Origin of the sequence: Nostoc sp. EspVER01, from assembly GCF_034530635.1 — a bacterium.
Lineage (GTDB): Bacteria > Cyanobacteriota > Cyanobacteriia > Cyanobacteriales > Nostocaceae > Nostoc.
The window spans coordinates 173,015-229,057 of the sequence record NZ_JAVRCS010000007.1 but is presented as its reverse complement, the minus strand read 5'-3'; the positions used below and the strand labels follow the sequence as shown (position 1 = coordinate 229,057).

Here is a 56,043-nt window from a genome sequence, read left to right as displayed (position 1 = left end):
CTGTTGAAGACGCGTTTCCCGCAAACTGTCCTAACGGCTTTGGCGACTGCTATAACTTTGAGTTCTTCAACTTCTGTAGCTAGTTTTTTTTCCAGGCTTCTTGCTCAAAAGGATCGCTGTTGGTGTGAGACGGATGAGGTACTCGTAGTCTAAACGTCATCTGCCGTAATATTTCCCACTCCCTATATCTACTAATATAGGACTTACGCATTGACAGAAGCAATTAAATATGGATATAGCTTTTCAGCCATTCAAGTTTGATTTTTCACCATTAGCCAGCGATCGCGCTTTGATCTGAAGCTAGTAGCCAATAGCCTGAAACAACGCATTTTCGTTCATACACATGATAATCTTTTTGTACAGTGCGTAAGTCCTATAATCTTTGTTCCAGTGACTTCACTTAACCAATCTGCAACTTTTCGTCCATTCCAGAGTCCCCCATCTGGCGCGTTTTCCTGTAAAGCTTGCCACAGATGTGCTTGATGCATATCGTCTATTAACGCCTTTGCTCCTTGGTTTGAAAGGCGGCGATCGCCAATTCCACTTATACCTAAATCGTTATACCGTTTAACCTTTATTCTATGCAGCTTCTTAGAGAATTGGTATGAGGTAATTTTGACAATTTGTGGAGTAGTAAGAATTCCGAATTGGGGCACTTGTATTACCAGCAGAAATATACGCGTTTACCTGAGAGAAAATGAATGCACATAGCCACGTTTTTTTGTCGGATTATTAACAACAAACATCTTAAACTCCTATTCTCTCGTCGAAACTAGCTGATTGCTCTCACTGGCGATCGCACCCTATAAGTTAGTCACAGAGATACTTGGGCAGTTTTCGGAGATGTCTAATGGATAACTGCTCGATCCATAAAAGTGATGAACTTGAAGCTTTAATCATCGCTGCTGGAGCTAGCCTCATTTATCTCCCCCCCTACTCCCCTTTCAAGGGCAGGCTTTTAGGCTTTCGATAAATAGTTGAGAATGTTCTCAATTATTGAACGTAGTTTTAAGTTCTCAGACAATGGTTTTGGTTTTAAAATCCCAAAAATTTGTCTAATCAAAAAAACCTGCCCCAGAAAGCCCCTACTCCCCCGATTTTTCACCCATTGAGAACTGTTGGTCGAAGATTAAGAACATTCTCCGTCGCATCGGTGCAAGGACATATCCTGATTTACTCAAGGCATTAGATGCGGCATTTGCAGAAGTGACGATAGAGAATTTACGCTTGTTGGTTTACTCACTGCTGCTACTGTACTTCAGAAGATTGATAACCGCTATATTCGATTGGTTAAAGGTTTATCGCCTGTCACGTATCCCCCTCTGCTTGTGGTGCAGACATGATTTGCTTTTGCTGCTCTTGTAGCCAGTTTTCAAAGAGTTCATTCAACAGACGCATTTTCATAAATTCATCCAGTTGTGCTGGAATAAATTTTTCTAAACGCAAAATTACAAACCATTCAGCGATACGGGTAGGGGGCAATATCTGACCTGGTTGAGTGCTAGAGAGCATTTGCACCATTATCGGATGTAGTGCATTCAGTTCAATCGGGCCTACCAAGCCACCAGTTTGGGCTTCCGGTCCGAGTGAGTATTCCCGCGCCAAATCAGCAAAAGAGTTTTCTTTTGCTTGAATCCTGAAGTATAGTTCTTGGGCAATTCCCACATCCTGGGTTCGTAGTAGGGAATAAATTACTTTGTCCAGTTTTGCCTTGGACTGAAAAAAGTAAGATTCCAGTTTATTACCCCAAGTGGCTTGCTTGAATTTTTCAATTTTCAGCTTACGAGTAGTGATAACTTCTAGTTGATCTGGATTCAGCCCTTGATGTGCCATCCAAGCCTGGATGTCTTCTTCATTTTTGAACTGTTTTTCGGCGTAAAACTGCTGTTTAGCTTGGGCTACTTCCTCTGGTGTACACTCTATTGCAATCTTGGCAGAGCGCGAGTTTTGCTCTATTGCCTCATCAATGATCAATTCTCGCTGCAACTGTGGCAGCATTTGATAACTTGCCAGTAAGGAAATCAGTTCACTAGCTGTGATTGTACGATTACCGATTTGGGTCGTTTCAGTCATTAGCTTTCGGGCATCTCAAGAATATTTAGTCTGTTAAAGAAGCTATACCGTAGCTCATTTACTAGGAGCTTTTACCTTAATTTTACAGAGTTAGGTATACTAACCTCACTTTCGCAATAATTAAATAGTTACTTGCTAACATACTTAAAAATATACAGTTTATATGAGTTTTTATCAAAGATTCTACGCAAATACTAGCGGATGTAAAGATAAAGACAAAAGATAGTTCTCGCCACTACGACTTTAGAAGACGAAGTTTATCATATGGAGCTAGGCTATTTTGAGGTTTCTATGATTATGTATATAGGCACAGTGGTATTAGTGTGGCGGTTTTTCTCCCAACCTCAAAAGAGCGTTTGGTAGATAAGGGAAGACGTTAAGGACGTTAGTGTTAGTATATGTACTATTACGGAGAAGCAAGGTACGAGCAGCGTCTCGCACCTAAGTGTTTGGAATTTTCTCAAGTAGAGCAGGTGTGATGTGCCAAGGGCAACGCTCCTACGTTGCTAAAGCGTCTCTACGAGACACTGTGCGAACGCTATCGAGTATCTAAGGATTTCTTTACATTTATCAGAGGTGTAAAAAGGCATGCATACTATTCTGCCTTTTTACATAAGAGTATTGTATGTATCCTACAACCAAAAACTCTTAGGTCTATAACGACTCTAAATAGTTCAAAAGATCCGCCATTTCTTGAGCACTGGGTTGGAATTTTGGCATTGGGGGTGTTTCGCCACTAATCACTTGGTGAATCAGCCCATACCGAGACTTGTGCTTTGAAACAGCTTGCAAACTGGGCCCCACTCGCCCGTCTGCTTCCAAGCCATGACAACCAGCACAGTTAATTTGAAATATCGCGTGTCCTTGAACTGGGTTTCCTGTTAGGGACAGAACACTCTTGACATATGGATCGGAGGCTTGAACCAACTGAACACCAAAAAAGCCCAAAGGGACTCCTAGCAGTATAGCCAGCGTCAATAAAACGATCCGCTGAATCAAAATTTCAGGTTTGGTAATCTGGTTATCCAAAAGGTTTGCTGTGAAATTCTAGGTGTGCTAAAAAGTTTTCATTTCCTACACATAGCTTAAAAGTTCTTGATTGTGTCTGCAAGCACAGAAGACTATTTTTTTGTGGGCAGTCGCCCTCCAACAGGCTGTAGGGCGCAGGATTCATACGAAATTTGGTAAAATCAAAAACAGGCAACGAATATTTAATAATTACAAAAAGGAGATTTACAGTGGTTGAACCCCTGCTATCAGGTATTGTCCTTGGTCTAGTTTTCGTCACTCTCGCCGGACTTTTTTACGCTGCATATAAGCAATACAAGCGCCCCAATCAGTTGGGGGGATGAGAGAGTAGAGAGAGTGCCCAGTGGTGAGCGCTGAGTCTTGAGTGGGATGAGGAAAGGGGGACAAGGAGGACAAGGAAGCAATTTTTCTCCCCTACTCCCCACTCCCCACTCTTTTCATTCCATAATTTTGTAGAAAGTAAGTGATGTGTTGCCGTAAACTTTCTGGCGGCAAATTTCCCAAGCGGGAATCTCTGGCGGTGTCCAACCTTGTGAGGCGTGTTCAACTGCGATTTCACCGCTAGGATCTAAAAGTTGATAGTGAGCGATCGCTTCTAATACTTGCTGGTACAATCCACTGGCATAAGGTGGATCGAAGTAGATTCTATCAAACTGTTTACCTGATAAAGTTTTTAACTGCTGGGTAATATCTCCCCGCAATACCCGAAATTCCTGTTCGGCATTAGTTAACTGCTGCCAATTTTGCTGGATGGTGGTACAGGCTCGGCTCGATTGTTCAATTCCTACTACTAAGCTGGCTCTTCTACACAAAGCCTCTGCGCCCATTGAACCAGTACCAGCGCACAAATCTAGCCAGCGACAACCTGCAATTTCTCCTTGCCAAATATTAAAGACTGCCTCTCTTACTCGCGCACTAGTGGGTCTAGTTTCTTTTCCTGGTAAAGTTTTTAGCTGGCGATTACCGTAAATTCTCAGGCTCATTGGTTATTAGTCATTGGTCACTTGTACTGAGCAAAGCCGTAAAGCCTGCGGCATAGCTTCGCTTCGGGCGCAGCCTCTCGTAGAGAAGTATTAGTTTTAGACAAAAGACAAAGAACAAATTACAAAAAGAATATTAGGCAGGAATTTTTTCGCGGACTTGAGCAACGAAATTAGACAGGATTTGCAATCCAATATTAGAGGATTTTTCGGGGTGAAATTGGACTGCCATCAGGTTTTCATGGGCGATCGCAGCTGTGACGGTTTGAGTACCGTGAGTGATAGTTGCTGCACGGATTAGCGGGTCTATTGGGTCAACATAATAGGAATGGACAAAATACACCCAAGGATCTGACGGCAAATGCTCCCACAAAATACTTTTTGGTTGAGTAACTTCCAATTGATTCCAACCCATGTGAGGAATAGTGATGTCAGGTTCGGGACGAAACCGCCGCACTTTTCCTTTGATAATTCCTAGTCCTGGTTGGGTACCTTCTGCACTTGATTCAAAAAGAATTTGCAATCCTAAACAAATTCCCAAAAAAGGTTTACCATCTGCGATCGCTTCTTTAATAGGTTGTTCTAAACCACGCGATCGCAGGTGTTGCACTGCTGGATCAAATGCTCCCACTCCCGGTAGGACTATAGCATCTGCCTGCTCTAATTCCTTTGGAGAATAAGTAACATTAGGAGTTGCCCCAGCTTTTTCCAAGCCTTTGCAAACTGAGTGCAAATTTCCCATCTCATAATCTACGACCGCAATTACTGGCATTTACCTGCTCCTTGTAAATTTATTATGGAGGGTTTTTCTATTCTAAATAATATTTGTTATGAAGAAAAGAATTCTATTAACTTCTTTTGACACTTGGCTAAAAGATCAACAGTCAAATTCTTCTGATGATTTATTACTTGAAGTTACCAAACTTGAGTTGATACCACATAACTTAACTTTTTTACGCCAGTTACCCGTAGATGTGCAACTTGCCAGTACTCAGGTAATGGAAAAAATCAAGGCAATCCAACCTGATTACATCATCTGTTGTGGCATGGCTGCAAGCCGTACACAATTAAGTGTGGAAGCAGTTGCTAGCTGTGGAGAAAGTATTTTACAGACAGAAGTTGATTTAGAAAAATTAGTGGTGGGAGCAGCAAAAATTCAGATTAGCTACGACTGTGGGAAATTTGTCTGTGAAGGTCTTTACTATTCAGTGTTGGACTACTTAAGCCAAAATCAACTCACGGCACGTTGTATTTTTGTCCACGTTCCCGTTCTCAATCAAGAAAATTTGATGGGGATTCTTGCCGATTTCGTATTAATTATTAACAAACTGGCACTTTCATCAAGCTGTTAATGTCTGTATGGTGAAAGAAATATCTAAGTATATGTTGCCATTGTTACTAATTTTTCCGATAGCCCAATTAACTCCTACTACACTTCCACCTGAAGAAGTCTTACAACCACAAGAAGTACGACCTTTACCAGGTAAGTTGGATACAGTGCCAACGTTTAACAGCAATAGTCCAGAATTGGTTTTGAAGGAAGGAATCTTACTTTCTACCTTTCCACCAGATGGGAAAAAAGTGCCAACAGCGCATCTGAATTTTCCTTTTCGGGGACGATTTGATATTTTTGCCCATCACGTTGCGAAAGCTGAACCAGCAGAGAATTTGCGTTCTCTTTATTTAGGGATAATTTTGCAGAACCCTAGTTCGGAACCAGTGAAGGTAAATATTTGGCAGGCGGCGAGTTATTTGAGTCAACCGGATGCCCCATTTATTCAGTTACCATCCTTTAGCCAAAACCTTTTAGGTAAAATTTTTGCTGGCCCAGGCGATCGCGTCATGTCTGATGTTTTAAGGGGAGTGCGACAAGAGATTTTCCCTGCTCAAATTGACATTCCAGCAAAGCAAAGTCGGATGTTACTAAATTTACCAATTCCTGTGCAGGGATTGACACCACCTCTCAATGGTCGGTCTACATTGATCCGATTGCAAAGTAATGGCACTGTCTATGCAGCTAGCCTAGCGATGTTTGCACAGGTTAATCCTGATGGCAGTGAGCGATCGCCTAGTTTAAAAGAGTGGCAGAATTTACTAGAGAGTGGCGATTTAGCTGGGCCACGAGATAAAACTCCCACTCCCTTAGAGGAAACTGGCAAGCCAAGAATTTATGGGCGTGTTGCGGGAGTGGTTGGTGGTTCACGATGGAGAGCCTTATTAGTAGATAAGCCTAAAGCTAGGTATCTAACTATTCCCCAGCCTGGTCAAGTGTTTTCCTACGCTCTGAGTACTCTGCATGGCGGTACATTAGGAACTGGTCAAATTCAAAGTGCGCCTATGCTAGTGCGCTATCCTGACACCGCATATCGCGCTCATGGCAACTATGGAATTCAATATAATCTGAAGCTGCCGCTATATAACAATACTCAAAGTTCTCAAACTGTTAGCGTGTCGATACAAACACCACTCAAAGAGGATCAGTTAGTCAAACCAGGGTTACGCTTTCTGAGTACACCCGCTCCTCAAGTATTCTTCCGAGGGACAGTGCGAGTACGTTACAAAAATGACCAAAATCAGCCACAAACTGAGTTTGTACATTTAGTGCAAAAGAGAGGTCAACCAGGAGAACCGTTAGTTTTATTAAAGATGAAACCAAGCGATCGCTCTTTGGTAGAAGTAGACTTTCTCTATCCGCCGGATGCTACACCACCGCAAGTATTGACAGTTTCAACTCAGGCTGAACCTCGGTAATGAGTTATGATCTACGACCACGACGCAATGTGAAGTTCTAAAGTTCTTTCTTAAGGCATTCTTCTAAAAACACTATGTCCTCTTCTTTCCACTTAGTCTTCCCACCTCGACCAAGTAGTTCCCAAAGCCCTTCTAGACCCTGCTTTTTCCATTTGTGCAAAACCTCTCTCACTGTCTGTGGAGTCCAATTTAAATGACCCGCGATTTTTTCCACATACCAGCCATGTGCGTTTAATCTGATTACCTCTCCTCGGTTTTATAGCAACGGACAGGGAGCTTAGGACAGCAATAAAATCACAAAGTACGCTGTTGAAGACGCGTTTCCCGCAAACTGTCCTAACGGCTTTGGCGACTGCTATAGTTCTTCTTTCCCAGATGAACATTTTCTAAATCAGTCATCCAAGAATTGTGTAAAATAATTCCTCTGACCTGATGCTATTAACCCTTCATTTGGATGAAGGATTTTGAAATCTCTCAAAGTTTCAGTTACCCTGAATTAACGATGACAGACGCTAAAAATGTAATCGATGGAAACCTAGAGGTTTGCTGTACTTCTCCCATGACTGGGTTTCACCGCGACGGTTTTTGTCGTACAGGTAGTCAGGATTTCGGGTCGCATGTCGTATGTGCCCAAGTCACATCAGAATTCCTGGAGTTCACCAAATCGCAGGGAAACGACCTCAGCACAGCTGTTCCTGATTTTAATTTTCCGGGATTGAAGCCTGGCGATCGCTGGTGTTTGTGTGCTTCTCGCTGGCAAGAAGCTCTAGAAGCTGGCGTTGCTCCACCCGTTATACTTTCAGCAACCCATGCTAGAGCTTTGGAAGTGGTTTCTCTAGACGAACTCAAAAAACATGCCTTAACTTCGTCTTGATTGGCCATTGGGCACAAGAGGCAGAGGTGCAGGGGGAAGGGAGCAGAGGAGAGGAATTTTCCCCTGCTCCCTGCTTTCCCCAGTCCCCACTTCCAAATCAACTCACTGGAACTTCTAGAGGTAGTTCTAAAACATTGGCAACGGCAGCAATCAATTTATTGGGGTCAATTGGCTTAGATAAATGCTGCTGGAACCCTGCAGAAAGTGCTTCTAAACGGTCTTCTTCTCGCGTGTACGCTGTTAACGCGATCGCGGGGATGCGCCCGCCTTTTTCTGGTTCTAAAGAGCGCAGTTTTCTAATCAGCGTATAACCATCTTGCTCTGACATACCGATGTCGCTAATCAGGATATCTGGTTTTGCTTGTTCAAGTACTGCTAGTGCTTCATCAACTGATCCTACCGCAGTGGCAAAAGCCCCATACTCCTCAAACATAAAACTGAGAAAGTTACGGGTATCTGTCTCATCATCTACAACTAGAACTCTTAATCCAGCAAGGGGCGTAGACGCTACAGGGGAGGAAATTTTTCCTGTTGCTTCTCTATTTCCCCTATTGTCTTGTAGGAGTGGTAGTCTTACAGTAAATGTTGCTCCTTGTCCACTACCCAAACTTTGGGCAAAGATTGTACCTTTATGCAGTTCAACTAGATGACGGACGATCGCTAGTCCTAATCCTAATCCATTGTGTGATCGCGTTGTGGTACTGTCTGCTTGCCGAAAACGCTCAAATACTTTGGGTAAAAACTCGGAACTGATGCCAATGCCCGTATCGATAACTTGAATTTGGGCGTACTGAGATTTTGAAGTTTGAGATTTTGCAGAAAGCTTAAGACTCGGCTCTCGACCATCAGAATTTTCCAAGACGGATTTTAGATTATTGCTTTCTTCAGTGTTTGAAGAATCTAAATTTTCACTATGAGATTCAAATCCAAAATTGTTCGACTGGGTTGTACTGAGGCTTGTGGAAGTAGCGCTCACACCAAAGTCTGAAATCGAAAATCCAAAATGCTTTGATAGCCTAACCTCTACCCTACCGCCTTTAGGGGTAAACTTTATTGCATTAGTTAGTAGGTTCCAGACAATTTGCTGTAGACGGGCTGGATCGCCGTAGACTGACCCGATCGAAGTATCCAGTACAGTATTTAATTGAATATCTTTTGGCTCTGCTAGGGGACGAACTGCCTCTAATGCCGCCTCCATCACTGTAAGCAGATTTACCGCAGATACGTTTAACCGCAACTGACCACGGATAATCCGAGATACATCCAAGATATCCTCAATTAGTTGCATCTGAGATATGGCGTTGCGTTCGATCGCCTCCAAAGCGCGAGAAGTGGCTTTTTCGTCAAGTTTCTTCGCGCGGAGGATTTTTGACCAGCCGAGCATTGAGGTTAGAGGCGTGCGGAGTTCGTGGGAGAGAACAGCTAGAAACTCATCTTTCATCCGATTTGCAGCTTCTGCTTCCTGTCTTGCCGTCTGTTCTCGAATCACTTGAGCGCGGACTTCTTCTGCCTGCTTGCGTTCAGTAATATCTTCAAGAGTGCCTACATAACCCAACAAGTCTCCTTGACTGGAAAGCATTGGTGATGAGCGAACTTGAACCCAACGAATGTTACCGTGAGCGGCTTGAAAACGAAATTCTTCTGAGTATTCCCGACCTTCACAGATGTAAGCAGACCAACTAGCGATCGCTCGTTCTTTATCTTCTGGATGAACAGATTCCAGCCATTTCTTTTCTAAACTATCTGCGGCTTTCAAGCCACAAATTGCCTGATAGCGGGGATTAGTATATTTACAGTTGCCTTCAGTATCAGTTTCAAAAATGCCAACGGGTGAGCAGGTACTTAGCGATCGGAATCGTTCTTCACTTTGCCTGAGTTCAGTATTCACAGCTACCAATTGCGCTGTTTGTTGCTTGATGGCTTCTGTTTTCTTAAATAGTTCTACGAATACTGTGACTTTAGAAGTCAAAATATTGGGGTCTAGTGGCTTGAGCAGATAATCAACAGCACCCAAGGCATAACCTTTAAACAGCATTTGGTCGCTGGTGCTAAAGGCGGTAAGAAAGATAATTGGAGTATGGCGTGATCGCCCCCGATTGCGAATTAAGGTAGCAGTTTCAAAGCCATCCATCCCTGGCATTTGCACATCCAGCAAAATCACCGCAAAGTCTTGATGCAGCAGACACCTCAAAGCTTCTTCCCCGGAAGTAGCTCTCACGAGATTCTCCCCTAATTTTTCTAGGATTGCCTCTAGTGCCAGCAAATTTTCTAGTTTATCATCTACTAGGAGGATGTTGACTTTGCGTTCCATCTGCATCGGTTTATTTCTGTGATAATTGACAAAGCTTGACCATCTGGGAAGCAATGTTTGAGAGTGTCAAAATCCAGTCTACTGTAATAGCAGAAATTGCTGCCTCTGGCATAATGTCGCTCTCCGCTGTGGCAGGTTCTTGTACAATGGTAATTCCTCCCCGCGCTTTTATTTTCTTAAGGCCTTGCATACCATCTTGGTTGGCTCCTGTCAATATTACACCAATAACTTGCTCTGTGTAGACATCGGCTGCCGACTCAAACAGCACATCAATAGATGGTCTAGCATAAGAAACAGGCTCATCAGTCGAAAGAGCAAAGTGACCTGGTTCAACCAGTAAATGATAATCTGCTGGGGCTATGTAGATATGTCCTGGTAGTATTTCGTCCTTGTCTTCCACTTCGCGAATTTTCAACAAAGTGGATTCTTGTAATAAATCCTGGAGTGTGTTGCTAGATTCTTTATGACGGTGTTGCACGATCGCGATCGGTACAGGGAAGTCTGCTGGTAAATTACCCAGGACGATTTTCAGTGCTGATAATCCGCCTAAAGAAGTACCAATTACCACAATTTTAAACGACACTTATTTCGCCCTCATACCACTGGAATGGGGGGTTACGTAAATAGCAAAGAGTATTTCATACTAAATCAGTCAGTGTTTTCCTGCTTCTTTGCTCTTACCAGTAACCCATGTTTAGGTGCAAAAATCATTGCTACGATAAACAACAAGGTTTGCAACACAACTATGCAACCCCCCGTTGCACCATCGATATGATAGCTGATGTAAGTCCCCATGACACTAGAAAATACGCCCGATGCCATTGCAATTAGTATCATGTGGTCGAAACGGTCTGTTAATAAATAAGCCGTTGCTCCCGGAGTAACTAACATCGCTACAACCAGAATAATTCCTACTGTCTGGAGTCCGGCGACAGCAGTTAGCGACAGTAATGATAGTAAAATATAGTGCAGCGCTCCTGTATTCAAGCCGATGGAACGTGCATGAGTGGGGTCAAAACAAAATAATAATAGGTCTTTGCGTAAAACAGCTATTGTTACTAAAGTAATTACGCTAATAATCACCGTTTGGATAATGTCTTCATTAGAAATACCCAAGACATTCCCAAACAAAATGTGCGTTAAGTCTACGCTGCTTGGAGTCTTGGAAACTAGTACCAAACCCAGAGCAAAAAATCCTGTAAATACAAGTCCGATGACAGTATCTTCTTTAATTCTCGTCTTCGCTTTGATATAACCGATCGCAATAACTGAACCCACTCCAAAGACGAAAGCACCCACAGCAAAAGGGATATTTAAAACATAAGCAATTACTACCCCAGGCATTACTGCATGGGAAACAGCATCTCCCATTAATGCCCAACCTTTTAGGGTCATAAAACAAGATAAAACAGAACAGACTACCCCAACTAAGGCACTTACACAAATTGCCTTCACCATGAATTCATGCTGGAGGGGTGTGGTTAACCAGTCTAAGAATGCGAGAGTATTCATATTTTTATAACTCTAATCCAAGCAATATCAACTAAAAATTCTCAATCAATCAGATTCATTTTGATTTCCGCGGATTATCTGACTTTTGCTGAGGGATAAATCTCCCAGAGAACCGCCAAAAGTGCGTGATAGATTTTCTTCTGTGAAGACTTCGGATGTATCACCATAAGCTAAAATAGTACGATTAATTAGTACTACTTGGTCACAGAAAGTAGTTATAGACGCTAAGTCATGGGTAGAAATTAAAATTGTATGACCTTCCTCTCGCAATTCTAGTAATAAGTCAATCATCGCTTTTTCTGTTTTGATATCTACCCCAGTGAAAGGTTCATCTAATAGTAAAACTGTTCCCTGTTGTGCTAAGGCACGGGCGAGAAAGGCACGTTTTTTCTGTCCACCAGAGAGTTCTCCAATTTGGCGATCGCGCATTGACCACATTTGCACTCTTTCCAGACTCTCCCTCACCACTCTTTGATCTTTCGCCGACGGAATTCGCAGTATATTCATGTATCCGTAGCGTCCCATCATCACCACATCATGGACACTTACTGGAAAATTCCAGTCCACCTCTTCCGACTGTGGTACATAAGCCACCAAGCTTTTTTTCTGTACAGTTTTTATCGGTAAACCATTAATCAAAACCCGTCCTGTAACTGGCTTTAAAAAACCCATAATCGCCTTAAATAGGGTTGATTTACCGCTACCATTCATCCCCACTAAACCACTAATTGAACCTGCTCTAATTTGCAAAGAAGCACCATGTAAAGCAACTTTGCCGTGGTAAGCAACTGTCAGATTTTCGACATCAATACTAATAGACTTCACTAAAAATCACCTCTAAGATTAATCATTAGTTTGTAATGAGCGGCTCCAGCCTTTTTTGCGAATACTTAACATTTTCTAGAGAACAAAACAGGACGAAAGTCCTTACTACAAGCTAATTTTAAATAATTAAATTTATTCTTGCATACTTGCTCACTTTTCCTCTAATCCCTGAGTTAGAGTATTAATATTAAGTTCTAGCAACTTGAGATAAGTTGGTGCTGGCCCATTCGCTGGAGAGAGGGAATCAACATAAAACACTCCACCAAACCTTGCTCCCGATTCTCTAGCTACCTGACGTTGCGCTCCATCATTGACTGTACTTTCACAGAAAACTACAGGTATTTTATTTTTTTTAACTATATCAATGACTTTTTCTAGCTGTTTGGGAGTAGCTTGTTGTTCAGAGTTGACTGCCCAGAGATAAGCTTCTTTCAAGCCATAATCGCGGGTGACGTATGAGAAAGCGCCTTCACAGCTTACCATGTAGCGCTTGTCTGCTGGAACTAGCGACACGCTTTTTCGCAGTTTCTCATCGACTTCCTTAATTTTTTGGCTGTATACTTTGGCATTGGTATTATAAGTCTCTGCATTCGCTGAGTCCAAATTAACTAATGCCTTGCGAATATTATCTACGTAAATCAAGGCATTTTCTGGTGACATCCAAGCATGGGGATTAGGTTTTCCTTTGTAGGCATCCTCCGTAATTTCTACAGGCTTAATTCCCTCACTTAGGGTAACGTGAGGTACATTAGGGACGCTGTTATACAATTTCTGTGCCCAACGCTCTAAATTCAGACCATTATTCAAAATTAAATCTGCTTTTTGCGCCCTCACCAAATCGCTAGGAGTTGGTTCGTAACCATGAATTTCCGCCCCTGGTTTGGTTAAAGATTCAACAATCGCCTTGTCTCCCGCCACGTTTTGAGCCATATCTGCAATGACTGTAAAGGTGGTAAGAACCACTTTTTTACCTTTTTTATCTAGGTTAGTGTTAGTTTTGCCTGGGTTTGGACTTAACTGTGGTTGAGAATCGGAGATTGACGGGCTACACCCACTCAAACATACCCACAATAGCAGCCCAGACGCGACAACCAATTTTTGTCCGTGCTGCGGTAGTTGCATCTGAAAGTTATTGATATTAAATCTCATTATAGCAATTTCATAATCTTCTCACTTTTGTCTCACTTTAGCAGAAGTAACATAAAAATGAAAGAATTATGAAAATAATATCAGAGGAAAAAAGCGAACCTGTTGCAATAAACTGTATTTCTGAGTTATGACTTAACCTTGATTCCTTATTTTTGTCTTTTTAAAGGGCTTTTTGAGTGATTCAAATATTTTTGTTATTTACATCACAAACAAATATTTTATTATTGTGAAATACCTTACAGACAAATATGATATTTAGAGTTTTTTGTATTTAAAAAAATGCAAATCTAAATACATTATGAAAATATTTATTTGTTAAATAACTAACTGTTAAAAGTTTAATATTTATTGTTTTGACAATTCATAAAAATTTACTTAAGCTAAAGGATAGGTTAAGCAAATCAACAAACGGCAGCGATTTGATTTAGCTACATCAAGAATTGCTGTTGCAGACTATTGGCATAAGGAAATGAATCAAAACGAAAATTATTCCATGTAGGCAATTTAACCAAATTTGGCTACAAAAAGCTAAGACATGATTAAGCGTATTGAACCGCGCAGATATTGAACAGAATCCGATCAATTATGGATGGATACTTGTGGTGATGTTAGTGAGTATCCATAAATTATTGAAGCTTGACTAACGATTTTAGATTTTTGATTAGGGTCTTCTAGTTTATATCTCGTCTGGGACGGAATAAATCTAAAAGACGCTCACTAAGACTGCGCGATCGCCAATCCAAAATCCAAAATTTATTGACCAAAGTGCGGTAGATATGTCCAGGAGAAGACAATGATTGAGTATTTGACATCCTTGAACGACCACAATTTGCCCTATCCAGATACGATTCATCCCATCGTTGTCCACTTCGTCATTGCGATGGTGTTGTTTTCCTTCTTCTGCGATGTAATTGGCTATTTTACTGGTAAATCGGGTCTTTTTGAGGTGAGTTGGTGGAATATGTTAGTTGCCACGATCGCCATCTTCGTTGCGATTATCTTTGGTCAGTTTGAAGCAGGGTTAGCACAGCCTTACAGCCTAGCTAAATCGGTGCTGAATTTGCATACGCTAATTGGTTGGTCGCTTTCAGGAATTATCACGGCGATTACAGCTTGGCGCTATGTAATTCGTGCCCGTAACCCGCAAAAAGTACCGATTTATTATTTGGGAGCCGGACTAATTTTGACCCTAATAGTTGGCTTACAAGTATATCTCGGCGATGAACTTGTTTGGGTATATGGATTGCATACCGTGCCAGTTGTGGAAGCAGTAAAGGATGGTGTGTTGCGATGAACTCAGAATTAATTGACCAATTGAGCGGCTCTCTAGGCCCAAACGGATTACCTTACACAATTCCCATTCATCCCAACTTAGTCCATCTGACAATAGGTTTGTTCATCATTGCGATGACCTTTGATATTGTTGGTGTTCTGTTCCCCTTTGAAAAATGGGTCTTCAAATTTTTGGCAATTACTGTCGAACGTGACAACTTATTTGCTGTTGGCTGGTACAACATGTTAGCTGCCAGCATCATCACATTTTTCACAGTGGGAGCAGGCTTTTACGAAATGCTATTGGCAGCACCACCAGCTGATATGAAGAGTGCCTGGGGATTGCAGGCAATGGAAACTATGCTTTGGCATGGTGTGGGTGGTGTGTTCTTATTAGCGCTGATTGTTGGCATGACCATCTGGAGAGCATGGCAGCGCTTCGTTTGGGGCAAACAAGAATATAAACAGACAGATAGAGAAGTGCAATGGATCTATCTGTTCGCAGGCATAACAATCATGTTCATTCTGTACATCCACGGCACACTAGGAGCGCAACTAGCCGCCGAATTTGGCGTACACAATACAGCAGATAATTTGCTGCGATCGCACCAAGACCTCAACACAACACTCAAGTAAGTTATTTGTCCTTAGTCCTTAGTCATGTGTCCTTTGACTAATACCCCATACCCAATGCCCAATAACCAAAGACCATGAAAATCCAGAAGATTTTAAATATTTTGACGCTGCTTACAGGCGCGATCGCAGTGACTGTTACGAGTCTCTGGATCGGCAAGCAGTCTTACTCCTGGCTTCCTCCCCAAGCAGCAGCCGAATCCCTACTAATTGATGATTTGATTAGCTTCTTAGTAACCCTCGGTGCCTTCATCTTCTTGGGAGTAACAAGTACTCTGATGTATTCTGTGATCTTCCATCGGGCAGTCAAAGATGACTTCACTGATGGCCCCCCGATTGAAGGTAATGTCACCTTGGAAGTTGTCTGGACAGCAATCCCAATTCTGTTAGTCTTTTGGATTGCAGGCTACAGCTACCAAGTTTACGAACAAATGGGGATTCAAGGCCCTGCTGAACTAGTTCATCTGCATAATCCGCTGGCAATGGAATCAGCTTATGCAGCACCAGCTAACGCCTTAGCAGAACCTGTTGAGAAAATCGATGTCCTAGCTAAACAGTGGGCGTGGGTTTTTCATTACCCAGAAAGAGATATTACCAGTACCGAATTGCATTTACCAAGCGATCGCAGAATACGTTTAGCGCTGAAATCACAGGATGTTTTGCACGGCTTCTATATTCCTGCGTTCCGCCTCAAGCAGGATATTATTCCTAACCATGCGATCGACTTTGAATTTACTCCCATCCGCCCCGGACAATACCGATTAACCGATTCCCAATACAGCGGTACATACTTTGCGACAATGCAAGCGAATGTCATCGTCGAATCTCCTGAAGATTATCAGCAATGGCTGGCACAAGCTGCAACCCAAAAGCCATCCATCGCAAATAATCAAGCGGCTTCTGAGTATGCCCAAACATCCCATCAATCAGTTCAAACTGGTTGGGTTACAGTTCCACCTGCTGCACCTCCTCTAGTCAATTCACCTGGTTGAAAGGAAAGTAACCATGACTAATGTTCCTATTGAAGGTATCCTTCTCCCTGATGAGAAGCCTAACCACGAATCTCCGAGTAGCTGGAAAGAATACTTCAGCTTTAGTACCGACCATAAAGTTATTGGTATCCAGTATCTCGTCACCTCATTTTTCTTCCTTCTCGTCGGCGGTATCTTTGCGATGGTGATGCGGGGAGAACTGATGACACCCGAATCAGATTTAGTCGATCGCACCGTCTATAACGGGATGTTCACCATGCACGGCACTGTGATGCTGTTCTTGTGGACATTTCCCTCACTGGTTGGTTTTGCCAACTATCTCGTCCCCTTAATGATTGGGGCGCGAGATATGGCATTTCCCCGCCTGAATGCCGTCGCCTTTTGGATGGTACCAGTAGTTGGGATTTTGATGATGGGTAGCTTCTTTGTCCCTGGAGGCCCAGCCCAAGCCGGCTGGTGGTCTTACCCGCCAGTCAGTCTCCAGAATCCCACAGGTAACTTGATTAATGGTCAAGTTCTCTGGCTGTTAGCGGTGGCAATATCCGGCGTATCTTCAATTATGGGGGCAGTGAACTTTGTCACCACCATCGTCAAGATGCGGGCCCCAGGAATGGGCTTCTTCAAAATGCCGTTGTTTGTCTGGGCAGTATTTAGCGCCCAAATCATCCAACTATTTGGACTACCTGCACTGACAGCAGGCGCAGTGATGCTGCTACTTGATCTCACAGCTGGCACCGCCTTTTTTGACCCTGCCAAAGGTGGAAATCCAGTGATGTTCCAGCATTACTTCTGGTTTTACTCCCACCCAGCCGTTTACGTGATTATTTTGCCTGTCTTCGGCATTTTCTCAGAAATCTTCCCGGTTTATTCACGTAAACCCTTATTTGGTTACAAAGTAGTTGCCGTTTCATCTATCTTGATTGCCGTAGTTAGCGGCATTGTTTGGGTACACCACATGTACGTCAGCGGTACTCCTGGCTGGATGCGGTTGATTTTCATGATGACGACGATGTGTGTATCTGTCCCCACAGGAATTAAAGTGTTTGCTTGGGTAGCAACTATTTGGGGCGGTAAACTGCGGCTAAATACCGCCATGCTGTTTGCCTTGGGTGCATTAGTCATGTTTGTCTTCGCAGGAATCACAGGCATTATGCTTTCCTCCGTGCCAGTCGATGTCCACGTTAACAATACCTACTTTGTAGTCGGACACTTCCACTACGTCCTCTACGGAACTGTGACGATGGGCTTATTTGCAGCCATTTATCACTGGTTCCCTAAAATGACCGGAAGGATGTACTCCGAAAGCTGGGGTAAAATCCACTTCTGGTTAGCCTTCATCGGCACCAACCTCAACTTTTTGCCCATGCATCCCTTGGGATTGCAAGGAATGTTACGCCGAGTTGCTTCCTACGCCCCAGAGTATCAATTCTGGAATATCATCGCCAGCCTCGGCGGATTTCTCTTAGGAATGTCCACCTTGCCCTTCATATTCAACATGGTGATTTCTTGGATGCAAGGCGAGAAAGCACCCGCTAATCCTTGGCGAGCAATCGGACTAGAGTGGTTAGTTTCTTCACCCCCTCCAGTAGAAAACTTTGAAGAAACTCCCATCATCATCTCCGAACCCTACGGCTACGGCAAATCAGAACGCTTGACAGCCAACCTCCCAGAATAAACGCCAACCATCGGGAAGACGCAAAAACCCTCTGCGTACCTCCGCGCTTCCCTTTGCGTTCCTACCCTGCGGGAAGGCAAAGCCTATGCGTTTCAAATTCCCCCCTCAAAAAGCAAAATGGACAGCTATATCAATTCCGAAGAATTGCACCACACAGCCGCAGAACATACCCACGACGAAGAAGGCAACAAAATGTTTGGCTTCATCGTCTTCCTCCTCTCAGAAAGCGTCATTTTCTTGAGTTTTTTCGCCGGATATGCCATCTACAAAACAACAACGCCTAACTGGCTACCAGCTGGTGTTTCTGGACTAGAAGTAAAAGAACCGGCAATCAACACAGTAATTCTGGTTGCTAGTAGCTTTGTAATTTACTTAGCAGAACGCGCCCTTCAACGCCACGACTTAGTAAAATTCCGCCTGTTTCTCTTGGCAACAATGGCGATGGGAACTTACTTTTTAGTTGGACAGGCGATTGAATGGAACGGCCTCGCCTTTGGTTTCACTTCCGGGGTATTTGGTGGAACGTTTTATCTACTTACAGGCTTCCACGGTTTGCACGTTTTCACTGGTATCCTGTTGCAGTTAATAATTTTGATCCGTTCTTTCCTACCTGGCAATTACGACACAGGTCACTTCGGCGTCAATGCAACTTCATTGTTTTGGCACTTCGTCGATGTTATCTGGATTATTTTGTTTGTCCTGATCTATGTTTGGCAGTAGAGATTGATGGGAAGGAAAACCCAGATAATTTCTCTGGGTTGGTGTATGTGGCATTGTTAATTACTTTTATGCCCCATACACCATTCACTGTAATAACTATATTTGGGTCTTAGTTCAACCTTTCAAATTCACCTTCTCCTCAAACTTTGATCCATCTTGATGAGATAAAAATTTTTCACTACTATGATAACTTCTTCGCCATTGTTCGAGCTTATCTATAGATATCGATTTAGATGTGACATTCACACCATTTCCTCGCCAAGCAACTTCTGCATCTGTTGTGAAAACCCCGCACTCTAATTGGTCTAGCCTCATATTCCAATATTCGCTAAATCGACCTTTTAAAGTAATAACTTGTTCAAATACCTTGTTTCTATGTTTATTTCTTCTTTTTCGCTCTGTTGCTCCAGTGGCTTCTGTATCAATAAACTTAGTTTCTATTAAAAACAGACTACCTTTAAAAGTCAGAAAGACAAAATCACACTTCCCTAAATCTGTATAATCTGAAATTGGAGACTTTTCAAACAACAGCAATTCAGCGCACGAGGGAAACAATTCTTTAATATTCAGAAATAAATAAGCTTGCAATAGAAGTTCCTTATCATAAGGAAATAATATTACTCCTTCAAAAAATTTTTGAATGTCCTCGTGAGTTTGGGGTTGAATTTTTTTACAGTATGAAACAAATCTATGTAGCTCATTTACGATCATCAAGTTCTAACTCCTTCCCCCGGTCGCAGCCTTAAGGGTCTTAGCATAAAAAGATACCACTCCCTCAAGGAAATTATCATCAGCATAAGTAACTAAAAAAACGATTTAAACCCTGCATACTTAAGGCAATTTACTGTTGACAGTTCAATAAAACGAATTTTTAAGTTGCTTTTTAGTATTGGTGGATTTTTGACTCCTGGCCTCAGCTACCAGTCAGCGATTTTATATGAGCAGGAAAACTGGCGTTTTGCAAAGCTTGAACAGTTATTCTAGAATCTTGTACACAAAATTGCCAACCTAAGCGAACAAGTTTACGAGAAGTTTCAGTTTGAATAATTCCAATCACTGGCATTTTTGCCTTTTCTTTGTCTACTGAATGCTCTTGTAAAATTGTTTTTAAGCGATGTAAGTCTTCCATATTACCTGCTTGCTGGGGATTTAACTCCACCATTACCATTTGTACTGTTTCTACTGGTTCTGCATCTTCAAGAATAAATTGAGTTTGCTCGTCACGTCGATCTACTTTTCCCCAAATAATCAATCTAGTATCAACTTGGAGTAAGGAACTAATGCGTTCATAAGTTTTCGGAAAAACTACAGCTTCTGATTGTGTAGTGAGGTCTTCTATTTGCAGAATTGCCATCTGATCGCCTTTTTTTGTCACCACTTTTTTGACGTTATTCAACATGACTACTGCACAAAGTCTTGTATCTTCTCTTTGTTCTCCCAGTTGTGAAAGGTTAATTGGTGTCAAAAGTGGTGTTATTTGCCGTAAAGATTTCAGTGGATGATCTGATACATAAAAGCCTAATAATTCTTTCTCCATCTGCAACTTTTTCTGTGGGGGTAAATCTGTCACAGGTTTAGATTTGGGAGCAGTTTCAAAGGCATTATTTGCTCTTTTATTCTGAGTTGAAGAAAAGCCGTCGCCCAATAAATCAAATAGATTTCCTTGACCACTAGCTCTATCTTTCGCACGAGATTGTGCCCAATCATACACTAATTCTGAGTCGTTAATTAACTGTTGGCGGTTGGATTCAATTTTGTCAAAGGCTCCGCAGTAAATCAACGACTCCAGAGTTCGGCGGTTAACAGCACGCAAATCCACGCGATCGCAAAAATCAGCGAGTGATTTAAATTCTCCTGTCTCATTTCTCGCCTCCAAAATACAAGCGATCGCATTTTGTCCCACGTTACGCACTGCCGAAAATCCAAACAGAATCTTGCCTGCCGTTGGCGTAAAATCAACACCAGAACGGTTAATATCTGGCGGATCTATAGATATCCCCATATTTGTACAGTTAGTAATGTATCTCTGTACCTTATCGGTATCACCACTGTTAGCTGTTAACAGCGCCGCCATATATTCCAATGGGTAATTAGCTTTTAAATATGCTGTTTGATATGTTACATAACCATAAGCTGTCGAATGGGATTTATTGAAACAATTAGCAGCTATTAAGCCATTTTTAATCGCAAAATTATGGTCGCGTTCAACTCCAATGTCATAAACATTTTGCTTGCCTAAATATTTACGTGTGGCTATTTTTATCATCCTAGCTTACCTCGAAAAATTTTGTGTAATTGATAAAATTATGAAATTTGTAGTATTAATAAGGTTGTAATACAAAATTATATCACTAGAAAACACTGCTATACTCTTACACAAAAGTAGCCAATATAGATGAAAACTTTGGCAAACTATTCAATAGATGGTTGATAGCCATGTATTTGCTGTTTTTAAAAACGTATTAAACACATTTCAATACATATTAATCCGCTTAGTCAGATGAATGAGGAATGGCAAGCAGAAGAGAATAAGCGATGCCCAAAGCCCAATAACTAATACCCAATTTTGACCAATATGTACTAGAATCAATGACTTGAGTCACAAAGAGAGCAATCATGGCATCCATCCGCGAGTTGCACCAACAGCTGGTTAAAAAAGAACGTTCTGCCGTTGAAATTACCCAAGAAGCCTTAGAGCGCATTCAAGCGTTAGAGCCGAAATTGCACAGCTTTTTATGTGTGACGGCAGACCGCGCATTAGAGCAGGCGGGTGCTGTGGATGCCAAAATTGCCGCAGGAGAAGAAATTGGGCTGCTAGCGGGCATTCCTGTGGGTATCAAGGACAATATGTGTACCAAGGGGATTCCTACCACCTGCGCCTCCCGGATTTTGGAAAATTTTGTGCCGCCTTATGAATCAACAGCGACGCAAAAACTGGCAGATGCCGGGGCGGTAATGGTAGGCAAAACCAACTTGGATGAGTTTGCAATGGGTAGTTCCACAGAAAACTCTGCCTATCAAGTCACGGCTAATCCTTGGGATTTGTCACGAGTTCCAGGTGGTTCTTCAGGGGGTTCGGCGGCGGCGGTGTCTGCCCAAGAATGTTTAGTTGCTCTCGGTTCTGATACTGGCGGTTCGATTCGCCAACCTGCATCTTTCTGCGGTGTGGTGGGGATGAAACCCACTTATGGTTTGGTTTCTCGTTATGGTTTGGTGGCTTACGCTTCGTCTTTGGATCAAATTGGGCCATTTGCAAACACAGTCGAAGATGCGGCAATATTATTAAGTGCGATCGCAGGTTACGATCCCAAAGACTCTACCAGCCTGAAAGTTGCCATTCCTAACTATGCTGCTAGCTTAAAACCAAACTTCAAACCCAGAGGTCAGCTGAGAATTGGTATCATTAAAGAAACTTTTGGTGAAGGTTTAGACCCTGTAGTGGAACAAGCTGTTACCAAAGCAGTAGATCAACTACAAAGCTTGGGAGCAGAAATTCATATAATTTCCTGTCCCCGCTTTCGCTATGGCTTACCCACCTACTACATCATCGCCCCATCGGAAGCATCAGCCAACCTAGCTCGTTACGATGGCGTCAAATATGGGTATCGTGCTCCTGATGCCGATAATCTGCTATCAATGTACACTCGTACCCGTGCCGCTGGTTTTGGTACAGAAGTCAAACGCCGGATTATGATTGGCACTTACGCCCTTTCGGCTGGCTATTATGACGCTTATTACCTGAAAGCGCAAAAAGTCCGTACTTTGATTAAGCAAGACTTTGAAAAGGCTTTTGGTGCGGTTGATGTGTTAGTTTGTCCCACATCTCCCACTACAGCATTCAAAGCAGGGGAAAAAACTACTGACCCCTTGAGTATGTATTTAACTGACTTGATGACTATTCCTGTAAATCTTGCTGGTTTACCTAGTTTAAGTTTGCCATGTGGTTTTGACGAACAGGGGCTACCGATAGGATTACAGCTAATTGGCAATGTTCTACGAGAAGACCAATTATTTCAGGTAGCTTATGCTTATGAGCAATCTACTACTTGGCATCTGCGTAAACCGCAAATATCTTGAAAATTGTCATTTGTCACTTGTACTGAGTTTCGACTGCGCGGTAATCGAGCGAAGTCGAGATTCAACTACCGCGTAGTCGTAAAGCCTGCGGCATAGCTTCGCTTCGGGCGCAGCCTCTGTCTGCGACACGCTGCGCGAACGTAGAGAAGTATTGGTCATTTGTCATTGGTTCTTAATTCTTCTCCTCTACTCAGTAGAGACGCGATTAATCGCGTCTCTCCACTCTTTCTGCCTTTTTGGTCATTTGTTAGCCTGATTACTGACTATTGACTGTTGATTATTATCTTCTGGAGTCAAGGATTCAGCTGTAAGCTGTGGACTAAGTATATGAAGAAGACCAGCAGATGCACCGACCAATAATAAAATATAGGTCAGAACAAGAGGTATGTATGTATTTTGTTTGTTGTCTGAATTGTGACGAGCATTTTTAGAATCTTGACAGACAACATTGGTTATAAGGCTGTACGATAAAGCATTTCCATCCAGCCCTAAAGCATCTCCATAACGACGGATGAATCCTTGCAGAAAAATTGGCTCAGGCAATTCTTCAAATCGGTCTTCTTCTAACGCTTGTAAAATACCTACTCGAAGCATTGTCTGAGAGGCTATTTCTTCTATGCGGATAGATTTTTCTTGTCTTACTTGTCGCAAGCGTGTGGTTATTTCCTTTAGTTGCTCTACTTGAGCTGCATTTAAGAGCGTCACAGTCTTCTCCTGTATGGGCTAATTCTACTATTCATTGAGAAGACTTCAATCCGCATACGTAATTTTACTGAATATTTGATTTTAGGATAAATTTTTTCGAGAATGGCTTAATCCTTAATTTTAAAATGCTAGTCAAACTCCAGCTAAGTATAATTTTGGTTGTAATGAATACTTTTTTTGCAAAAAGCTTGGCGCAAAAATCAACATGCCGTAACTTATAATACAAGTATTTTGCCAACGGCCACTCTGGGCTGAGATAATTGCAGCGATCGCTAATATTCTGCTCAATAACGATTAGTCATCATTCTTGATTGTGCCAACTCCTTGGTTATTATTAAATATGGCATTTGCTGCACCATAAATATTGACAAAAAATGTTTCATTGGGTTCAACTTTATTATCACCCCTGACGCCAATACTAATAACTTTGCTGGTTTCGCCATAGTCAAAAATAATTGTCCCCAGCCCAAAATTGTAATCCGAGTCAGATTCTTTGGCAGTACCATCACTCGTGCTGTAATTTACAATCACCCGTTGATAAAATTCATTCGAGAGAGTGACGACAAAATTGGCATTAGTTATCATCCCTGTTGTGCCTTCTTTGACTAATACATCTGCAATGCTAATAGTGGGGGGATCATCATCATTTGTGATAGTAGCCACTCCCAAGCTATCAGTAATTGTGGTGTTTGTAGCACCGAAGAGATTGACAGAAAATGTCTCGTTGGTTTCACCTTTGTTATCACCTATGACACCAATACCAAGAGTTTTGCTGGTTTCGCCAGGATTGAAAACGATTGTCCCGGAAGCAGCGTTGTAATCAGAGTCAGAAGTTTTCGCAGTGTTATCACTCGTGTTGTAATTTACAGTAACCTGCTGTAAACTCGGTGCGGAAAGAGTGACGATAAAGTTAGCATTAGTTGTTGTGCCTGTGTTACCTTCAGCAATTGAGACATCCGAGATACTGACAGTTGTTGGGTTGTCATCATCAATGATGGTAGCCACTCCCAAAGTATCTGCGATCGCGGCATTTGTCGCGCCTGAAAGATTGACAGAAAATGTCTCGTTAGCTTCACTTTGGTTATCGCCGATGACGCCAATACTAAGAGTTTTGCTAGTTTCACCAGGAGCGAAAATAATTGTTCCTGAAGCAAAGTTGTAATCAGAATCAGCAATTTGAGCAGTACCATCACTCGTGTTGTAATTTACAGTAACCTGCTGATAACTAGGATTGGAGAGACTAATAGTAAAGTTAGCATTAGTTGTTGTGCCTATGTTACCTTCAGCAATTGAGACATCCGAGATACTGATAGTTGGTTGATTATCATCGTTGATGATGGTAGCAACTCCTAAACTATCTGCGATCGCAGCATTTGTTGCAGCCGAAAGATTGACAGAAAATGTCTCGTCAGTTTCAAATTTGTTATCGCCTAAAACACCAATGCTAAGAGTTTTACTAGTTTCGCCAGGATTGAAAGTAATCGTCCCTAAAGCCGAATTGTAATCAGAGTCAGCAGCATTAGCAGTACTATCACTCGTGTTGTAATTTACAGTAATCTGTTGAGAACTAGGATTAGAAAGACTGATAGTAAAGTTAGCATTAGTTGTTGTACCTGTGTTGTCTTCAGTAACAGAGATATCCGAGATGCTGATAGTTGGTTGGTTATCATCGTTGATAATAGTACCAACTCCTAAACTATCTGCGATCGCGGCATTTGTTGCAGCCGAAAGATTGACGGAAAATGTCTCGTCAGTTTCAGTTTGATTATCGCCGACGACGCCAATACTAATAACTTTGCTCGTTTCCCCAGGATTGAAAGTAATTGTCCCTAAAGCAGAGTTGTAATCAGAGTCAGCAGCATTAGCAGTACCATCACTCGTGTTGTAATTTACAGTAATCTGTTGAGAACTAGGATTAGAAAGACTGATAGTAAAATTAGCATTAGTTGTTGTACCTGTATTGCCTTCAGTAACTAAGATATCCGAGATAGTGATAGTTGGTTGGTTGTCATCATCAATGATGGTAGCCACTCCCAAAGTATCTGCGATCGCGGCATTTGTCGCGCCTGAAAGATTGACAGAAAATGTCTCGTTAGCTTCACTTTGGTTATCGCCGATGACGCCAATACTAAGAGTTTTGCTAGTTTCACCAGGAGCGAAAATAATTGTTCCTGAAGCAAAGTTGTAATCAGAATCAGCAATTTGAGCAGTACCATCACTCGTGTTGTAATTTACAGTAACCTGCTGATAACTAGGATTGGAGAGACTAATAGTAAAGTTAGCATTAGTTGTTGTGCCTATGTTACCTTCAGCAATTGAGACATCCGAGATACTGATAGTTGGTTGATTATCATCGTTGATGATGGTAGCAACTCCTAAACTATCTGCGATCGCAGCATTTGTTGCAGCCGAAAGATTGACAGAAAATGTCTCGTCAGTTTCAAATTTGTTATCGCCTAAAACACCAATGCTAAGAGTTTTACTAGTTTCGCCAGGATTGAAAGTAATCGTCCCTAAAGCCGAATTGTAATCAGAGTCAGCAGCATTAGCAGTACTATCACTCGTGTTGTAATTTACAGTAATCTGTTGAGAACTAGGATTAGAAAGACTGATAGTAAAGTTAGCATTAGTTGTTGTACCTGTGTTGTCTTCAGTAACAGAGATATCCGAGATGCTGATAGTTGGTTGGCTATCATCGTTGATGATGTTTACTGTAGCCGAACTGTTAGTAATTGTGGAATTTGGCGCTCCAGTTATAAAGCTGGGGTTACTCAGAATAACAGTAATATCTTCATTGAGTTCAAGTGTATTGTCACCCAAAACATCGGCTGTAATTGTCTTTGTGGTTTCCCCAACAGCGAAGCTTAAAGTTCCAGATGTAGCAGTTCCTCCACCCGTAATTTGAATATTGTTATAGTCACTGCCAAAAGTTGCCGCACCATCAAAAACATAATCTATGGTACTAGCTATGCCAATACCACCACTACGAGTAACTGTGAAAGTAACAGCTTGAGTACCGCTATTACCTTCAGTTAAAGTTGAGATGGGAGTGGAAATTGCATATTGAATCGCATCATTAGCAGCAATATTTAGAGTAGTTTCAGTTATTGTCCCCAAATCAGCCCCTGTTAGCGTGCCGAAGTTGAGTACAACTGTTTCTGCATTCTCAGGTAAATCGTCTGGGTTAATAGTAAAAGTAATTAGCTGTGTTAAATTAGCGCCTGTTGCCCCAGCAGTAAAGGAGATGGTATTGGGGGAAAAAGTGTAATCGTTGCCACTAGTCGCCGTACTACTATTTTTAACGACAATAGGAATTGTGACAGCGGTTTCAGGAGAGGCATCTAAGGTAACAGAAATAGTTACTGTGGTGGCGGTACTATCTTCTGTTGTATTGTACGTAGCAGCACCAAAGCTGACTTTTGGAAGCACATATTCAAATGCTCCAATGTCAATTCTGCCGCTTTCAATCCGGTTAAAATCCGTGCCGCGTTGGTCGGTAGTTAAGCCACCATTGTAAGCGGGATCGCCAGCATTCCTGGCAAGACTGTTAAAGTCTAGAGCGTGAGTTTGTGTCGAACCACCGTAATCTCCTAACGGTTTGAGTCCGGGGTTGGGGTTAATAATATCTGTACCCGTACCCAAAGTCCCCGATATTTTACCAGTAATTTTGCCAATCAGGTTGTAAGCATTACCATTGAAGTTGGCACCAGAGATATCTGCTCCTTGATTGCCTAAATCAATATTGCCAGCAATGATGCTGTTGCTGATGCTCCAAGTACCAGCAGATCTATAAATACCGCCACCATTACCTGTGTTATTGTTATCGCTATCAGCGGTGTTGCCAAATATAGTGGTATTACTTACTGTGCCACCGCCAGAATAGATACCGCCGCCGTTGACTTTTACGGTGTTACTCGAAACAGTGCTATTACTAAGTGTGGTAATAGTGCTGTAGATGCCGCCGCCATTAGTGTTCGCTGTGTTGCTAGAAATAGTGCTATTGGTAGCTATGACACTACTAATGCTGTAGATGCCGCCGCCGCTAGTGTTCGCTGTGTTGCCAGAAATAGTGCTATTGCTGACTGTGACACTACTAGTGCTGTAGATGCCTCCTCCAAGGGTCGCTGTGTTGCCAGAAAGATTACTATTGCTGACTGTGACACTACTAGTGCTGTAGATGCCGCCACCATTATTACTAGTGCCTGCATTTCCCCCAGTTATCTTCAATCCATCAATTGAGAGGGAGGCACTGGCATTAAAAATACGGGAAGTATTGTTACCACTGATGGTGAGTTTATTCGCCCCAGTTCCTTGAATTATCACTCCTTCAGTGATATTCAATTCCCCAGAAGTGAGGGTAATGGTGTCGGGGGTAGCATCACCGAATATCCCAGTCGGATCAAAGATAATTGTCTCGATTCCTGGATCGTTATTGGCATTGATAAGAGCTTGCCTTAACGAGCCAGTACCACTGTCATTGGTGTTAGTTACTATATAGGTGGTGTTATCTACTTTGATAGATACATCGTCAATGGCTAAACCATGATCGTTGCCTCCATCATCTATATCTTCCCAACGCAATATAATCTCTTCACCGTTAGTGATTGGGGTCGCTAGATTAAATATTACAGGCGTTATAACAACTCGATTGGCAATCAAATTGCCATTTAGGGCCCCCGCAGTTGCAGTTGCAATTGGCCCGGTGAAATCTAGCGAGGTAACAGGCGTCCATGTTCCTGTTGTTAGACTTGTGATAGTTGACCCAGTTTGATAACTGAATTTCAACTGTTGCTGTGATGTATTACCACCATTACGCCATTGTTCACCTGTGTAACTTACTTGCAATTTAGTAATTGCTGAACCTGTATTGTTTTGGAGGCGCAACCCATAATAAATAGTTCCTGTAGTACCAGAAGCTAGAGAACCAAGTGCCCGGTCTGGGTTATTAGCACTACCAAAACTGTACAATCCACCTGTGTTATTACTGCCAGTACCAGGGCTGTAAGTTGTTCTCGTAGAATACCAGCCCGAAATAGTTGAATCATTAACCCAAGCTGGTGTTCCAGAAATAGCTAATGAGCTAAAGTTTTGAGTGTATGTGCCAGTAAAACTAGCTGGCAAAATCGATTGGTAAGCCTGTATTATTTTAGGTTTAAATGCTAGAGAAGCCTCAATTTTCCCTGTCTTCACTTCTAAATTCCAGTTGCCACCTAAAGCTGCACTTCCGGTTTTGTCAGTGGAAGCGGCAATATCTGCTCCAGTAATTTGGCTAATCTGCTGTACAAATTTTGTGCCTTCACCACTGGCTACATCACAGCCATAAAGTAGGATGTCAGCTTTATCAGTTAAAGCACTTGCCCACTTTTGTAACTGATTTTTGTAGCTATCCAGATTGCTCAGGTTGAAGTTGATTGACCCTAGTTGCAAACTCCCCACACTTCCGTGGGAAACAATGTGAATTGATTGAACTGAATTGGATTCACGTTTTGCTAAAAACTCGGTAATTTGTGCTAAACCGTCTCTATTGGGATCAAGAATAACAACTTCACTGCCGAGTGTGATACCAGCCATTAAGCTTTGGTAATCTATAACTTTTGGATCTATAAAAACAATATTTGTGCTTGCATCTATTAATTTTTTAGTAGACTTATTTCTGTTTTGAGAATGATAATTTTCTGGCTGGTTTATCATAATTATTATTCCTTATATATAATTTATTAGCTTTACCTTAGTAATATTTATCGTGCATAACAAAATAGAAAGTGAATGACTCTGCATTCGCTTTCTTTCCCAAATTAAATCGGGAATTAAACCTTTTTATCTAATGAGACAAAACCGCGATATTTTTAGTTTTTATATAAGCAAGCACGCCTTGAGTAAAGTTAGCTGTTTTTTCATTACAGCTTTTGTTTATAGCAATTTATACTAAGCCTAGTGACAATACAACTGCATTTTTACTTAAATAACGATGGAGAGATTGATTGAAATTTGAGTATATCTAGCTTTATTAACAGTTCTGGTACTATAGAAATCCGCTTTGATTCCTGAAATTATTTGCGTAGCGAGGGAACAGGGAAGAAGGAATAAAAGTATACTGAGTTTTTTCAAAAATCAAATACGAGTCCTTACCAATCCTTTTTGGATAGCTAAAACTGTGGTCTGGGTGCGATCGCGTACTTCTAGTTTCGTACAAGATAGTATGGGCAGGAACCTTGATGAAAAACTATATTTGGTAAGTAGACCTATAAATTTTGCTTGCTTACCTGCATCAAGCCGAGTACTTTAGATACTCATGTAACATAAAATTCCGCTTATGCGCCTGACTTCACTGGATGTTTTTCGCGGCATTACCATCGCTGGAATGATTCTCGTCAATATGGCGGGTGTCGCAGATGAGGTATATCCTCCCTTAGCTCACGCCGATTGGCACGGCTGCACACCAACGGACTTGGTATTTCCCTTCTTTCTCTTCATTGTCGGTGTAGCAATGACTTTCTCGCTGTCAAAATACACTGAAGGCAATAAACCAACCTCAGCTGTTTACTGGCGGATATTGCGCCGCGCCGCTATTCTCTTTGCCTTGGGATTGCTACTAAATGGCTTTTGGAATAAAGGTATTTGGACTTTTGATTTGAATAGTATCCGCATTATGGGAGTGTTGCAGCGCATCAGCCTTACATATCTGCTGGTTTCCCTAGTTGTTCTCAACCTTCCGCGCAAAGGTCAATGGATACTAGCAGCAGTGCTACTCATTGGCTACTGGCTAACGATGATGTATGTCGCAGTGCCAGAATATGGTGCGGGAGTTTTGACGCGAGAAGGTAATTTCGGCGCTTATGTTGACCGCCTGATTATTCCCAAAGCACATTTATACAAGGGTGATGGTTTCAACTTTATGGGAGATCCAGAAGGACTTTTCAGTACTATTCCCGCGATAGTGAGTGTCCTTGCTGGCTACTTCACAGGTCAATGGATACGCAGTCAACCTGTACAGTCACGTACAAGTATCGGTTTAGGATTATTTGGAGTCGGTTGCTTAATTATCGGTTGGGCGTGGGGGTGGACATTCCCAATTAACAAAAAGCTGTGGACAAGTTCTTATGTAGTATTTACAACAGGTTGGGCGTTACTATTACTAGCAGCTTGTTATGAAGTTATCGAAGTACGGCTGATGCGTCGCTGGAGTAAACCTTTTGAAATTATGGGCTTAAATGCGATCGCTCTTTTCGTTGCATCGGTTTTATTAATTAAAATTTTAGTCAAAACTACTATTGGCACTGGTAAAGACGCTCCCAGTACCTACAATTGGATTTACCAGAATTTTTTCGCATCTTGGGCGGGTGTGCTGAATGGTTCCCTGTTATTTGCCTTAGTCACCGTATTGTTGTGGTGGGCTGTTGGTTTTCTGATGTACCGGCAACGCTGGTTTCTGAAAGTGTAAAAAAGATTTTTGTGATTATTTACGTTTTAGTGTTTTCAATGTTACAACAGGTGTTAAGTGATAGATTGTAACACTTTAGGAACAAAGGCAATCGCAACTTTATCAATATTATTGGCGCGTTAATCTGCGTTTTCTTTAGCAAACTTACTTAAGCCCTGATATTGTTTCTAACGGCAGAAGCGTATACAGACTTATCTGTGCGTTGAAAGTTCTTATTTCTTCTAATTCACTAAATTAATCCATAGAAAAATTGTGAGGTAATCGATGCGTCGCATGAATTTTTGGGTATTTTTGCCAATTACCTTGGTATTGGGCTGCTCAAATCAACTGTTTCAATCTAGCCCGTCTGTGGCCAACTCTAATCCAGCAGTAGTTGAACAAAGTAGTCCAACTTTATTAGCAAAGGCTAGTTACCTTTCACCGTTGGAACAACAGGTAATTGTTGAAACCAATAAGGTAAGAACAAATCCTAAAGCATACCTCCCGATTCTGGAAAACTATAGAAAGCGCTTTGAGGGGAACCGAGTCAAAATTTCTAATAACACTTATCTACGAACTCAAGAAGGAGTTAAGGCAGTTGATGAAGCGATCGCATTTCTCAAATCAGCACGTCCTGTAGGAGCATTGAGTGCATCTAAGGGTATGTCTTTAGGAGCAAAAGATCACGTAAAAGACCAAGGCCCAAAAGGTGCTATAGGTCATGATGGTAGCGATGGTAGCAACCCTTTTACTCGCATCAACCGCTATGGTAAATGGCAAACAACCGCAGGTGAAAATATCAGTTATGGGCCAAACAGCGCTCAAGATATTGTTATGCAGTTAATTATTGATGATGGTGTGCGCGATCGCGGCCATCGAAAAAACATTTTTAACGGTGCTTTTAAAGTCTCTGGTGTTGCTTATGGAACTCACAAATCATATAGAACAATCTGCGTGATTAACTACGCTGGCGGATATAAGGAAAAATAATTTGCGATCGGCAATAGAGAGGATTCTACCTGGCGATTAGAAATCGCGGTTACACAAACCAAGTTCACTTGCCAAAGAATTTGAAACCCGCTTAGGCGGGTTTTGTCTGTGTAGACGCGGTTTCTAACTGCCCATTTAGCTATTCCTCGGCAAACCAAGCACCATGAAACCCATAAGGCACTCGTTGGGGAATTATCACCCGCGCTACAGGTTCAGCCATCACATCTTGAGCATTCACTACTACTAATTCTGAAGTATCTGAACCCTCATCGTGGACGAAAGTCATCAGCCAACCATCATCCTCAGTCGTTGCACCAGGACGCGGCGCAAACACAGTTTCACCACCATAGCGCCCCTGTCCAAATTCATGTATTTGGGATTTTCCATTGCTGAAGTCGTATTTGATGATACCGTCAAATAAAGGTACGGGACTGTTTGCCGCTTTGTTGCTATAGCCATATCGGGTTTTTCGCCCCAATAGGTTTTCGTTGACGCGAGGAAATTCGGAAGCTACATCATCCAACATCTCTTCACGCACTGAACCAGTGTTGAGGTTAAATCGCCAGCGATACAAACGGGGGATATTTGCATCTGGGTCGGGTTGGGAATCATCTAAACCCAAAACAGTAGTAGAAGTCATGCGACAGGCAATCAGCACTACTTCGTCTCCCTCTTCGTAAGCATTGAGGGTATGAAAGACGTAGCAAGCAGGACTTTCAAACCAGCGGATATTACTGTTGTCACCGTGACGTGGTACGATACCGAAACGACTAGAGCGATCGCGCTCAAACATCATTAAAGGTTCTCCCCGTTGCGATCGCTCTGGGTTAAAAGTCAGTGGCAAATCCATGAAAATCGTGTAGTTTTCAGTGATGGCAAAATCGTGCATCATCACGCCTATTGGCAGTTCAATTGGCACTGTTCGCAACAGTTCGCCTTCTGCTGAGACTACACTATATTGCAGGTACGGTGGCACAAACAGAGAATACCCAAAGAAGATCATTTCCCCTGTAACGGGGTCTACCTTGGGATGGGCTGTGAAGGCAGAAACCAGCTTGCCATTGTAGCTATACTCGCCAATGGTTTCTAATTCAGGTAGCTTGATGGCGTGAGGTTTACCCCCTTCATTCAGCGCCAACATTTGACCAGCGTGCCACACTAAGGCAGTATTGGCAGTATTTTTGTAAGCACCGTAAGGATTATCCATCTGTGGTGGTTCTAACAATCCACTCCAGATAGCTTTACCCGCTTCTCGTTCTTTTTTCCATCCGGCTGTCTGGACGTAGCGGTTACGATAAGTGGCTATGCCGTTGCTAATTTGCACACCATGCAACATCCCATCCCCATCAAACCAATGATATTCACCGATAGGCGTCCATTGAGGGTTAGGACCATTCCGCACAAACATCCCTGATAGGTCAAGCGGTAATTCACCGATGACTGGCAATTTGTCGGTAGTGATTTCTTCATGGACTGGAGCAAAATTGCCATCGAGATAGGGATTGACTGCTATTGTTACCATTGTCTTGATTTCAGCGTACATTTGTACTGTACATTCTGGTTTGTCATTATGCCCACATGGTTTTGAGGGCGTTGTGGAATTTTTGCAATCGGTCTACAAATTAAACTTTTTTCTCTAGCTGTTTAATTCGTTTGATTTGTAGGAGGTTGCAGTAAGCTAAAACACATCTAATTTGCAGATGAAAATTTTCTCAATATCTTGTGGGGTGGGCATCTTGCCCGCTCTGATTATGCAACTTGAATGCTGATTAGCTTAATCTTCAGAATAGGGTGTGCTAAACCAGACATCTGATATTTACTTAGCGATCGCTTCTGTAGTTTTATTTTTTGCAAGTCCCTAAATTGATTTGCTTCAATCGATAACGAAAGATAATCAATCCTCAGATTTTTTTGAATATACAGCAGTGCTACCATTCAATGACACTCCTTCTGCTGCTACTTCTTGATGCCGATTTGGTTTGATAAATCGCTCTGTTATCGTCTTAATCACGATATACAAAATTGGTACGACAAACAAACTCAAGAAAGTCGCAATTAACATTCCACCAAAAACTGCCGTTCCCAAAGATTGGCGACTTCCGGCACCGGCACCTGTGGCAGTAGCTAAGGGGAAAATTCCCAAGAGTGTAGAAAAAGCAGTCATCAAAATTGGGCGTAACCGCTCTTGTGAAGCCTCAATTACTGCTTTGGTCATCGAAATCCCTTGGTCTCGCAATTGGTTAGCAAATTCCACAATCAAAATTGCATTCTTACTAGCTAAACCAATCAACATTACTAAACCAATTTGACAGTAAACATCATTCGCAAAACCCCGCATTGATTGAGCTATAAGCGCTCCAAAGATAGCTAAGGGAACTGATAACAGAATGATCAAGGGGTCAACGTAATTCTCGTATTGAGCGGCTAGTACCAAAAATACAAAGATTATTCCTAAGCCAAAGATCAGGGGTGCTAAACCACCAGAATCGATTTCTTCTAATGCAGTTCCTGACCATTCATAACCATAACCTGCTGGTAAAACTTCTTTAGCAACTTGTTCCATTGCCTTAATTGCGTCTCCAGAGCTAGAGCCAGGGGCGGCGGCACCATTAATTTCAATTGAGCGGAACAGATTGTAGTGATTTATCGTTTGCGCTCCCACAGTCGGAGTAACTGTAACTAAGTTACTCAAAGGAATCATTTGATTCTTTTGAGAACGAACATATAGTTTACCAATATCTTTTGGGTTGGAACGAAACTGTTGATCTGCTTGAATATACACCCGATAATTGCGCTGCTGGAGATTGAAATCATTTACATATTGCGATCCCAAAGCAGTTTGTAATGTACTGAAGACATCATCTATGGAAACTTGCAATGCTTTGGCTTTATTGCGGTTTACTTCCACAAGCAATTGTGGTGTATCTGCGGCAAAGGTGCTAAATACAGCTTGTAATCCTGGTGTTTGATTAGCTTTACCCAGCAACTGACCCATCGACTGGACTAGATTTTCTAAACCACTGTTACCTCTGCGGTCTTGCAGTTGAAAGACGAAGCCGCCAAAGTTGCCTAAACCCTGAATTGGTGGCGGATTCACAGGAAAAACCCTGGCCTCTGGGATTGCTAATAACTTCCCTTGCAAGCTGCCAATAATCGCCTGTACTGATTGATCGGGTTTTGAGCGCTCGTCCCAAGATTTTAAAGTTGTAAATATGATGCCGCTGTTAGCTGTGCTACCACTAAAACCAAATCCACCGATCGCAAAAGTCCCCAGTACTTCTGGAATTTGCAGAATTTCTTTTTCTACCTTTGCGATTACATCACTGGTATATTGCAGCGAAACCCCTTGTGGACCTTGGATAATTGTGATGAAATAGCCTTCGTCTTCGTCTGGGAGAAAGGCTGTTGGTACTGTGGTGTACAGCCAAGCAGTCATTCCCAAGGAGACGATAAACAACCCAATTACAATACCTTTGATGCGTGTTAGAAAGGTAAGCGATCGCTTATAACCATTTTGTACCCAGTCCAGAAACCTATTAATCTGGTCAAAAATCCAACCCAGTAAGCCTGAAGGTTTTTGTCCTTGACGCAGCAACAGCGCACACAAGGAAGGCGTTAGGGTCAAAGCCAAAAAAGTTGAAATCGCAATGGAGAAAGCGATCGTCAGGGCAAATTGCCGATAAAGTGCGCCTGTAGTTCCCGGAAAAAATGCCACCGGCACAAACACCGCCATCAATACTAGTGAAGTAGCAATAACTGCGCTAGAAAGTTCCGCCATTGACTCACTAGCGGCTCGGCGAGGACTAATTCCTTTATCCTGAATAAAACGGCTGATTTGCTCCACTACTACGATCGCATCGTCTACCACCATCCCTGATGCTAAAGTTAGACCAAACAAAGTCAAACTATTGATGGAAAAGTTAAAAACTTTAACGAAGGCAAAGGTTCCAATTAAGGAAAGCGGAATGGTCAGTGCAGGAATTAAAGTGGTTCGCCAGTCTTGTAAAAACACAAAAATTACAATTACAACCAACACTACCGCTTCAATCAGAGTCTTGACCACTTCTGCTAAGGACTCTTCGACAAATGATGTTGTGTCAAAAGCTACCTGATATTTCATCCCTGGCGGAAAACTCGGTGCCAATCGCACCAGTTCAGCTTTGACTCCCTTGGCTACTTCCAAGGCATTACTGCCAGGAACCTGATAAATCCCTAAACCGACAGCATCATTGCCCCGAAATCGCAGAAATGAACTGTAGTTTTCTGCGCCTAGTTCTGCTCTCCCGACATCTTTGAGCTTAACTAACGTACCATCATCTTGAGTTTTCAGGACAATTTCTTCAAATTCTGACGGTTCTGTTAATCGGCTGACAGCACGCACATCCAGTTGATATCTTTGTCCTTCAGGAGCCGGTTCTTGTCCAATTCTCCCTGCACCAACTTGCAAGTTTTGTTCGGATAGGGCATTTGCTACATCCTTAGTTGTTAGTCCCCGACTGGCAAGCCGACTCGGATCTAACCACAAACGCATTGCATAGCGGCGTTCGCCAAAAACTTGGGCGTTGCTCACGCCTTTGACTCTTTTTAGGGCATCTGCTAAGTAAAGGTCAGCATAGTTACTTAGAAATATGTTGTCGTACTCTTTATTTTCAGGGTATAAACCAATTGCTAAGAGAATGTTGCTAGACTCTTTTGATACCCGCACTCCCGTGCGTTGCACACTCTCTGGTAGTTGTGGTTGGGCAACAGAAACACGATTTTGCACATCCACAGCCGCAATATCTTTATCCCGTGATGAATCAAAGGTGGCTGTAATGGTACTTGTACCATCGTTGCTGCTGCTAGAAGTCAGATATCTGAGTCCCTCAACCCCGTTGATTTGCCTTTCTAAGATATTTGTCACACCGCTTTCTACGACTTCGGCACTAGCTCCGCTATAGTTGGAAGTGACAGTGATTTGGGTGGGACTAATTTCTGGGAACCTAGCGATCGGTAGTGTGGGAATACTGATTAATCCTATTAAAAGGATGACGATCGCACATACCGATGCAAAAATTGGCCGCTTAATAAAGAAGTCAACAAACATAGTTTAAAAATTGGGCTTTGGGTATTTGGTATTTGGCATGGGGTATTGAGCATTGGGCATTGGTTATTTCCCCCCTGCTCCTCTGCCCCCGTCCCTCATCTTCCCTCTTCAGCTAAAGCTTATTACTACCAACTGCTTCAGGTGCAGGAGTAATAGGAGCGCCATTGGTTAAGTTAAGAATGCCGGAAACAACAATTTTGTCCCCCGCTTTTAGTCCTTCGATAACTTGATAATTATTCCCCTCAATAACTCCTAATTTCACCGGTTTTTGTTGAGCTACTAAAGCTGGCGCTCCAGGTTTAGATTTTTCCTGGGGCGCTTGCGCTACAAATACAAAAGTCTCTCCACCCAAGCGAGATACTGCTGTAACAGGAATTAAAATTCCTGGACGTTCGTTCCAGATCACTTTGGTTTGCACTGACTGAAGATTAAGCAGCCGATTTCTGGAATTGCCAAAGTTGGCTTTTACCAAAACTGTCTGCGAATCGGAACTAGCATTTGGGGAGATAAAACTGATTTTACCCGTTGCGATGGGTTTGTCTTGGACATCCAGCATTTGCACAGGTAAGCCCAAGCGCAAGTTTCTGGCTTCGGTTACGGGAACGGAAATATTCAGTTCTAAAGAGTCGTTTCTGGTTAGTGTAGTCAGTTGATCTGCTTTTTCCACATAATCTCCCACTTTTGCGGGAATATCACCAACAATGCCAGTGAAAGGTGCCAGAACTTTTGTGTATTGCAGTTGGACTTGAGCAGCTTGGAGTTGTCCAGCTGCTTGAGTTACTTGCGATCGCGCTTGGGCAATTTCTTCTGGGCGGGAACCATTTTCTAGTTGCCTTAAGTTTTGTTTCTGTTGTTCCAAAGCACCAGCTAGCTCATTAATACTCGATCTTCTGCTTTGGCGCAGTTGATCTAAGCGTTTCTGGGCTACGACCAGGGCAGCTTCAGCGCTTTGCTGTTCTTTGACATATCCTTCTAAGGTATCTTGGGAAACTGCGCCCTCTTTTCTCAATTGTGCGTATCGTTTGGCGCGTGACTGTGCTAGTTCCACATCAGATTTAGCTGACTGAATTTGCGCCTCAGCCTGAGCAATTTCTTCTGGTTGTGATCCTGATTGGGCATCTCGAAAGCGAGCTTGGGCTTGGGCTAACAGCGCTCTAGCTTGGGCAACTTCTTCTTGTCGCGTACCTGCTTTGAGTTCAGCAAGACGTGCTTGGGCTTGTTGCAGTGAGCCTCTAGCTTGTAGTAATTGAGCTTGGACATTATCACTTTGCAGACTAACAATGACTTGTCCTTGTTGAACGCGGTTGCCCTCTTGGATGAAAATCTCGGTAATTCGCCCTTCAACCTGTGGCTTGATGATTACTGAACGTGGAGCCTCTAAGGAGCCAATAAACTCCGAACTTTCTTGAACGGTTTCAGTTTTCACTGTCGCTAGCTTGACCGGAACTGCTCTAGGTTGAGCAGCATTTGCTTCAGCACCACCTTGTGAATTGCTAGCATTACTAGTCTGCCACCAGCGCCAACCAAAACCGACACCTGCAATTAATAAGACGATTCCTAATAGTAGGGGCCAACGACGTTTCTGAGGTGGCTTAGGCGAGCGCTGTGGCAATTGTTGCGACTCTTGGCTAGAATCAGTAACAGTGGGCTGTTCTATTTCGATGGGTAAGGGAGAGTCAGGGAACTCAGAATGGGACATCTTCGTTTTCTCGTCTTGTGGATTTAGACTTGGGCAATCTACTCTTCGCTAAAAAAGCATTAAGTTGAATAGTTTTTTAGCCTTTTTTTATGTATGTTGGTGAAAAAGATGTTTGGGTATTTGGGCGATCGCTCACGATGTCTAGCACCTAAAATGAAGCAATTTTGTTCAGCACATTATGGTTGATTTGTACATTACTTAACTCCGTTCAATTTCTTAAAGTGTAATTTATAGTTTTTTGTTAGTAAGTATAAACCCAGTGCCTTAGCTCAGAGAGAAAGCACGGTTCATGTTGTGGTAGCTAAGGGACTTCCAAATAAAAAAATATCCCATCGCTGTCTAGGCAGGGGAGCAGGGGGCAGGGGGCAGGGGGAGAAAGAAAAATATTATCTGAGTAAATTGGATAATTTATTTTCTGGAAGTCCCTAAAGCTTCTGCCTGTAAAGCGTAGACGTAGCCCGCCGTTCGCGTAGCGTCTCGTAGAGAAGGCATCGCTTCAGTAATTAGAGCAAGTTAGTAGTTGCTTTTCAGTTTTGGAAATGACCAAATAAAGTTACCTCATTGACCACAAGCAACACGAGTAATTTCTCGCGTTGTCACTATGGTTAAATTTGCCGTTGCAAATACCTTAGTTGCTGACTAGATCAAGGGTGCATAAGTTTGTGCCGTACTTGACGCTAAGTTTTCTATGAGTGTCTGCAAGCGCTTGCTTGCATTATAACCACATAGCAGATGAGATTGGTATAAGTTACAGATGAGTTTATCGCCTTTGAGTACTAGTGAATACTGATCTTAAGGAAGAAAAAAGTCTGGAGCGATGCCTTGTTTACGAGACGCTTGTCTGCGACACGCTATGCGTAGCTTTGCTTCTTTGCAGGAGTAAGCCTACGCTGATTAATTCAGCTGTCTTAATCAAAGTTGCGAGTTTCATCAAGTTATCCTCACCAAGAACGACGTGCAATCAGCCAGTGTTCTCTAGATTCCTATTTTTGAGCAGTCTCAACTTCCTACAGTTAGTTCACCCGATCGGTTGATCTTTAAATCACCCGAATGGGTGAGTTAATTTATCTCAATCGGAGCTTTGTCTGTGTAGCTGACGAGTGAGAAATCCTCAATCCCCTTCAACCATCCACAACTGATTTCTTAGAATCGAATTTCGGTAAAATCCCCACAGTTGATTTTCGATTGGTAACAATATGAGAAAAAAGCCACTCATACCGATCGAGCGCTTGCTCTAAAGAATAGTTTTCTTCGGCAAATTGTCTTCCTGTGTTACCTAGCTTCCTCCCTAGAGCCGGATTAGCATATAAATCATGCACCGCAGCGGCCATTGCCTGGGGCGATTCTGGTTCAACAACTATCCCACCACCACTGAGTTCGATCGCTTTAGCAGCAGTACCAGTGGCGGGAACTGAACCCACAATTGGGCGACCACTCGCCAACAACAGTGGTATTTTTGAAGGCATATTGAACGAAATCACATTGTGCTTTTGCACAATTAGCCCGACATCAGAAGCTGCTAGCATTTCAGGTAGTTTTTCTCGCGGCTGTAACGGTAGTAGCAAAACATTATCTGCTCCGTTTGATAGACAATATTCCTGCAACCTTTGCAATGCTCTTGATTCGCCAACAATAACAAAGACAATATCTTTGATATGACGTAAACAAACGGCTGCTTCGATTACTGTCTCTAAACCTTGCGTTAAAGCAATGTTGCCCGAATAAAGTACTACAAATTTCCCATCTAGCTGATGGCTAGATATCCAGGAGTTGCTCTGTTTCGGTAACGGGCGAATGAAATTGACATTTACCCAATTGGGAATACAAACGATTTTATTAACAGGTACTCCCTTATTTACTAAATTCTCACGAAACCCATCAGTGATCACACTAATAGTATGTGCAGTCCGATATGCAAATTTCTCTAAAGCTGCAAGAGTTAGGATCATCCACTTGTTTTTTAATAGCCCGATACGCACAGCCGCTTCTGGTAAAATATCTTGCACATTTAGAACTACTGGGCAGTTGTATAACCAGCCCAATGTTGTTGCTGGCAACGTACCTAGTAGCGGCGGGACTGTTAAGATAATTACATCTGGCCGCCCACCTTTAAAGGCTTGGGGTAAGCTCGTGAAAACAAAGCTCAACTCTAGTAACAGCCGATCAACGAGGTTAGGTTTAGACTTAATTCGGACGTAACTTCGCTCAATAGTCACGCCATTTTTTTGTTCAGTCAGATACCATTTATTCTGATACCCATCATAAATTTCGCGCTGAGGATAGTTGGGCATTCCCGTAATCACTCGCACTTGATGACCTCGCTTGACTAGTCCTTCTGCCAATTCAGTCATTAACGGAGCAATTCCAATTGGCTCTGGATGATAGTTGTAGGAATAAATCAGAATATGCATGAACTATTTGTGATTGTTGTGAAGATAGCATGAGACGATCGGATTACTTATGAATAGCCAGTGGGTATGCTATTGTTATTATTTACAGAATTTTTTTGCATGAAGTACAAAGCTACCGATTTGGAAGCAGTAGGCAGAGATAGAAACTATTTATATCTGATTTGTATCCCTGCATTTTGTTACCTCATTTATTTACAAATGCTGTATTTTGACTGGTTAAATTGTTTGATTAAAAAAAATGTGTTAAACATTGGTTAGAAATTTTCTTTGTGGTTTTCAAAAGATAATTTTTGTCCGGCATAGAATACTTAAAAATCAAAATATGACTTTGTATAAACAGGTTAGGCTGTTGATAAATATAGACTTTATTTTCTAGTAATTATGACAATAGTTGGTCTGTTTATCTCCGAACTAATGCCTCAATTTATACTTTGGGAATTGTAACATTATATTTACTGTTATGCATATAACCCTCATTCCGCCTTTTCAACTGGCACATGAAGTATTTTTAACCAAGTTATCAGTATTGTATTCATTAAGCAAAATCCCACTTTTTGAATAGTTAAAAGGCACTGACCAAAACAGTGTTGGGTGCTGAGTGAGCCATAAATGCTGAGGTAAAAGTAAAATTAATTTTACTCAGCACTGAGCTTTGTAAAACTGTTGATGACAAACTAATAGACATTTGGTGAAATTAAATATGTGTTATCCAGAATCCTTGTATAGACTTAGCAGTGCTACGTCCATACATTCTTTTTCACTCATATTTCTAATGAGGTTATATGATAACCCCACTAGTTAACTGAACTAGTAGGGCTAGAATAGAGATTCAGTAAATTTGGCAAGCTCTGACTAGAAAGCCCTAATTTCTAGTAAGAGGCTTGCTTTTTCTTTACAGTTGAAGCTACACCCAAACCAGCAAATGCTAGCAAACCCAAGAGAGAAGCAGGCTCAGGGACTTTGGACACTTGAATAGAGCCAGAATTTTGATCTAGTGTTGTTGACGCTCCCTGTTGATCGACATCCTGACGTAATTGCAAAGAGTCGCCAACCGTTCCCTGAAAGAAATATTCTCCAATTACACCCGTTCCTCCGGCGACATCAAAGGGGCCAAATAATGTCTGAGTGGCAGTATTAAAATTGAAAGCAAAGAAGCTAGATTCTGACACTCCACCACTAACGGTGTTATAGGTTCCCAGAAGATTTTTAGATGGGTCTAAGAAGGAGACATTCAAGGATTGTAAAAAATTGGTGGCTCCACTACCAGCTTCTGAAATGATTGTTGGTGCTGTAGTTTCGTCGTAGCTGAATGAACCTGTTGCTGAGTAACCAGCGTTACCTTGCCAGTTAAAGTTTAATTCAATAGCTTGGGCTGGGTTGTTAGCACTAGTAGCGATCGCAACACTGGTTACTGCGATCGCGGTGATTTTGGCGAAAATATTTTTCATGGTCATAACTCCAAAATTGATTGTCATGATGCATATATCAATGCATCAATCAAAACTAAGCTTACGATAGAAATATATATCCGTAAATACCGCACAAAATACGGTATGTAATGTAATGAATTTATGAAGAGAAGCACTTGTTTTATAAAGTTTTGCATAAAATGTTAAGTCTGTAGTGATGTCTGACAACAAACCCCTCTGCGTCTATGCTTCTTTCACTCTGGCTTAACTTACATTCCTCATTTATCGTAAATTAAAGGGTTTAAGACCCCTGCGTTTTCACGTAGCCCAGTTACTCTGGGGGACCTTCTAACAGTAGGGGTTTAAATCCCCGTCTGTTTGCGTAGCGTGCCGCAGGCAAAATGTCTTTAATGTTGAATTTAGAATTGTTAACTATGGGGTTTTCCCTTTATTCTCTTCGATGACCGATTCAGCGAAAAATCACGAGCGATCGCTTGAGAATAACTGATAAAGTTGAGCTACGCAAAGTTGAAAACAGTGTTATATGCCTGGGTTTCTATTAGAAGTTGGTACAGAAGAACTACCTGCAAGTTTTCTCAGTGATGCTTTAGTGCAATGGCAGGAACGCATTCCCCAAAGCCTGGAAGCAAACGGCCTCAAGGGCGAAAGTGTCCAGGTGTACGGTACTCCCCGGCGGCTGGCGGTAGTGATTACAGGTCTACCATCGCAGCAACCAGATCGAGAAGAAGAAATTAAAGGGCCCCCCGCCCAAGCCGCCTTTAAAGATGGTCAGCCAACAGCCGCCGCCGCAGGTTTTGCCAAAAAGCAAGGTGTGGAACTGGATGCGCTCTCAGTTCGCCCCACTGACAAAGGGGAATTTGTATTTGTGCAAAAAAGAATTCCCGGTCGTCCTGTGGCGGAAATTTTGACAGAACTTGTTCCTCAGTGGATTTGGGGTTTAGAAGGTAAGCGGTTGATGCGTTGGGGAAATGGGGATGCGAGGTTTTCTCGACCGATTCGTTGGTTGGTAGCTTTGTTAGATGAGACGGTGCTGCCTTTAGAATTAGTGAATGGTTCTAAAACGGTTCAGAGCGATCGCATTTCTCAAGGTCATCGGGTCTTACATCCTGAACCTGTGACAATCGCCCAAGCTACGGATTATGTTACCGCCCTTAAGTCTGCTTATGTCACCGTTGACCCAGAAGAACGGTCAAATCTGATTAAAGAGCAAGTAAATGCAGTCGCAGAGAATTTAGGCGGGTATACAGTAATTTACCCCGATTTGTTAGCGGAAGTAACCAACCTTGTAGAATATCCTTCCGCAGTTGTTGGTAAATTTGAACCAGAATTTTTAGAATTACCAACTGAGGTAATTACTGAAGTAATGGTTACTCATCAACGTTATTTTCCTGTATTCAAATCAGGGAGTTTTGAGCAAGAATTATTGCCCAACTTCATCACTATTTCTAACGGAGATCCGAAAAAATCAGATATTGTTGCCGTCGGGAATGAAAGGGTAATTCGTGCGAGATTAGCTGATGGCAGATTTTTCTACGAAGCTGATTTAACTAAGCCAATAGATAGCTTTTTACCCCAGTTAGAAAAAGTCACTTTCCAAGAAGAATTGGGTTCGGTGCGTGCCAAGGTAGATCGAATAGTTAAAATTGCCGAGCAAATTAGCAGTCAATTAAAATTAGCTGAAAATCAAAGCCAAAGAATCCAACGTGCTGCTTTATTATGTAAAGCAGACTTGGTGACACAAATGGTATATGAATTCCCCGAATTGCAAGGCATTATGGGAGAAAAATATGCCTTAGCTAGTGGTGAAGATGCTGAAGTAGCAAAGGCAATTTATCAACATTATTTGCCAAAGGGAGCCGGTGATATCTTACCTGAAACACTTACGGGTAAAATTGTTGGTTTGGCAGATAGATTAGATACTTTAGTGAGTATCTTTGGTTTAGGCTTAATTCCTTCCGGTTCATCCGATCCCTTTGCCTTGCGGCGTGCCGCTAATGCTGTAGTTAAAATTGTTTGGTTTGATAATCTGCCAATAAATTTAGATGATTTATTGAAGCAAATAGCAACAGACTTTGCAGCCAAATATCACAAAGATCGGGCATCATTAACCACAGCATTACAAGAGTTTTTCTTGCAACGCATCCGTACTTTATTACAAGAAGAAAAACAGATTGATTACGACTTGGTAAATGCAGTATTAGGAGAAAACGATCCAGAATACACAGAACGGACTTTAAAAGATTTATTGGATGTACGCGATCGCGCCTTATACTTACAACAAATCCGCAACGACAGTACCTTAGATAACATCTACGAAACCGTTAACCGTTCCACACGATTAGCCGCTCAAGGTGATTTGGATACAAAACAGCTAGAACCAACAACCGTAGTTCGTCAAGAATTATTCCAAAAGCCCTCTGAAAGCGCTTTGTATAATGCACTAATCGAATCAGTGCCGCAAACTCAAGCAGCACAGCAAACGCGAAATTATCAACTGTTAGTAGCAGCACTCACAAAAATTGCTCCCGCAGTTAGTAACTTCTTTGATGGCCCAGATAGCGTTTTAGTTATGGACTCCGATCTAGAAGTTAAGCGTAATCGGTTACATCTGCTGGGACTAGTTCGCAATCATGCCCGTGTTTTAGCTGACTTCGGTGCGATCGTCAAAAATCTGTAGCGTAGGTCAACAAAAACTTGTGTAATTTTTGCCAAGAAACGCTAGTATAGGGAGTGCTTAACCAGGGACACTCTGCTGCAATCTATGTCCAAAGCTACTGTTATTGGATTGGGAAAGTCCGGTGTTGCTGCGGCGAGATTGTTGAAACGGGAAGGTTGGGAGGTAGAGCTGAGTGATGGCAACACCTCCGAAACCCTCCTAGAACAACAACAAGGACTCGCTGCCGAGCAAATAACCGTGAAACTAGGACAATCCCTAGAATTGAATGGTGCTAATTTACCCCAATTAATAGTCGTTAGTCCTGGCGTGCCTTGGGATATTCCCGTATTAGTTGAGGCACGCCAACTAGGTATTGAAACCATTGGCGAAATGGAACTCGCTTGGCGAAATTTACAATCGCTACCTTGGGTAGGAATTACTGGCACTAACGGCAAAACTACTACCACAGCTTTAATTGCTGCTATTTTCCAAGCAGCAGAATTAAATGCACCCGCCTGCGGGAATATTGGTTATGCCGCTTGTGAAGTTGCCCTATCTCAGGGAGCAGGGGGAGTAGGGGAAGCATTTGATAATTCCTCACTCCTCACTCCTAACTCCTCACTCGATTGGGTGATTGCGGAAGTTAGCAGCTATCAAATAGAATCTTCGAGTTCTCTTGCTCCCCGGATCGGGGTTTGGACGACTTTCACACCGGATCATCTCAGTCGCCATAAAACTTTAGAAAACTATTACAACATCAAAGCCAAGTTATTACGTCAGTCGGAATTGCAAGTATTCAATGGCGATGATGCCTACTTGAGCCAGCTAGGTTTAAGTGCTTGGCCTGATGCCTATTGGACAAGTGTGAGAGGAAAAGATTTTCTGATTAGCGAAAAAGGCTTTTATATCGAAGACGGCTGGGTTGTGGAAAAATTGACTGCAACCTCGACACCAGAACCGATTGTGAAAGTATCTAGTTTGCGAATGGTGGGAGAACATAACCAGCAAAATCTGTTGATGGCAGTAGCAACGGCAAGATTAGCAGGAATTAATCGTGATGCGATCGCACGCGCAGTTCGGGAATTTCCTGGTGTTGCCCATCGTTTGGAGCATATCTGCACATGGGAAGGGATTGATTTCATTAACGACAGCAAAGCCACCAACTATGATGCGGCTGAAGTTGGTTTAGCATCCGTTAACAGTCCAGCGATTTTAATTGCTGGTGGAGAAGCCAAAGCAGGGGATGATACTGGCTGGCTAGCACAAATTCAAACCAAAGCTGCTGCTGTGTTATTGATTGGTTCTGCTGCACCCGCCTTTGCCAAACGTCTCCGAGAGGTGGGGTATCATAACTACCATATTGTGGAAACTATGGAAAGGGCAATTCCCAAGTCGGCAGAATTAGCCAAGCAGTATCAAGCGCCTGTGGTGTTGCTATCTCCGGCTTGTGCAAGTTTCGACCAGTACCCGAATTTTGAGGTGCGGGGCGATCGCTTCCGTCATCTATGCCTTGCTTGGGCAGGAGGTTGGAAACCCGCCGGAGTAGAACTTACCGAACTTGAAAACTCTAGTCAAGAGTCAATAGTTCAAAGTCGATAAGCATCGTTTCTTAACAAGTTCGTAGTAAGGACTTTAGTCCTTTTTTTCTAAGCACTAAAGTCCTTACTATAAACTTTCAAAACTAACTTTACAAAATATCTAGAAGGATTGTTTAGTGCTAATTTAGTATTTTTCTATAATTATATTTTGCTGTAGTTTGCAACTTCAACCTCATGAGCAATGCTTGTAGGTTTAGGAATAGGTAAACCATCTTCTAGCATTCCTTCAATATGAAATTCAATAGCTTCTGCAATCATTTGCTTGACTTCTTCTAAAGTTTCACCCACAGCTACACAACCTGGTAAATCAGGAACATAAGCAGAGTAATTACCTTCAGCCTTTTCAATCACCACTACATACTGCATTGCGGTTCTCCTTATAACTGTGCTTGCCTCCAAATACTACTGAGAGTACCAGGGGCTAAGTCGTCAGACAATTTACCTGGAACTGTAACCACACCGGGTTTATCAGGATGTTTGAACTGTCGATGACTACCTTTAGTTCTATCAAGATACCAACCATCAGCTTCCAGTCACTTGATTACATCACGTACTTTCATGTTACTACTTATCTGTACAGGTAAAATTTCTGTTACAGATAGAGTGCCTTATTGAGAAAGCAAAGTAAACACAATTATGTCAGCAATTCTGTCCGTCATGTTGTCATAGGTTTTAGTATTCCTACCCAACACATCAATCAACCAATAGGGCGATTTCCAGGATTGACTGCATGAATATATTCACTACCCGATCGCGGTCTTCCTCGTTTATAATAAGCTTCTTCTGGTTTACCCCATCCTAACTGCAAAATCATTTCCAAAAAGCTAGAATTTTCCCACTTGCACAAACTTGCCCACTCTGTTCTTTGAACAATTCTCTCTACATCAGATGTGACAATTTGTTGGTGTTGTTTACTATTATTAAAACTCAAGTATAAATCCATTCCTATAGTGACTTCATACCAAAATTCTACGATGGAATTTTTAGCGGCTTTTAATATCTCTAAGTCACCATTGAGGGCAATTAACTCAGTATCTATTTCGGGATAGTGCAAGTTTTTTCCTTTAACTGTCACTTCTCGCCAAATAATACCGGAAACTCGATTTTCTTTCTGATACTCGTGAATTGCAGTTTTAAAATCTTGATAGGCAGTAAACTGTTGCAACCCATCAGTGCTGATAAACTGGTCAATTACAGGATTGCCAGAGACTTTTATTTCTAACTTTAAGCGTTTTCCTTTGAGGCAAGCTTGGCGTTCGGCTGCCAAAATTTGAATTAGTTCTTGGGTGGTGTAAACCTTTGACATCAGAATACACTCTAGTTAATTATTGGACAATGGGCATTGATTACGGACTATAGACTATGGATTAATTTCCTCAATTGTTAATACAGATATTTCAATATTATGCTTTGACATCGGCGGCAATGTAGTAACAGATATAACTAAAAATTAGGGCAGACCAATTTGGTCTACCCCATAAATTACTTAGCTAACTCACTACTAAACTCGTTAAAGGCTCGCCGCTTTAGCTGTGCTGTTTCAGTGCGTGGTAATAAATCAAAGATTATACGAAATTGATCGTCTATATCTTCAAAAGGTACTTGACCCTTTTTATTCAAAACTACTTCACCTGACTTATTTAACACCACTACTTGAGGAACGCTTCCAGCATAGTAATATCCTGGTTCAGTTGGGTCGTAGGTCTCTTTCTGGGGGATAGTATCTACATTAATCGGCATAATCTCTGCTACGCGACCATAAAATTCCTGTACCCGTGAAATGGAAATGGCATATCTTTTGGAATCGCTACTATCATCCAGATAAAAAGCCAAAAATACGGGTTTATGTTCCGCTAAAGTCTGTGCTAGTGTCTGTCTGGGAGGAACCAATGAACCATTGCCAGCATAAACAACAAAGATGTTGCCATCATATAAATCATTATTCAGACCAGCAGATGCAGGTTGCATACTTATAATGAAAAGACTTACAAGCAACAACAGGCATTTGGACAACCACCTTTGCCAGCTAGTAATTTGTTTATGTAAAAAAAGAAACTTTGTGCTATTCATCAAAAGGAACCTTGCAAGCTACTACTTGTTGTGAGTTTGTGCTGAATTCGGCCAACTGGGCTGGATATGTAATTACGCTTACGCACTATTTTTTAGGATAACGCCTACTGAGATTATCTCTCGCAAGTGGCTGGTATCGCTACGCGCAAGTCAAAACAGAGCTAAAGTAGCGCAACAATCCAAAATCTAAAATTGTGATTACTGGCTTTTTCAGCCAGGATTCGCTAAACTCACAAGATTAAATTTGCACTTTTAATTAGCAACCGCCAGAAGACTAGGGTACAGATGTGGGAAACAAAATACAATTCATAGATAGGCTGCGATTGGGTTTCGCGGTGTCAGTGGCCAAGAGTGTGACCTTTATAGTGCGATGTCTTCGACGGGCTGCGCCTACGCTCCGTCTGGGTGCTGGTAGTGTATTACCAGGCGCAATCGCTCGTCGCATTGAACCCCGCCTTTTACAATTATTGAGTCAGCAAGTTAAAAACGGAGTGATTTTAATTGCTGGTACTAACGGCAAAACCACTACAGCCCTGCTTTTATGCACAATACTAGAACGCAAGGGGTTTCGTGTCACTCATAATTCTACAGGTGCAAATCTGGAAAATGGCTTGATGACGGCGCTGTTAGAAAGCACCAACTTACTAGGTACGCTAAATTCTGATTACGCCATTTTAGAAGTTGACGAAAATATTGTACCGAAAGTATTAGCGCCACTCCAGCCGCGAATCATTCTCTGTTTAAACTTGTTCCGCGACCAACTTGATAGGTACGGCGAAGTAGATACAATTAGTAAGCGTTGGACAAAAGTTATTTCTACCCTACCAGTAGAAACGGTGGTAATTCCTAATGCTGATGACCCAACATTATCTAACCTCGGTCAGCAGTTACCCCAACGAGTGTTATTCTTTGGCTTGAATGAACCAGAACATTATCTAGAAGCAATTCCTCACGCTGTTGATTCTATTTATTGTCCCAAATGTGGACATTCTCTAGATTACAAGGGTGTTTATTTGTCTCATTTGGGAGATTTTACTTGTCCTAAGTGTGGTTTCACTAAAAGTAAACCAACTCTGGAAAGTAGTGAATGGTCGCAAATTTTAGTTGGTTTGTACAATAAATATAATACTTTAGCTGCTACAACTGCCGCTATTGAGTTAGGAGTTGATGAAGTAACAATCAGAGATACTATTAATACCTTTCAAGCTGCTTTTGGTCGGGCTGAAGATTTAGTAATTAACGGTAAACGAGTGCGAATATTGTTATCAAAAAATCCTGTGGGAACGAATGAAACTATTCGCGTAGTTACTCAAAGCACAGATAAAACCACACTGCTGGTACTAAACGATCGCACGCCCGATGGCACTGATGTATCCTGGATTTGGGACGTAGATACCGAGAAATTAGTCGAACGCGGCGGGACTTTAGTCGTGAGTGGCGATCGCGTCTACGATATGGCACTACGTTTACGTTACAGCCAAAAGTCCCTTGATAGCAACTTAAATTTAATTGTCGAAGAAGATTTGCGACAAGCGATCGCTACTGCATTAGAGCATACACCAGAGAATGAAACTTTGCATATTCTACCTACCTACTCAGCCATGTTAGAAGTGCGAGAAGTTCTGACTGGTCGTAAAATTCTTTAAATTGGGTAGTGGGAATTAGAGAAATTTTTCCCATTTCCCCGTTCCCAACACCTAATCCAATTACGAATTACGAATTACGAATATGAATTCTCAAAATTTAGAATTAACAATTGGTTGGTTGTACCCGACGCTGATGAGTACTTATGGCGATCGCGGTAATGTAATTACTATAGAACGTCGCGCTCAGTGGCGAGGATACGATGTTAAAGTGTTACCCCTAGATCAAAATTCCACAGCCGCAGATATTAAAACTGTAGATGTAATCGTGGGTGGTGGCGCACAAGATCGTCAGCAAGAAATTGTCATGCGTGATTTGCAAGGTGCAAAAGCTGATGCAATGCGTGACAAAATCGAAAATGGAACACCGGGAGTATTTACTTGTGGTTCACCCCAATTACTGGGACATTATTATGAACCAGGCTTGGGACAACGAATTGATGGTTTGGGAATACTCGATTTAGTTTCTGTGCATCCTGGTGAAAATACTAAGCGCTGTATTGGCAACTTGGTAATTGAAGTGACAGCTTCACGCCTAGCGCGAGATTTAAAAGAGATGACGGGTAGCACACCATATTTGGTAGGCTTTGAAAATCACGGTGGACGCACCAAACTGGGAAAAGTGGAAGCTTTGGGACGTGTGGTATACGGCTTGGGAAATAATGGTGAAGATGGGACAGAAGGAGCATTTTATCAGAATGCGATCGCTACTTATTCTCACGGTCCTTTATTACCAAAAAATCCTTTCGTCGCCGATTGGTTAATTCAAACAGCACTACGGCTAAAGTATCAGCAGCAAATTAAGTTGGAACCTTTTGACGATAGCCTCGCTGCACAAGCACGAGAAGCGATGTTTAAGCGGTTGAAAGTAAGTTTGCCAAGTGTTGCTGCGGCTAAGGTTTAATTTCAGTTCGTTGATTAAGCCTCTCCTCGTGTTGTGGAGAGGTTTGAGACAGGTCAAATTTGACATAAAGCAGAGGGCAAAATGACTCAAGCATTAGCCCAAGTAACATTTCTGCCAACTGGAGTTAAACAGTACAACGCCGTTTTTTCTAAAGGGCGATACCTGCGGTAAGCTGTGCCGATGCTAATAATCAGCCACGTCGGCTAAAGTACCATAAACTAGTTGTTTTAAATTAACTGGAGTTTAGACTAGACTAAGCCATGCAAAAAGACCTAGCAAGGCTGAGTTAATCAGAGACTTAGCAACATTCTCTGAGTCAAACTATGCAATCAGAATAATGTTCGCATTAGTCAGAGCCGCCTGATTTGACAGTCTAGCAATCTGAAATTGGAAAGTGCTGTTATTAATAACATTAAAGAACAGATTACCAGTGGGTTGATCGTAGATGAAGCTTGTGGTTGTAGCAGTAGTACCAAGATGGAAAAGGCTGGGATTAAGTATACCCAAGGGTTGAGCTAGTCCGAATTCAGATATGGAGATAAAAATCTTATCATCAACGGCATCAAAGTCAGCGATCGTATCATAGCCGTCTACCGGCAAAGCAGGATCGTAGGGGCGATAAGGGTCAGATTTGGTAGTGTTGGGAATACGCAACAAGAAACTATCTTGACCAGCACCACCAGTTAACACATCTAGACCTACTCCGCCTATAAGTTGGTCATTACCAGCACCACCATTGAGTGTATCATTGCCAGCACCACCATTGAGGGTATCGTCCAAGCCCGTGCCTTCAAGAATAATTCCGGTTATCTTTGGGGCTGTGGTAATCGTTAGTGTTGGTTGGCTTACGGATGCAGGATCAACCGCAAATGCTCCAAATTCTAATGCACGCAGAGCTATCCCTACAAAAGAATCTCCATTGCTAACTAGGTTTTTGACAAAATCAGTCACATTAAAAGTGAGCAGCTGACCGACCGAAGGTAACAAGGTATCAACAGTATCTAAGAGTGTACTAGCCTGAAGATCAGAAGCCTCAGCTAAACCATTACCAACATACCCATAGGCTCCCACGATATCTGGACTATCATTCTCAGCTACTCCAAGTCCTGATACTCCTAAGTCCGTTATCCGAACCTGGAATGTTGCGCTGATAATGGCTTCTTGCAGTGGGAAAGACAATGTGTTGATGTTGAATTCAGCAAATTCTGCTGCTTCTCCGATGTCGCCAAGTACGACGGTAAAGTAATTACCAGGAAATACTTCATCGCCTAGTCCATCAAATACAGATGACGGAGGTAAATCAGCATCAATAACTTCAAAGGTTATTGTTGGAGCAAACGTAAAAGTGGCCATTAACAAATTCCTTTTTTTATTTGCTATTAGTACTGGGGTTTAGGCTAAAAGCGATATGATAGAAGGCAAAGCAAATGGAATTAGAGATTAAAATATTCTCAAGTCAGGCTGAAAGCATCCGCAACTTTTAACTATTGCGTAGTATATATGTTCCAAATAAATAATACAATAATGACAATCAAACAAGGGGGTGTCTGATTAAATACAGTGCCCCTTTTGGCAGAAAGTGAGAAAAGAACTACCATTACTCACCTGCCAACATGATTTGTCCCAGACTTGAAGAGTGTCGTCAAGTAGCTTACAAATATTGAGATTTTTGCGGTGATTGGTACTCCTACCTCTGCACCAAAACCTAGCTGAAATTCCCCTGGTTGGGAACCAGGAAAAAAGCGTCACCATAAAAACTGATGCTCAATTGTTAAAAAACAGTAACACACCACGTCAATAACCACCAGCTGCTGTTTAATACTCAAGATTATTCATTACTAAATCTCTGATTAACTCAGCCTTGCTGGGTCTTTTTGTATGGCTTAGTCTAAACTCCAGTAACTAATGCTTATGAGGAATAATGGGAGCATCCCATTTCCTCGCTTTTCATCTCAGAAATTAAAGAAGCGCTACAATCCACATTTTATTGTTGTTGAAGTGCAAACTTCATATCTGTTAACTCTAATTCTCCTCCGTTCGTCATTAATACTAAATTAATGCCTAAAACACTTTTTCCTGTAGTTGTATAGTTAGTTGGAGGTATTTGATTAGTCAAATCAAAATTCATAGCACTTGCATAGATCATTTGATATGGAGTTGCTTTATCGCCAAGTAAAAATGATGTGATAGCTACTCGTGCTGGTGCTTTCTTTACTACACCTTTTAAAGCTAAAGGCACTAGCCTGAATTGCTTTTGAGTATTAGAGGTATTAATTCTAACGATACATCTAGCTCTTGGCGATTGTGCATTTACGGTTATAGGAGAGCGAAGTGTAAACTGATTTATTTGCGGATCGAAACTTATATTACATCTCCTACTAACCAAAAATTTTGGCTGGTTGTCTATTGCAGTAGCAGTGCTAGATGAATTGGCATCATAACAATAGAAAAAAAACAAGCACATTAATATGAAAAAATTACGTGCATCATTTAATCTCAACATAACTTCCTCTTCATCAACAGAAATTTTTAATCTTAAAGAAGAATACATTCGGTAGATTCAATGAGTGGGGGATTTAGACCCCATCACTCATTGAAGACCACCAAATTTGGAATTTGGTGCGGTGTATCACCATCTATCCGCAGACTCGCTAAAAGCGAGGACTAGCAACGTCTTAGGTCAAAATAAAGCCTTACATCCCCAGCATTGAGATCTGCTGTATCAACGAAAATAGAACTTCCTCGTGAGGATTGTGCAATCATATTAATACCTAATAGTCCTTGCCCACCACCACTACATAAACCTGTAGCAGCTAGAACAGTAATCTCATCTTGCTCCGCAAATGCCTTACTAGATGTAAACTTGGTAGTCTTAGGGGGAGCTACAGCTTGACCAAAAGCACCACCACTAAAGCTATAAGTTCTGTTTAAACTGGTACCTCTACTCTTGCTATCAATATCAGTAGTGCCTTGGTACAGTACTTGTACATCTTGGATGATGAAACCACTTGGAATAAAAGTTTGAACGCGTAAAATACACCTTTGACGCTGACCATTGAATGCACTAAAGTTATCCAAGACGATCGATAAGGTTCTACCATCCTCTCCAGCAAGCTGATCGTCAACAATACATCCACCAGACCCGATTGCATCTCCAAAAGTAATACTAGGCGACTCTTGAGCCAAAACCTTGGTCCCAATCACGTTGAGTCCAAGAATTGTAGATAGAGACAGTAATACACCAAATTGTTTAAAGTTCATATTGATTGTACCTATGTTGTTAAAGTTGTTTTTTCATGGACAATGCAGTCAAAATACATCTCCCTCAACTATTTAACTAGTGCAGGATAAATCTCTAGAAGGTTTACTTTATTTAGAAACTAAATCGTTTTTAACTGTGGCAGGAATTAACTTAGTGTAGGTATAGTATCACCTACGTAGGACTCACCTGTAATAGCCTAAAGTCTTGAGATTAAAAAATGGCACTTTCTCTGTAAAATCCATGAGAGAACTCTCCTACAGATGCAAAAATAGAATTAAGCTTCAATACCTTCGCTAAGAAAAGAGGTAGTCTAGCTTTTGCCGAAATACCCCAACGCAAGAAGGCGGTAAATTCTCAAGCTAATTAATGCAATAGTTGAGTGTCTCTATCCTGAAGTTACAAAAAGAATCTGAGGAACTTGTGAGGAAATATGGTGCTTATTAAAACTTAAATTTTGTCAGGATTCAAACTGGAGTTTGCTGAAATATCAACCAAACTAATATTAAAACTATAGAGATATTTATGTTGTTTGTCCTTATATGAGATATCTGATTAAAAAGAATGTGAGGAACTTGTGAGAAAACAGGGTACTTATTAAAACTTAAATTTTGTTAGGATTCAAACTGGAGTTTACTGAAATATCAACCAAACTAATATTAAAACTATAGAGATATTTATGTTGTTTGTCCTTATATGAGATATCTGATTAAAAAGAATGTGAGGAACTTGTGAGGAAATAGGGTACTTATTAAAACTTAAATTTTGTCAGGATTCAGACTGGAGTCTGCTGGGATATGAATAAAACTAACATTAAAGCTACAGAGATATTTATGTCGTTATCTTTTTGTATGAAACATCTGGTGAACAAGTATGTAGAGACGTTGCATTGCAGCAAATTTTTGTTGCAGTTCCCATGCAATGGTATAGCTTCCCAGCGATCGCTTTTCATCCACATTGCATCGGGCGATCGCAGGTTGCAATTGCAGAACCATTGGTATAATTTCTGTGGCTACAGGTAAGTTGGTGGTCATAATTGCTTTGTGGCTACTTCACCTGCTTTAACTATAATCTTTTCACAATTTACGGTGGAATGAGGGTTAACTCATGAAGATTGGAATTATTGGCAGTGGAAACATGGGACGCTCTCTAGGTATACTCTGGGCAGAGCAGGGGCATGAAGTATTTTTTGGCTCTCGTGATGCCGAAAAAGGAAAAGCAACAGCAGAGTTCGCAGGACGCGGAACGCAAGGTGGAACAAATGATCAGGCGGCGGCGTTTGCTGATGTAATTTTGTGG

The 56,043-nt window shown here is 41.9% G+C and carries 46 protein-coding genes and 2 pseudogenes (1 of these 48 running past the window's edge); 19 read left to right on the top strand and 29 right to left on the bottom strand.

The window, feature by feature from the left end; all coding sequences use genetic code 11:
• Window positions 1–79: 79 nt before the first annotated feature.
• The gene (locus tag RMX69_RS09040; RefSeq protein ID WP_416211619.1) at window positions 80–211 is read right to left on the bottom strand and encodes a winged helix-turn-helix domain-containing protein; all 132 of its coding nucleotides are present in this window, start codon (window positions 209–211) and stop codon (window positions 80–82) included.
• Between the two features lie 166 nt (window positions 212–377).
• A pseudogene (locus RMX69_RS09035) lies at window positions 378–635 on the bottom strand (IS630 family transposase); the annotation flags it as partial.
• 215 nt (window positions 636–850) lie between these two features.
• Here RMX69_RS09035 and RMX69_RS29415 point away from each other — a divergent pair.
• Both RMX69_RS29415 and RMX69_RS09030 read left to right on the top strand, forming a co-directional pair.
• Entirely contained in the window at window positions 851–973 is a 123-nt protein-coding gene (locus RMX69_RS29415; protein ID WP_416211618.1) for a transposase, read from the top strand.
• A gap of 110 nt (window positions 974–1,083) precedes the next feature.
• A pseudogene (locus tag RMX69_RS09030) lies at window positions 1,084–1,270 on the top strand (IS630 family transposase); the annotation flags it as partial.
• 38 nt (window positions 1,271–1,308) lie between these two features.
• Here the strand turns inward: RMX69_RS09030 and RMX69_RS09025 are convergent.
• Both RMX69_RS09025 and RMX69_RS09020 read right to left on the bottom strand, forming a co-directional pair.
• Window positions 1,309–2,073, bottom strand: coding sequence for a peptidylprolyl isomerase (locus RMX69_RS09025; protein ID WP_289796638.1), 765 nt, complete (start codon window positions 2,071–2,073; stop codon window positions 1,309–1,311).
• A gap of 654 nt (window positions 2,074–2,727) precedes the next feature.
• The gene (locus tag RMX69_RS09020; protein WP_094352507.1) at window positions 2,728–3,102 is read right to left on the bottom strand and encodes a c-type cytochrome; all 375 of its coding nucleotides are present in this window, start codon (window positions 3,100–3,102) and stop codon (window positions 2,728–2,730) included.
• A gap of 209 nt (window positions 3,103–3,311) precedes the next feature.
• On the opposite strand from RMX69_RS09020, the gene petG reads away from it, so the two are divergent.
• Window positions 3,312–3,425 (top strand): cytochrome b6-f complex subunit V, encoded by a 114-nt coding sequence (gene petG, locus RMX69_RS09015; protein ID WP_063721252.1) that lies wholly within the window; start codon window positions 3,312–3,314, stop codon window positions 3,423–3,425.
• A gap of 114 nt (window positions 3,426–3,539) precedes the next feature.
• Here petG and rsmD read toward each other — a convergent pair whose 3' ends face one another.
• Both rsmD and hisH read right to left on the bottom strand, forming a co-directional pair.
• The gene (rsmD, locus tag RMX69_RS09010) at window positions 3,540–4,085 is read right to left on the bottom strand and encodes a 16S rRNA (guanine(966)-N(2))-methyltransferase RsmD (RefSeq protein WP_289796636.1); all 546 of its coding nucleotides are present in this window, start codon (window positions 4,083–4,085) and stop codon (window positions 3,540–3,542) included.
• A 133-nt stretch (window positions 4,086–4,218) separates the two neighbouring features.
• Complete coding sequence (hisH, locus tag RMX69_RS09005; protein ID WP_322637222.1) at window positions 4,219–4,854, bottom strand: imidazole glycerol phosphate synthase subunit HisH; 636 nt, start codon at window positions 4,852–4,854, stop codon at window positions 4,219–4,221.
• Between the two features lie 58 nt (window positions 4,855–4,912).
• Here hisH and RMX69_RS09000 point away from each other — a divergent pair, with 58 nt between their 5' ends.
• Both RMX69_RS09000 and RMX69_RS08995 read left to right on the top strand, forming a co-directional pair.
• Window positions 4,913–5,434 (top strand): peptidase C15, encoded by a 522-nt coding sequence (locus RMX69_RS09000; protein WP_289796633.1) that lies wholly within the window; start codon window positions 4,913–4,915, stop codon window positions 5,432–5,434.
• Between the two features lie 31 nt (window positions 5,435–5,465).
• Window positions 5,466–6,833: a DUF3370 domain-containing protein gene (locus tag RMX69_RS08995; RefSeq protein ID WP_322637229.1), complete on the top strand. Its 1,368-nt coding sequence runs from the start codon at window positions 5,466–5,468 to the stop codon at window positions 6,831–6,833.
• Between the two features lie 37 nt (window positions 6,834–6,870).
• Here RMX69_RS08995 and RMX69_RS29410 read toward each other — a convergent pair whose 3' ends face one another.
• Window positions 6,871–7,074, bottom strand: a complete 204-nt coding sequence (locus tag RMX69_RS29410) for a helix-turn-helix domain-containing protein (RefSeq protein WP_354666180.1) — start codon at window positions 7,072–7,074, stop codon at window positions 6,871–6,873.
• Window positions 7,075–7,335: 261 nt separating this feature from the next.
• On the opposite strand from RMX69_RS29410, the gene RMX69_RS08990 reads away from it, so the two are divergent.
• Complete coding sequence (locus RMX69_RS08990; protein ID WP_289796632.1) at window positions 7,336–7,707, top strand: DUF2237 family protein; 372 nt, start codon at window positions 7,336–7,338, stop codon at window positions 7,705–7,707.
• Between the two features lie 97 nt (window positions 7,708–7,804).
• On the opposite strand, the gene RMX69_RS08985 is transcribed toward RMX69_RS08990, so the two are convergent.
• The 5 genes from RMX69_RS08985 to RMX69_RS08965 all read right to left on the bottom strand — a co-directional run bounded on the left by RMX69_RS08985 (window position 7,805) and on the right by RMX69_RS08965 (window position 13,504).
• Window positions 7,805–10,024, bottom strand: a complete 2,220-nt coding sequence (locus RMX69_RS08985; RefSeq protein ID WP_289796631.1) for a response regulator — start codon at window positions 10,022–10,024, stop codon at window positions 7,805–7,807.
• A gap of 4 nt (window positions 10,025–10,028) precedes the next feature.
• Window positions 10,029–10,601 (bottom strand): chemotaxis protein CheB, encoded by a 573-nt coding sequence (locus tag RMX69_RS08980; protein ID WP_289796630.1) that lies wholly within the window; start codon window positions 10,599–10,601, stop codon window positions 10,029–10,031.
• Between the two features lie 65 nt (window positions 10,602–10,666).
• Window positions 10,667–11,530, bottom strand: coding sequence for a metal ABC transporter permease (locus RMX69_RS08975; RefSeq protein WP_289796629.1), 864 nt, complete (start codon window positions 11,528–11,530; stop codon window positions 10,667–10,669).
• Window positions 11,531–11,575: 45 nt separating this feature from the next.
• Window positions 11,576–12,355 carry a metal ABC transporter ATP-binding protein gene (locus RMX69_RS08970; RefSeq protein ID WP_289796628.1) on the bottom strand — a complete coding sequence of 260 codons (780 nt, stop codon included), beginning with the start codon at window positions 12,353–12,355 and terminating at the stop codon, window positions 11,576–11,578.
• Between the two features lie 150 nt (window positions 12,356–12,505).
• Window positions 12,506–13,504, bottom strand: a complete 999-nt coding sequence (locus RMX69_RS08965; RefSeq protein ID WP_322637221.1) for a metal ABC transporter substrate-binding protein — start codon at window positions 13,502–13,504, stop codon at window positions 12,506–12,508.
• Between the two features lie 793 nt (window positions 13,505–14,297).
• Here RMX69_RS08965 and RMX69_RS08960 point away from each other — a divergent pair.
• From RMX69_RS08960 to RMX69_RS08940, 5 genes are all read left to right on the top strand, one after another.
• Window positions 14,298–14,798: a DUF2231 domain-containing protein gene (locus RMX69_RS08960; RefSeq protein WP_322637220.1), complete on the top strand. Its 501-nt coding sequence runs from the start codon at window positions 14,298–14,300 to the stop codon at window positions 14,796–14,798.
• Window positions 14,795–15,412 (top strand): DUF2231 domain-containing protein, encoded by a 618-nt coding sequence (locus RMX69_RS08955; RefSeq protein WP_322637219.1) that lies wholly within the window; start codon window positions 14,795–14,797, stop codon window positions 15,410–15,412. The genes RMX69_RS08960 and RMX69_RS08955 overlap by 4 nt, the downstream gene beginning before the upstream one ends.
• 74 nt (window positions 15,413–15,486) lie before the next feature.
• A complete protein-coding gene (locus RMX69_RS08950) occupies window positions 15,487–16,401 on the top strand; it encodes a cytochrome c oxidase subunit II (RefSeq protein ID WP_322637218.1) in 915 nt (304 codons plus the stop codon).
• A gap of 13 nt (window positions 16,402–16,414) precedes the next feature.
• Window positions 16,415–18,076, top strand: a complete 1,662-nt coding sequence (gene ctaD / locus RMX69_RS08945; RefSeq protein ID WP_322637217.1) for a cytochrome c oxidase subunit I — start codon at window positions 16,415–16,417, stop codon at window positions 18,074–18,076.
• A gap of 117 nt (window positions 18,077–18,193) precedes the next feature.
• The gene (locus tag RMX69_RS08940) at window positions 18,194–18,796 is read left to right on the top strand and encodes a heme-copper oxidase subunit III (protein WP_322637216.1); all 603 of its coding nucleotides are present in this window, start codon (window positions 18,194–18,196) and stop codon (window positions 18,794–18,796) included.
• A gap of 114 nt (window positions 18,797–18,910) precedes the next feature.
• Here the strand turns inward: RMX69_RS08940 and RMX69_RS08935 are convergent, their stop codons facing one another.
• Window positions 18,911–19,507 (bottom strand): hypothetical protein, encoded by a 597-nt coding sequence (locus tag RMX69_RS08935; RefSeq protein ID WP_289796622.1) that lies wholly within the window; start codon window positions 19,505–19,507, stop codon window positions 18,911–18,913.
• Window positions 19,508–19,709: 202 nt separating this feature from the next.
• The gene (locus RMX69_RS08930) at window positions 19,710–21,062 is read right to left on the bottom strand and encodes an OB-fold nucleic acid binding domain-containing protein (protein WP_289796621.1); all 1,353 of its coding nucleotides are present in this window, start codon (window positions 21,060–21,062) and stop codon (window positions 19,710–19,712) included.
• A gap of 350 nt (window positions 21,063–21,412) precedes the next feature.
• Between RMX69_RS08930 and gatA the strand changes: the two genes are divergently transcribed.
• Entirely contained in the window at window positions 21,413–22,873 is a 1,461-nt protein-coding gene (gatA, locus tag RMX69_RS08925; protein WP_322637215.1) for an Asp-tRNA(Asn)/Glu-tRNA(Gln) amidotransferase subunit GatA, read from the top strand.
• Between the two features lie 240 nt (window positions 22,874–23,113).
• Here gatA and RMX69_RS08920 read toward each other — a convergent pair whose 3' ends face one another.
• Both RMX69_RS08920 and RMX69_RS08915 read right to left on the bottom strand, forming a co-directional pair.
• Window positions 23,114–23,578: a helix-turn-helix domain-containing protein gene (locus tag RMX69_RS08920; protein WP_289796619.1), complete on the bottom strand. Its 465-nt coding sequence runs from the start codon at window positions 23,576–23,578 to the stop codon at window positions 23,114–23,116.
• A gap of 294 nt (window positions 23,579–23,872) precedes the next feature.
• A complete protein-coding gene (locus RMX69_RS08915; protein WP_322637214.1) occupies window positions 23,873–29,269 on the bottom strand; it encodes a Calx-beta domain-containing protein in 5,397 nt (1,798 codons plus the stop codon).
• A 622-nt stretch (window positions 29,270–29,891) separates the two neighbouring features.
• Here RMX69_RS08915 and RMX69_RS08910 point away from each other — a divergent pair.
• Window positions 29,892–31,019 carry an acyltransferase family protein gene (locus tag RMX69_RS08910; RefSeq protein WP_289796617.1) on the top strand — a complete coding sequence of 376 codons (1,128 nt, stop codon included), beginning with the start codon at window positions 29,892–29,894 and terminating at the stop codon, window positions 31,017–31,019.
• A gap of 264 nt (window positions 31,020–31,283) precedes the next feature.
• Window positions 31,284–31,988, top strand: coding sequence for a CAP domain-containing protein (locus RMX69_RS08905; RefSeq protein ID WP_322637213.1), 705 nt, complete (start codon window positions 31,284–31,286; stop codon window positions 31,986–31,988).
• Window positions 31,989–32,127: 139 nt separating this feature from the next.
• Here the strand turns inward: RMX69_RS08905 and RMX69_RS08900 are convergent, their stop codons facing one another.
• The 5 genes from RMX69_RS08900 to RMX69_RS08880 form a co-directional block, all read right to left on the bottom strand.
• The gene (locus tag RMX69_RS08900; RefSeq protein ID WP_322637212.1) at window positions 32,128–33,510 is read right to left on the bottom strand and encodes a carotenoid oxygenase family protein; all 1,383 of its coding nucleotides are present in this window, start codon (window positions 33,508–33,510) and stop codon (window positions 32,128–32,130) included.
• Window positions 33,511–33,882: 372 nt separating this feature from the next.
• Window positions 33,883–37,074 (bottom strand): efflux RND transporter permease subunit, encoded by a 3,192-nt coding sequence (locus RMX69_RS08895; RefSeq protein ID WP_322637211.1) that lies wholly within the window; start codon window positions 37,072–37,074, stop codon window positions 33,883–33,885.
• Window positions 37,075–37,186: 112 nt separating this feature from the next.
• On the bottom strand, window positions 37,187–38,773 hold the full coding sequence (locus RMX69_RS08890; protein ID WP_322637210.1) for an efflux RND transporter periplasmic adaptor subunit: 1,587 nt from the start codon (window positions 38,771–38,773) through the stop codon (window positions 37,187–37,189).
• Between the two features lie 1,121 nt (window positions 38,774–39,894).
• On the bottom strand, window positions 39,895–41,184 hold the full coding sequence (locus RMX69_RS08885; protein WP_322637209.1) for a glycosyltransferase family 4 protein: 1,290 nt from the start codon (window positions 41,182–41,184) through the stop codon (window positions 39,895–39,897).
• An 869-nt stretch (window positions 41,185–42,053) separates the two neighbouring features.
• Complete coding sequence (locus RMX69_RS08880; RefSeq protein ID WP_289796611.1) at window positions 42,054–42,632, bottom strand: PEP-CTERM sorting domain-containing protein; 579 nt, start codon at window positions 42,630–42,632, stop codon at window positions 42,054–42,056.
• Between the two features lie 505 nt (window positions 42,633–43,137).
• Here RMX69_RS08880 and glyS point away from each other — a divergent pair.
• Window positions 43,138–45,291 carry a glycine--tRNA ligase subunit beta gene (gene glyS / locus RMX69_RS08875; protein WP_322637208.1) on the top strand — a complete coding sequence of 718 codons (2,154 nt, stop codon included), beginning with the start codon at window positions 43,138–43,140 and terminating at the stop codon, window positions 45,289–45,291.
• 84 nt (window positions 45,292–45,375) lie between these two features.
• Complete coding sequence (murD, locus tag RMX69_RS08870) at window positions 45,376–46,869, top strand: UDP-N-acetylmuramoyl-L-alanine--D-glutamate ligase (protein ID WP_289796609.1); 1,494 nt, start codon at window positions 45,376–45,378, stop codon at window positions 46,867–46,869.
• Window positions 46,870–47,009: 140 nt separating this feature from the next.
• Here murD and RMX69_RS08865 read toward each other — a convergent pair whose 3' ends face one another.
• The 4 genes from RMX69_RS08865 to RMX69_RS08850 all read right to left on the bottom strand — a co-directional run bounded on the left by RMX69_RS08865 (window position 47,010) and on the right by RMX69_RS08850 (window position 48,938).
• A complete protein-coding gene (locus RMX69_RS08865) occupies window positions 47,010–47,234 on the bottom strand; it encodes a type II toxin-antitoxin system HicB family antitoxin (protein ID WP_289796608.1) in 225 nt (74 codons plus the stop codon).
• Window positions 47,235–47,245: 11 nt separating this feature from the next.
• A complete protein-coding gene (locus RMX69_RS08860) occupies window positions 47,246–47,401 on the bottom strand; it encodes a type II toxin-antitoxin system HicA family toxin (protein ID WP_289799967.1) in 156 nt (51 codons plus the stop codon).
• Between the two features lie 164 nt (window positions 47,402–47,565).
• Complete coding sequence (locus tag RMX69_RS08855; RefSeq protein ID WP_289796607.1) at window positions 47,566–48,174, bottom strand: hypothetical protein; 609 nt, start codon at window positions 48,172–48,174, stop codon at window positions 47,566–47,568.
• Between the two features lie 176 nt (window positions 48,175–48,350).
• The gene (locus RMX69_RS08850) at window positions 48,351–48,938 is read right to left on the bottom strand and encodes a thylakoid membrane photosystem I accumulation factor (protein WP_289796606.1); all 588 of its coding nucleotides are present in this window, start codon (window positions 48,936–48,938) and stop codon (window positions 48,351–48,353) included.
• 287 nt (window positions 48,939–49,225) lie between these two features.
• On the opposite strand from RMX69_RS08850, the gene RMX69_RS08845 reads away from it, so the two are divergent.
• Window positions 49,226–50,584, top strand: a complete 1,359-nt coding sequence (locus RMX69_RS08845) for a Mur ligase family protein (RefSeq protein ID WP_289796605.1) — start codon at window positions 49,226–49,228, stop codon at window positions 50,582–50,584.
• Window positions 50,585–50,666: 82 nt separating this feature from the next.
• Window positions 50,667–51,485, top strand: coding sequence for a type 1 glutamine amidotransferase (locus RMX69_RS08840; protein ID WP_289796604.1), 819 nt, complete (start codon window positions 50,667–50,669; stop codon window positions 51,483–51,485).
• A gap of 321 nt (window positions 51,486–51,806) precedes the next feature.
• On the opposite strand, the gene RMX69_RS08835 is transcribed toward RMX69_RS08840, so the two are convergent.
• The 4 genes from RMX69_RS08835 to RMX69_RS08820 all read right to left on the bottom strand — a co-directional run bounded on the left by RMX69_RS08835 (window position 51,807) and on the right by RMX69_RS08820 (window position 55,778).
• A complete protein-coding gene (locus RMX69_RS08835) occupies window positions 51,807–52,838 on the bottom strand; it encodes a hypothetical protein (RefSeq protein ID WP_322637207.1) in 1,032 nt (343 codons plus the stop codon).
• Between the two features lie 631 nt (window positions 52,839–53,469).
• Entirely contained in the window at window positions 53,470–54,036 is a 567-nt protein-coding gene (locus tag RMX69_RS08830; protein WP_322637206.1) for a hypothetical protein, read from the bottom strand.
• 113 nt (window positions 54,037–54,149) lie between these two features.
• Window positions 54,150–54,746 carry a DUF4360 domain-containing protein gene (locus RMX69_RS08825; RefSeq protein ID WP_322637205.1) on the bottom strand — a complete coding sequence of 199 codons (597 nt, stop codon included), beginning with the start codon at window positions 54,744–54,746 and terminating at the stop codon, window positions 54,150–54,152.
• 837 nt (window positions 54,747–55,583) lie between these two features.
• Window positions 55,584–55,778 (bottom strand): hypothetical protein, encoded by a 195-nt coding sequence (locus tag RMX69_RS08820; RefSeq protein WP_289796600.1) that lies wholly within the window; start codon window positions 55,776–55,778, stop codon window positions 55,584–55,586.
• Between the two features lie 73 nt (window positions 55,779–55,851).
• On the opposite strand from RMX69_RS08820, the gene RMX69_RS08815 reads away from it, so the two are divergent.
• On the top strand, window positions 55,852–56,043 hold the 5' end (the start) of the coding sequence (locus RMX69_RS08815) for an NADPH-dependent F420 reductase (RefSeq protein ID WP_289796599.1). 489 nt of this gene lie beyond the right edge of the window; the window shows 192 of its 681 coding nt (coding positions 1–192); its start codon is at window positions 55,852–55,854; its stop codon lies beyond the right edge, outside the window.

What these genes read in the sequence shown, in the direction of transcription:
- RMX69_RS08985 (WP_289796631.1), bottom strand. Translation starts at nt 10,024, where the DNA reads ATGCAGATGGAACGCAAAGTCAACATCCTCCTAGTAGATGATAAACTA.
- RMX69_RS09040 (WP_416211619.1), bottom strand. Translation starts at nt 211, where the DNA reads ATGCGTAAGTCCTATATTAGTAGATATAGGGAGTGGGAAATATTACGG.
- RMX69_RS08855 (WP_289796607.1), bottom strand. Translation starts at nt 48,174, where the DNA reads ATGTCAAAGGTTTACACCACCCAAGAACTAATTCAAATTTTGGCAGCC.
- RMX69_RS08820 (WP_289796600.1), bottom strand. Translation starts at nt 55,778, where the DNA reads ATGACCACCAACTTACCTGTAGCCACAGAAATTATACCAATGGTTCTG.
- glyS (WP_322637208.1), top strand. Translation starts at nt 43,138, where the DNA reads ATGCCTGGGTTTCTATTAGAAGTTGGTACAGAAGAACTACCTGCAAGT.
- RMX69_RS08930 (WP_289796621.1), bottom strand. Translation starts at nt 21,062, where the DNA reads ATGATAAAAATAGCCACACGTAAATATTTAGGCAAGCAAAATGTTTAT.
- RMX69_RS08960 (WP_322637220.1), top strand. Translation starts at nt 14,298, where the DNA reads ATGATTGAGTATTTGACATCCTTGAACGACCACAATTTGCCCTATCCA.
- RMX69_RS08940 (WP_322637216.1), top strand. Translation starts at nt 18,194, where the DNA reads ATGGACAGCTATATCAATTCCGAAGAATTGCACCACACAGCCGCAGAA.
- RMX69_RS08865 (WP_289796608.1), bottom strand. Translation starts at nt 47,234, where the DNA reads ATGCAGTATGTAGTGGTGATTGAAAAGGCTGAAGGTAATTACTCTGCT.
- RMX69_RS08825 (WP_322637205.1), bottom strand. Translation starts at nt 54,746, where the DNA reads ATGAACTTTAAACAATTTGGTGTATTACTGTCTCTATCTACAATTCTT.
- RMX69_RS08850 (WP_289796606.1), bottom strand. Translation starts at nt 48,938, where the DNA reads ATGAATAGCACAAAGTTTCTTTTTTTACATAAACAAATTACTAGCTGG.
- RMX69_RS08895 (WP_322637211.1), bottom strand. Translation starts at nt 37,074, where the DNA reads ATGTTTGTTGACTTCTTTATTAAGCGGCCAATTTTTGCATCGGTATGT.
- RMX69_RS08990 (WP_289796632.1), top strand. Translation starts at nt 7,336, where the DNA reads ATGACAGACGCTAAAAATGTAATCGATGGAAACCTAGAGGTTTGCTGT.
- RMX69_RS08905 (WP_322637213.1), top strand. Translation starts at nt 31,284, where the DNA reads ATGCGTCGCATGAATTTTTGGGTATTTTTGCCAATTACCTTGGTATTG.
- RMX69_RS08910 (WP_289796617.1), top strand. Translation starts at nt 29,892, where the DNA reads ATGCGCCTGACTTCACTGGATGTTTTTCGCGGCATTACCATCGCTGGA.
- RMX69_RS08885 (WP_322637209.1), bottom strand. Translation starts at nt 41,184, where the DNA reads ATGCATATTCTGATTTATTCCTACAACTATCATCCAGAGCCAATTGGA.
- RMX69_RS08935 (WP_289796622.1), bottom strand. Translation starts at nt 19,507, where the DNA reads ATGATCGTAAATGAGCTACATAGATTTGTTTCATACTGTAAAAAAATT.
- RMX69_RS08975 (WP_289796629.1), bottom strand. Translation starts at nt 11,530, where the DNA reads ATGAATACTCTCGCATTCTTAGACTGGTTAACCACACCCCTCCAGCAT.
- RMX69_RS08840 (WP_289796604.1), top strand. Translation starts at nt 50,667, where the DNA reads ATGAATTCTCAAAATTTAGAATTAACAATTGGTTGGTTGTACCCGACG.
- RMX69_RS08915 (WP_322637214.1), bottom strand. Translation starts at nt 29,269, where the DNA reads ATGATAAACCAGCCAGAAAATTATCATTCTCAAAACAGAAATAAGTCT.
- RMX69_RS08995 (WP_322637229.1), top strand. Translation starts at nt 5,466, where the DNA reads ATGTTGCCATTGTTACTAATTTTTCCGATAGCCCAATTAACTCCTACT.
- RMX69_RS09025 (WP_289796638.1), bottom strand. Translation starts at nt 2,073, where the DNA reads ATGACTGAAACGACCCAAATCGGTAATCGTACAATCACAGCTAGTGAA.
- RMX69_RS08900 (WP_322637212.1), bottom strand. Translation starts at nt 33,510, where the DNA reads ATGGTAACAATAGCAGTCAATCCCTATCTCGATGGCAATTTTGCTCCA.
- RMX69_RS08965 (WP_322637221.1), bottom strand. Translation starts at nt 13,504, where the DNA reads ATGAGATTTAATATCAATAACTTTCAGATGCAACTACCGCAGCACGGA.
- RMX69_RS08830 (WP_322637206.1), bottom strand. Translation starts at nt 54,036, where the DNA reads ATGTATTCTTCTTTAAGATTAAAAATTTCTGTTGATGAAGAGGAAGTT.
- gatA (WP_322637215.1), top strand. Translation starts at nt 21,413, where the DNA reads ATGGCATCCATCCGCGAGTTGCACCAACAGCTGGTTAAAAAAGAACGT.
- RMX69_RS08950 (WP_322637218.1), top strand. Translation starts at nt 15,487, where the DNA reads ATGAAAATCCAGAAGATTTTAAATATTTTGACGCTGCTTACAGGCGCG.
- RMX69_RS08835 (WP_322637207.1), bottom strand. Translation starts at nt 52,838, where the DNA reads ATGGCCACTTTTACGTTTGCTCCAACAATAACCTTTGAAGTTATTGAT.
- RMX69_RS09000 (WP_289796633.1), top strand. Translation starts at nt 4,913, where the DNA reads ATGAAGAAAAGAATTCTATTAACTTCTTTTGACACTTGGCTAAAAGAT.
- murD (WP_289796609.1), top strand. Translation starts at nt 45,376, where the DNA reads ATGTCCAAAGCTACTGTTATTGGATTGGGAAAGTCCGGTGTTGCTGCG.
- RMX69_RS08890 (WP_322637210.1), bottom strand. Translation starts at nt 38,773, where the DNA reads ATGTCCCATTCTGAGTTCCCTGACTCTCCCTTACCCATCGAAATAGAA.
- RMX69_RS29415 (WP_416211618.1), top strand. Translation starts at nt 851, where the DNA reads ATGGATAACTGCTCGATCCATAAAAGTGATGAACTTGAAGCTTTAATC.
- hisH (WP_322637222.1), bottom strand. Translation starts at nt 4,854, where the DNA reads ATGCCAGTAATTGCGGTCGTAGATTATGAGATGGGAAATTTGCACTCA.
- ctaD (WP_322637217.1), top strand. Translation starts at nt 16,415, where the DNA reads ATGACTAATGTTCCTATTGAAGGTATCCTTCTCCCTGATGAGAAGCCT.
- RMX69_RS08880 (WP_289796611.1), bottom strand. Translation starts at nt 42,632, where the DNA reads ATGAAAAATATTTTCGCCAAAATCACCGCGATCGCAGTAACCAGTGTT.
- RMX69_RS08955 (WP_322637219.1), top strand. Translation starts at nt 14,795, where the DNA reads ATGAACTCAGAATTAATTGACCAATTGAGCGGCTCTCTAGGCCCAAAC.
- rsmD (WP_289796636.1), bottom strand. Translation starts at nt 4,085, where the DNA reads ATGAGCCTGAGAATTTACGGTAATCGCCAGCTAAAAACTTTACCAGGA.